This window comes from Paenibacillus sp. FSL R5-0636 (assembly GCF_037974255.1).
Lineage (GTDB): Bacteria > Bacillota > Bacilli > Paenibacillales > Paenibacillaceae > Paenibacillus_AQ > Paenibacillus_AQ odorifer.
The window spans coordinates 3,114,260-3,171,930 of record NZ_CP150232.1 but is presented as its reverse complement, the minus strand read 5'-3'; the positions used below and the strand labels follow the sequence as shown (position 1 = coordinate 3,171,930).

Genomic DNA, 57,671 nt, shown 5'->3' with positions numbered 1-57,671 from the left:
AAAGAATCCTAATAATACTACACTCTTAATCCAATCGCGAGTAATCCATACATATAATACTAATGAAGAAATTAGATACACCACAAGCTCTGGAAGAGAGTTTAAAGAGATAAGAAGCAAGGCAGGTGCTAACAGAATGCTTATGTTGAACAAACCACTCCGCCAAGTTTTCTTTTTAGCCGATTCCTTACGATTCACTAAAATCCCTGCTAACGCGACTATCAATACATAAGGACGATAGGATGTCATATCAGGTAAGATCAAAAAAATCCTAGGACCATAATTCACTCCATTTATTGTTATCCCCCAGAATATACTCGACAGAATTCCGGCTATTGATGTTCCGTATAATACCCACGAGAAACTTTTCAGCTTTCTGAAATCGATAAAATACAATCCAAACATCAATACAATTCCAATGAGTATATTTATCGCTTGGCGTCTAAACGCATTATCCAAAAAAGCACCCTTAACAATATCACTGTAGCCTACATCTACAGAACTCATTCCTATCAGACTGATCGCGGATAACAAAGCTACAACTCCAAACAATCCCCAAGGTACATGTGGTTTATGTATTAGATGAAGTTCCTTCCCTAACGTTTGCGGGCTCCCCATTTGTTCGATCGCCCAAGCAATGGCTTCTTCCCGTGATACACCGTCGGCTTCTTTTTCACAAATTAAATCTTCTAGATGACTAGCTAATTCTTGACGTATCTCTGGGTGAGTTTTTTTCGCTTTAATCTCTGCACACACTACATCCAAAAATTGCTGCTGCCTCTCTTTCATCATACACCACCCTCTCCCAGAACGGAGTCAACTGCACCTTTAAACATAACCCATTCTGCTTTTTTCTCCTTGAGTTTCTCTTTACCTTCCTCCAGAATTCTATAGTACTTACGCTTCCGTCCCTCTACCTCCATCCAGTAAGCCTCTACCCAGCGCTCACTTTCCATCGCATGCAGAATCGGATACAAGGTTCCTTCTTTTAATGAAAAAACACCCTGAGATCTCAGCTCCAGCGCTTTGATCAACTCATAACCATATAATGGCTTCTCCAGTAAAAGAGTCAGAATCAAAGTACCCGTACTGCCCTTCAGCATCTCTTTACTTACTTTCAACGGCTAACACCTCCTAAATTCTAAACTTTACAATTGGCGTGGATGTATCTGATCCACTAAACAAATTTCACTCATCATAGTAGTTGATCTGCATCCTTGGACCGGATTCGGCTCATTCCACGGGATTTATACCGTTGATTTGCACCCCCGGGCCGGCGTGGGCTCATTCTACGGGATTTATACCGTTGATTTGCACCCCCGGGCCGGCGTGGGCTTAATCTACGGGATTTATACCGTTGATTTGCACCCCCGGGCCGGCGTGGGCTTAATCTACGGGATTTATACCGGTGATTTGCCTCCTCGGTCCGGATTCGGCTCATTCTACGGGATTTATACCGTTGATTTGCTTCCTCGGTCCGGATTCGGCTTAATCTACGGGATTTATACCGGTGATTTGCACCCCCGGGCCCGCGTGGGCTTAATCTACGGGATTTATACCGTTGATTTGCACCCCCGGGCCGGCGTGGACTTAATCTACGGGATTTATACCGTTGATTTGCTTCCTCGGTCCGGATTCGGCTCATTCTACGGGATTTATACCGTTGATTTGCCTCCTCGGTCCGGATTCAGCTCATTCTACGGGATTTATACCGTTGATTTGCTTCCTCGGTCCGGATTCGGCTCACTCTACGGGATTTATACCGTTGATTTGCTTCCTCCGTCCGGATTCGGCTCATTCTACGGGATTTATACCGTTGATTTGCTTCTTCGTCCAATGACTAATATCTGTATACATGAATATTATTTATCCTTTTATACCTAGGACAACTATACATCGTAAATCTATGTATGTAAAGTTCCTCTTATTCCCCCCCCTTATTCCATCCCTATTCCCCACTCTCCCATGTATAATAATGGTAATACAAGCGACATTTTGAGGAGATCTACCATGCAAAAAACAACAATAGCCATCTGGAGTTTTTCGTTCTTTTCATAGTTATTTTCGTTGGATATATGCTCCATAACAATTCTTTGACCTATTATGAGGCGTGGAAGATAAATTGGGGAATAGCGATCTCTAAACCTACAGAGTCAAAAGTGATATTTGAAAGTCCACCCAGTTTCCATGGGGATGGCGAAAGCTATTACGTATTAAATTACAACGAAAAGCAATTCATAGAAATCAAAGACGCAGCATTTTGGCATCCCCTCAATGTTGAATCCATTGACCCCTTAAAAGAGAGAATATCAAGCTTCAAAGATTCCGTGATGGCCATTTATCCAAATGAAAAAGCCAAATACGAAAAATTATTTTGGGCGAACCTTATAGAACTCGAAGAAAGTGGATTATATTACTATAAGAAAAAGATGATGATAGCTACTGTATCGTGATCCTTAACGTGGAATTAAAACGAGTATATATGATGGAATGGACACAATGATTGACGACAAAAAAGGAGTGCTAGAACTGTTGCCAGTTAGCACTCCTTTTAATCGAATTCCTCTAATTATTAATGCATTGGAGTATTCATTTTATGATTAACAACTACTCTTTTTATGAAGAAAGCAAGAATTAGTCCTACAATCGCCATACTCATTCCGAAAATAAAAGCATTTTGTACACCGTTCGTGAACGCAGGTAACATATTAGCTGGATCTGCTGGGTTCTCTACAGTTTTCATATAGCTTTTTGAACCCGCGGACATAATGCTGACTGCTAATGCAGTACCAATTGCACCAGCAACCTGCTGCAGTGTATTCATGATAGCTGTACCATCTGGATATAGCTCTAGTGGTAACTGGTTAATACCATTTGTTTGTGCCGGCATAAATACCATCGAAATACCAATCATAAGCGTACTGTGAAGTACGATTACGAACACAACCGTAGAAGCTACACTAATACTGGAGAAGAACCACAAGGCTACCGCTGCAATAATCAGACCTGGAATAACGAGCCATTTCGGACCGTATTTATCAAACATACGACCCATAATTGGGGACATCAATCCGTTTATAATTCCGCCTGGAAGCAGCAACAGACCCGCTTTGAAAGCTGTATAACCTTGTCCTTGTTGAAGGTACATCGGAAGAATCAGCATGGAGGACAGAATAACCATCATACAGATAAATACCATAGCTACACCAATAGCGAACATTGGATATTTAAAAGCACGCAGATTAATCATTGGCTCCTTCATCTTCATTTGACGAAGTCCAAACAATAACAATGCTACTACACCTACGATGATCGCAATGATCACTTTCGGACTTCCCCAGCCCGCTTCTTCACCCGCGCTGCTGAAACCAAACACGATACCGCCAAACCCGAGTGAAGATAACACAATGGAGAGGATATCAATTTTCGGTTTCGTCACCTTTGTTACATTCTGCATGAACAGAATCCCAAATATCAATGCAATCACTAAGAATGGCAATGACAACCAGAAAATCCAGTGCCAGCTGAGGCTTTCAATTAGAAGTCCAGCAATGGTAGGTCCAATCGCCGGAGCAACCATGATAACCAGTCCGATCATCCCCATTGCAGCCCCCCGTTTTTCAGGAGCAATGATGATAAGGATTGTATTAAACATCAGTGGCAACAGAAGCGCTGTTCCCATAGCTTGAACTACTCTTGCTGTAAGTAAGAACTCAAAGTTAGGTGAGACTGCTGCTAGGAATGTTCCTAGAATTGAAAAACATAAAGCCGCTATAAACAGCTGTCTCGTCGAGAACCATTGAAGCAGCATCCCCGAAATTGGTACTAATATACCCAGTGTAAGCAGATAAGCTGTTGTCAACCATTGTGCTGTTGCTGGGGTAATTTGTAGGACATTCATTAGATCGCTTAAAGCAACATTTAATGCCGTTTCACTGAACATTCCGATAAAACCTGCTAGTAATAAAGAGACAAGAATCGGAATAGTCTTAAACTTCTTGACCTCTTTTTGTTGATTCCCTTGCATAGTTGCTTCCACCCTTAATCCTCCTGATAATCTTGTCTATTTGTCTGTATCTAACCAAGTATTGCTGGGATAATCTTTGCCGCCGCGAGAAGCGGTTGTTCATCCCGAAAAGTCAGCGTCTGGAGAAGCGCCCCTTCAAATAAAGAGATTACCACTGAAGCCATATCGGCCGCGGGCTTGTTCTCTACGCCTTCATCCAAAAGACGTTTCTTGATCACATCCTGCAAGTCCATAAACACAGATTTACATGCTGTCCGCAGCTCTTCACTAATACAGGATGTTTCCGCCGCTAACCAAAAACTAAACGGAACTATCCCCTCGTATGAGGATTCCACTGCATCTTTAGCCATTCCTAGAATGAAATCCTCCATTGCCTCAGACGCACTCTTGCTGTTCTCCATATGATGTCTAAGCTTCTGTGCGACAACTTCACTAGTCCGGTTAATACATGTTAAAGCCAGTTCTTCTTTACCGTGAGGAAAGTAGTAATAAAGAGATCCCTTCGGCGAGTCGCTGTCTTTAATAATCTGATTCAGTCCTGTTGCATGATATCCCTGAGAAAAAAACAATTTCGAAGCGGTGTCCAAAATCGCCTCACGCGTATTCGGCTTGTTCGACAAGCTGACACTTCCTTTGCATTATAACAATTGGTCTACATAATAAAACCATATTTTAAAGAGATATGTCAACACATAAATTACTTAAATTCAAAGTAATTTTGGTGGAAGATCGTGGAGGTTGGGTTGGGTTGGGTTGGGTTGGGTTGGGTTGGGTTGGGTTGGGTTGGGTTGGTTTAGCTCCATCCTCCCTATCGGACTCAGATGCAGCTATTTGCGCTAAATCAGGCTTTTGGACACATTTTCGGACCTGAGCGACGCTATTCCGCTCATAGGGAGCTGATTTCCTCCCTTTTTGTGCTCATAGCTGCATTGGGGTCCGTTAATCTTTCAAAAGGTTACTTTTCGAGCAAATAAGAACTCTGGGGTCCGATCGCTCCTAACTTCGAGCATCCTTCTACATCACATTTACTTCCCATCGAGCTATTAGCTTCGTTAGTTCTTACACTTGTCCCACACTATTTCCGCGCATGCATTTGTCCGTGTACTCCCTTGCTTCGCACTTACTCCCACACTTTTGTTTTCCATGTACTACACTTTGCTCTCAAGCTAACATTTCTATCGGACTCAGATGCAGCTATTTGCGCTAAATCAGGCTTTTGGACACATTTTCGGACCTCACCGTCGCTATTCCACTCAAACCGGGCTGTTTTCATTCCTTTTTGTGCTCATAGCTGCATTGGGGTCCGTTAATCATTCAGAAGGTTACTTTTCGAGCAAATAAGGACTCTGGAGTCCTATGGAGTGAAGGAGATGGAGTGGATCAGTTGGACTGAAGGAAATGGAGTGAACCAGATGCGGTAAAGGAGAGAAGGCCCAATGTGCTGTCGAGAGGAGATGAGGACGTAACATGCTAGGTGGGTGGGATGCTATTAATGTCCATCTGTATTTTCTCAATAAATTACCAACTGCCTCCATCCAGCCCATCTGCTCCATCTGCTCCATCTGCTCCATCTGCTCCATCCAGCCCATCTGCTCCATCAGCTCCATCTGCTCCATCTGCCCCCATTCGCTCCATCTGCTCCACCCACCTCCATCCGCCCCATCTTCCCCATCCGCTTCCAGCCATCTCCATACCTTCTCCATCCCTCACTAATCCACTCTCGCACGAAATTATCTACTTCCCATTCCCCCAATCCCAGCGTATACTATTATTATTCCAATGAGAAAGGTGTGAATAAAATGCAAAATGTGCCCAAAGGAATTCCCCGACCATTAGTAAAAACTAATCAGGCGTTTATCGTCATTTCTGTAATATTAACATGGCTAACAGGACAACACTGGATACTAGCGCTGCCCTTGTTTGCCGGATTGCTCGGTCTTTTGTTCGGTTATAATCCCACCATTAAGCTGGCTGCCAGGTTTCTGACAAAAGAGCGTTCCCACTATGTACTCGAAGACTGGTCACAACAACAGTTTAATCAAAGCATAGCTGTCTTCTGCCTCGCAGGGGGTCTGATCAGTTTCATCGTTGGCTGGACGATCGCAGCTTACATTTTCACAGCGCTCGTTGCGGTGGCCGCCACTGTGGCAATCCTAGGTTTTTGTATCGGATGTTTTATCCATTATCAATGGAGAATGTACAATTACAGACGTAAACAAAGCAGCACAAATTAAATTTGTTAATTCTTAATCTTTCTCTTCTCCAACAACATCCCAGCGATGGCGAAATTTTAGTAACCGTGGATGCAGTGATGAAGGTGCAGCTGGCAACAATAACCGAATCTTTACAATCCACTCTTCAAAAGAAGAATAAGACGCAAACTGATTCGCCACCTCAGGCGTTAAATACAGAAAAATCGGCGAAGGATAGATCTCCAAAAGATGCCGCAGCGCAGAATCAAGCGGAGTATACTTTTTTCGCTTCCCTTCCAAACTCTCTACCGTGATAAAGCTACGTCCTTGCTCTCTTTTCCATTCATGCAGCCGGTCCTCTCGCTTATAATAAGCACTCACCGGCTCTTTGGTCATCCGTCGCACCGTTTCCTCATGAAGTGGATATAACACCAGTTTAGTGAAACGCCGGTCTGCTGCAGTTTTTGCCGCCACTTCAAGCTCTTGATCTGTTATATGTTCAAAAGAATCGTAAAACACTAAAGTCCCTTTACGTTGCTCAACTGGTTGCTCATAGCCATAGGGTACATGCTGAATGTCTCTTTTCAATGAAATCCCTCCTGCTTGTTCTATTTATTAATCATATCATGTGACAACAGCAGGGCTATCATTCTTATCTTACAGCTGAAGATGAATGGTTAATGAAATCCTGAACTTTTGAAATCAAAGCTGGGTATATCAAGGGATACGTCAGCTCTTTTGGTATCTCAGTAAATCCTCTGATTTCTGCCATCTCATAAGGAGGAAGTTCTGCGAACTGTTCCACATTTGCAAAATATAACTTACCATAATTTTCTGGAGCGTCGATACTAGTGACCCTATAAATAGCTATTGGAAAAAGTGAGAATTGTTCCGCACCCGTTTCTTCATATAATTCTCTGGCAGCAGCCTGCTCCGGGATTTCGCCAACCTCTATATGCCCTCCGGCAAACTCCCACGTCGAACGGTCCTGATGTCTCGCTAAGATCCATTCTTCACCATGTTTAACCATAATAACAACGTACTTCAGCACAACTTCTTTTTCCTTATCCAACTCAAAAAAGTTTACCTGCAATTATATCCCTCGCCTTCCCACCAGCCTCAAACATTTTTTGCCGCATCCCAAGCCAATTTAAATTCTGCTACATTCCGATACCGCTGCTCCCTCACCGCACTGACGGCCCGTAAAGCTACCTCGTAGAGGGCTTGACTGGTTTCCCATTTTGCAAACGATCGATCGGATGCTCCTCCTAACAAAACAAATGCTGTGGCGCCCATATTAAATACATTCGTAACTTCATCAATCGGCGCATCCAAGCTAAACTCTTCCGGTGACTTGAATCTGGATGAACCCCAGAAGTTCTCTCCCAGATCATTTACAGTAGGCTTTAGTCTATAATAATCAATATCACAAATTTTAGTTCCATCGTTTACAAAATCATATAAAATACTTCCGTCATAAAAATCCACAGCTACATACCCTCGATACTCAACATGTTCATGAAACAAAAAGATTACATCTAATGAAGACAGACGTTTTTCAACGGATAATTGCTTATAACGAAAAAAAGGCGACTCCGGATGACTCAGCTTCGCTTCTCCCGCAAATAGCCAATGCGAATGTAAACATTCACCTGCAAACCAATCAAAGACTGCTACATACCCTGACTCAACCTCATAATGCGACAGTAGCGTGATCAGTGCATCAGATCTAAGTTCGTTATATAACGGAATAGCTTCAATTAAACGGTTAACAGCATCCTGAGGATTGCCGGCATAAGTCAAAGGTCTCGCTCCAGCAAATTTCACAAAAAACTTCTTTCCATCCTGCTCCACACCAAAAGAAAAATTTCCGGAGTCTTGCTGATCGAACACTTTAAACACTTTTCCCAGCTTAGTTAACCAAGCAAAATCACAGGCTTCCTGCAATTGAAAAGTTACCGCATCGATTTCATATGTATAATTTTTTTCGCGCAAATTAACCTCCTGCATTCACTATCTAGATTAAATTTATAAGCTTCATTCATTGTCTTGTTCGATATTTAATCACTAGAATAATAACCAGCAATACAACACATAAAGACATCGTATTTGTAATCAAAAAAGCTAATCCAACCCCCGTAACCGCCAAACTAATCGCATAAGCTTCCATTAGACTAATCCCGAGCAGCATAAGTAAATACGATTTTAGATTTAAATCGGCTACGGATTTTGATTTGAGGATTTGAACAATCTGCGGGATCCATCCCAAAGAAAGAATCACTCCACCTATTAATTGCATGATTGCAAACATAAGAGCACCTCCACGGATTTTATACAGTTGTATTCCGGGCGGCTCAATCTGGTTCCATTTCATGTAAAAAAAACAAATAACACTAAGCAAAGTTTAATTTTCCTGCATCTTGCAGCTTATTATACGCATAAGAGGCCGCACCTATTGTTCCTGCCCGACTCCCAAGCTCTGCTTGAACAATTTTACACTTAATGCTTGATAGCTTCAACGCATGCTGATGCACAGTCTCTCTTACGGGTTGGAGCAATTTATCTCCCGCCGCTGCCATTCCCCCACCTACAATAATAAGATCCGGGTTGAGGATATTCACAACATTCGCTAATCCAAATCCAAGTATAGCTCCAGTCTCCTGCATTACTTCCATAGAGAGAGCGTCTCCAAGTTCGTAAGCTTCAGATATCATTAACGCGGTAATTTGCTCTTCTTGTTCCTTAGTCCAAGTCTGAATAATACTTGTTCGTCCTTCTTTCAGCTTCTCTTTAAAAGTATTGACCATGCCAATCGCGGACACATATCGCCCTAAACAACCGGAGCTTCCACATTTGCAGGGACGTCCGTTCCTGTACATATTCATATGCCCAATTTCACCAGCGCTATAAGACGTACCGTAGATCACTTTTCCGTCATTCACGATACCTGACCCTAATCCCGTTCCCAATGTAATCAGAACCAGATTGTTATACCCTCTTCCTGCACCTTGTTGCCATTCACCATAAAGATTAACCCTAACATCATTATCAATAAAAGTAGGAAAGTCATAGAATTTTTTCATCTCATCTACAACATGTACATGCTCCCAATCCGGAAAATTCGGTGAAAAAAAAGAAATTCCCGCTACCGGATCAAGTAATCCTGGCACTCCGATTCCCATTCCTTCTACCAAATCTAATGGAATATTCGCTTCATCCGTGATTAAACGTACGGCTTCTCTAATCCGTCCCAACACATGGGCTGGGCCCTTAGCAGCCTCTGTTGGTATAGATCTTTCTTTAACAGCTATAAAATCAGTATCGTAAATCCCTGCTTTAATATTGGTTCCGCCAAGATCAATCCCTAACATATACCGTTTCATAAAAACCTCCAGAATTAGATAATCTATCGCTTTCGATTAAGTTCTAGTACTAACTGCCGCTTCCGTTTCAGCTAACATCAAGCGGTTCACACCCACCTTAATCTGATTCTCGGTGAGATTAGAATAACCAAGTAGAAAGACAGGACCTTGAGGTTTACTGCCCACAAAATAAGACGACGCAGGATAGACCCGAACTCCATATCGCAACGCCAATTCAGCTATACGATGCTCTTCGGCATTGGATTCCAGCTCAATCAATAAATGAAGACCCGCCTCTTCCCCATAATAGCGGACACGACTGCCAAATTCAGCATCCAAACTTTTTACTAGACAAGCCCTGCGGGCAGCATAAAGTTTCCCCATCTGCGTAACATGCCTTGCATAATGTCCATTCTGAATAAATTCCGCCAACGCTTCCTGATCCAAAGCAGAAGACATACGATCTGTTATCCATTTGACCGCCAAAAAAGGTTGAATCAGAGTCGGAGGCAATACTACATAACCTATGCGTAGAGAAGGAAATAACACTTTACTAAAACTGCCTACATAAATTACTCTACCGTCAACATCTAGTCCAGCAAGTGATGATAGCTTCGGACCCTCGTACCTGTATTCACTATCATAATCATCTTCAATAATAAAAGCTTGATTGGCTTTGGCCCATTCCAGTAACTGCACTCTTCGTTTCATCGAAAGGGTCACCCCAAAAGGAAACTGATGCGAAGGAGTGATATAAGCTAGTTTTGGTTTTTTATGAGGACTTTCTTTGATGTGATCACAGCTTGCTTGGAGCTCATCTACAGAGATACCCTCTAGGTCAACTCTGATGGGTGTAACCACCGCTCCAGCGAACGAAAAAATCTCCCGCACAACGTTATGTGATGGATCTTCAACAATAACATCATCACCTTTTGAAACAAAAATTCTCGATAATATATCCAATGCCTGCGTTGCCCCTGATGTAATCACAATTTGCTCCGGAACCACGGGCATCGAACGTGTGGACCGTAATAAACGTGCAATCTCTTGGCGTAGTCCCAAAGAGCCCTCGACCGGGCCGTAACCCAAAGTATCAGGAGATGCACGACGACAGGCATTCATTAATGCTTTTTGCCACTGATCCATTGGAAAAGCGTCCCATGCAGGTACACCGTGCCGAAAATTACATAATACTGTGTTCAAGTCGTTTTCTATAATAGAAGAAGGATTGAGTGTAAGGAAATCAGGACCCTTCGTTATAAAATTGTAAGGGTTCTCAGAATCCTGGGGGTCTTTCTCCTCCACTGGCAGCCCCGCTATATAGGTTCCTGCCCCTTTTCTCATCTCCAGATAACCCTCTGCTTGAAGTAGCTCGTAGGATTGAAGAATTACACTTCTGGATACTTCCAGTTGATTAGCCAAAGTCCTTGATGGAGGCAGTGAATCCCCCCCACTTAAAGCTCCTGAATGGATAGCATTACGAACCTGCTCATAAATTTGACGGCTTAATGGAATGGGTCTTTGTTTATCGAGAGTAATCAGCAATTCATGCTTCATAAGATTTCCTACCCTTCTAATCCGGGTTTTCTTAATGGTTCATAGTAAGGATTTTTACAATTAGTGCTGCAGAAACAGCACCTAAGATCACGAGTAACAGCGGGATTTTCCTAATTAATACCAGTATAACAGCGACTATACCCGAAGCGATACCTACAAGATTGTCATCTGCATCCACCTGAAATATCCCAGGAACCGTTAAAGCACTAAGAACCGCGATAGGCAAATATTCCAACAAAGCTTGGACTTTGGAAGAGCCATTCGTATGCTTTGTCAGCAGCAAAGGTACAAAACGAAATGAAAATGTAAGGATTGCCATCCCGATAATGATCAAAATAGTCATACGGATACCTCCTTTTCTACTTCAGCTTGCTCTGGAAATAAGGAGCCTACTGCCATACCAATTAACATAGCTGCAAGTATCGAGGAGTTTCCAAGTACGGGATGTAGAAGCCATGAAGAACCCGCCGCTGCTAAACATATGGCCAAATTCCGAATGCTTCCCTTTAGTTGTGGCACTATTAGTGCTATCAGTAAGGCATATAATGAGGTGTTCAAAGCAGGTAAGTATATAGCCGGAATGTAGGATGCCAGCGATATTCCCGCAGCTGTTGCCAGCAAATTTGCTATATACGGAGGAATTTGTAGACCCAGCAAATATGGAAGAGTTATATTTTCTTTTGAATGATTGCGGGGGATCATACTAACAGCGTACACTTCTTCTGTTAAACTAAACCCAATCCAGACTTTGGCCAGAGGATTGATTGTACGGTCAAGCTGACCCCCAAAAGATAGGCTGATAAACAAATATCTTAAATTAATGATCAACGTAAGCAGCAGGATCATTGGAGCGGCGGCCCCAGCAGCAAGCATTTTCACGCCAATAAATTGGCTGGCTCCCGCAAATACGAACGCTGACAATAAGAACACTTCCAGACTCCCTAGGCCTAATCCCTTACCGACCAATCCAAACGTAAAACAAGCAGGAATAAATCCTGCAACAATAGCTACAGAATCCTTAAGACCCTTTCTAAACATCACTTTCTGATCACTCATAAGTTTCTCTCTCCCTTATCGTTGTCCCTAGAGAGAGCATACTTGGATACAATTCTTGTGGAAATAACCGCATGGGTGCGTATGTACCATACCAATTTCTTGACATAGAAAAAAGACCGCCCGCTAAGAGAGCGATCTTTAATGAAGGTTAAACCTCCTGAGGACTTTCCACAATCCCGCTGATTTCTTGTTGAATTTGGGATTTAATCTGATCTACATGGTCAAAATCTGTAGCGGCGGCATAGATCGTCTTTAACTCATCCAAAAATACTTTGGCATCTGTCAGATGTTGAATGGATCGTTTCATGGTGCTGGAATATCGCTCTTTAATACCTGCGATGGCTTCGGCAAAAGCTTCATCCGTACCTGGCTGTATGCACCGTGAATACATATCAACAATCTCGTCGGTGGCACGGTCAGGGAAATACTCATGCGGAGCTGTGCTGTCAAAAATAGCAAACCCAAGCTCGCGTACGATAATCATATCAAGACTGTTCGGATCGAAACCACAGTGGTAAATCTCAACATTGACACCACGTTTTATTCCTTCAGCTGCCAATTTTTTTAAAAGTGTAGATTTACCGGATCCCGCGCGACCTTTTACAAGATATCTTTTTAGTCCTGCGGTTAAATTAGGTACAAAATCCACTGCACCCTTAGGCGTAGCTGCACCTAAAAAACGGTGATCCACCCGGCTTACTTTTTCGAAGTTCTGATCACCATACAGAAGTTGAATATACTCCTGATTCAGCTCATCAGCGGCTTGGAAATTCATTGTCGCAATATAAATCGCTTCCCACTCGTCATGAATGCGGAGTGCTTCAGCAAAGCCTGAATAAGCGAGTTCATGCTCTTCCGTGTACTGATCAACTAAGCTGTCGATCTCAACACAACGCTGGCTTAACTGGAGCGTATCGACGGCCTGCTCCAAATTCACATGTACGATGGCCTCTTCAGGCAATTCTGGCTTAATGACCCGTGGAGCAGTACCATCTATAATTCCTACTTTTAATTCAGGAATAACCACTCCGTCGAGTGAATCATTATCTGACGCTGCGTGAATTAACCAGATCTCATAACCTTGTTGAGCCAGAAGATCTCCGATTTCTCGAATGATTCTAGTTTTCCCCGTACCGGGGCCTCCTTTTAATACAAACAAACGCGTTAAATCTTGCAATGACGACTCATAGAGGTTAGAGAAGCCGTGAGCTGTGTTGCCGCCAGCAAAGAAATTCAGGATTGTTCCGTCCATAATCGCACACCTTTCCGGGCTGATGTCATGTTTCATTGTTCATCTTATTAATGTACCCAGGGAAAGGTGACGCTTTGAGTGAGATGTGGTTTCGTTAGCCGGTTCAGTTACAAACAAAACGATCCATAAACCTCTTAATGACGGGAACATCTGGAGGAGACAGCTCGCTTGGCAATTCTTCATAACTAAAAAAACGCAATTCTTGCACCTCAATTCCATCTACTTTTAGCGCCCCATCAAAGTCCGTGCATAGATATGCAGCCACAACATTATATACTTCATCACCGTGCGGGTATTTATAATAAAGATCTTTTCCAGAGAACATGTCGAACAAATCAAGAACTTTGGCTGTTAAGCCTGTTTCCTCAAAAAGCTCCCTCTTAGCGACCTCTTCTAAAGTCTCCCCAAGCTCCATTGAACCACCTGGCAAACCCCAGCACCCGTTGTCCGTTCTACGTTGCAATAATAATTGATGATTGCTGCACAATAAAACACAGGCTCCTGCCATTATAAGCGGTCTGGTACCTACCAGCTTTCTTAACTCCATAATATAATCGCTCAATAAACTATCCCCTGTCTTCTAATAGGCTCAAATACCCTACGTTAATAGAAGTTCATTTCTTTTTCTGCACATGAAAACCTTTGTCTTGCGCGTAATTTTCAATGCTCCAAATACCTATTCCCCGCTCTCGCGCCTTATCCTGAATCGCTCTAAATTGATCAACATATTTTGTGTTAGGTGCAAATACATAGGCTACACGTGCATAACCCTGCTCTAGCAGAATCTCATTGAACATTTTCCCATCTATATAGAGGTAACAAAGTAGGCGGCCATATTTGTCCCGCTCCGATACATCTAGTTCAATTTGTACATCTTTATCCGTAAGCATCTTTTTGGCGAAATCAGAAGCTTCTAGCGAAAATGGCTGTGGTTCGGGGATATTCGGATTCACTGACTCTGGAGTATCGACCAGCAATAAACGAATGGTTTCCTTTTTGCCGCCTATAGTCAGCTTCATGGTGTCACCATCGACTACTCGTGTTACCTTTGCATCTATTAAACGTTTGTTGTCCTCTGTTGTATTGTCTGGCGTAGAATCTAATCCAGAACTGGAATCGGCCGTAATCGTTGGAACTGGTTCTAAAGTAATCTGCTCGGCTAAGTTGCAGGCAGTTGTTGTTCCAAGTAAGAGTGTGATAGCTAGAAAGCTTTTTAATAGATAAATCTTATTCATTGATAACCTCTTTCTTATACACGTATGTAATTTCATGGGGTCTAATAAAAATAAATTAAAACACTTAAAAACACAAGACTGTAATACTAATCATAGAAAACAGCGATAGCCATGTACCAGAAAAAAGATACTTGGTTATCGCTGTTTCGCCTTTACTCTACTTCCACCACGTTTAATTTGGAAATCTTTATTTTGATTATGATCGATAAGAAAGCAAGCAGGGAAAACATAATTCCGATCCAGATGAGTTGATGTATTCCTGCATGAGAAATAAACCAACCACCGATAGCAGTCCCTATAGTAATTCCAAGGTTAGAAAATGAGATAAACAAGCTGTTACCGAATTCGGGAGCTTCTTTCGCTTCGGTCGTTAACCATGCTTGACTGACAATCAGTCCGCCGGAATGCACTGCCCCCCAAATGATTATGATAACAACCATCGGAAGGAAATAAGAACCTAGATAATATACGAATAAGTAAGTTACCGCATATAACAATGGAAACATGATAACGGTCTTTGTAATGCCTTTATGCAAAAGGCTTCCAAATAAAAAATTCCCAAAAATCATGATTATCCCAAAGGCCATCAACATGATACTAATCCATGACCCGTTCATATGTGTTACCTGCCCAAGATATTCAGCAAAGTAACTGTACACAGAAAACATAGCTGCAAAGATAAAAATAACTGCCACAATATTTAACCACAATAGGGGTTTGCGTAAAATACCAAGTTGTTTACCATAAGACATTTTTTCTTTAACTGGCATGGAAGGAAGCCAAGCTAGTATTCCTAAAAAGGCAATTATACTTACGACAGCTCCAAAGAGAAAAGCGACTTCTAAAGAAATTTTGTCCGCGAGATAAGAAGTCAAAGGCACACCAAAAGCAAACCCGACCGTTATTCCGGCGAAAACCTTTGTAACTGCTTTGGTGCTCTTTTCCGGAGGGACAAGTTGGGCAGCGGTAACAAGTGCAACTGAAAAAAATACGGGATGAAAAATAGCAGGGATAATACGAAAAATCAGCATTACTTCAAACATGGTCGTATACGCATAAACAATATTTGAAATTGCAAAAATAAGTACAGCAGTTAATAGAATTACTTTACGATTAATTCCAGAAGCCAATAAGGTCAGAAATGGACCTGAAATAGCAACAACTAAAGCAAATATACTTACAAGCCATCCAGACTGAGAAGTTGATATATTAAATTTTTGAGTTACCTGTGGCAGAACACCTATAATCCCCATTTCCGTTGTAATAATGCCAAATACGCCTAAAGCCAAAATAATAATAAGTAAAGGGTTAACCTTTTTCATTTTAAAATAATCCTCCATTTATATTTACATATTTAGATTTGTAGATATGTATTATCAAAAAAAAGCCCTTCCTCCTCTCTCCTATAGTTTCTCTTTAATATAATCGGAAAATTCTTGAATTATCTTTTCGTTTCGACGATAATACGTCCACTTCCCAATTCGCTCAGATTCCAGCAAACCAGCTTTTTGCATGGTCAATAGATAGCTCGAAATAACCGACTGTGCAAGCCCCGCTTTAGCTTGAATATCGCCCACGCAAATCCCGATTTGAAAATTTAGGCCTTGTTGTAAATAAGGCTTTTCATCAAAAAATTCCTCGGGAGTTTTTAGCCACATCATAATTTGACTACGAGTCTCGTTAGACAACGCTTTGAATATCATTAAAGGTTCCATGTGTTCCATTATATCTATTTTTATAGATTTGTAAATACAAAAGATGCCGATGTCTCGTTGTTGCAATAACATTATGTAGATTCATGTTTCGTATCGAATTGTTCGTTTAGTGAATTAAATATTTCCAAATCAACCAGCAAAGCAGTACGGATACCCACGAAATGAAACCGAAAATCATCACGATTTTGTTCTCACTCCATCCGTATTTTAAGCTGAAGTGGTAATGAATCGGAGCCATCCGGAATAGCCGCAGCTTCGTCCGTTTGTAGTACCAAACTTGTAAAATGACCGACAACTGTTCCGCAAAATAAACGAAAAACAAAATTGGAAGTAAAAGCTCAACCTTCTCAATGACAGCCAGAACGGAAAGGGAGCCCCCGATCGCCAGTGATCCAGTATCGCCCATAAACGCTCTTGCTGGATAAATATTGTAAAGCAAAAGCCCTAGCAGACAACCGATCATAACAAGTGAAAATGTCTGCACTTCAGGTTTGTCCGAAATCATAAAAAAGAAAAAATACGACGGTATGGCAACATTGATCAGTAGCCCATCGAGACCATCTGTAAAATTGATGGCATTCGCGGAGCCGACCACAAACAGCAAAATGATGGCCACATAAAGGTACACAGGCAAATGCAGATTTTGCCCTTTAAATAACTCGATATCACTCGTCAGGCCGAACGAATGGAACAACACATATAATATAATTCCAGTAAAAAGAAATTGAAGCACTAGTTTTGAGCGGCCGCTGATGCCGGATGGATTTTGCCAAAAAGCCTTTTTGAAATCATCCAAAAATCCGACTGAACTAAACAACAAAAACGTAACGCATAAGAGTAACATTAGAGGCCCGGGTTGAAACTGCAGCGAAATCGCTATCCCGATAAGCAGGATCAACCCTGCCATTAGTGGTGTACCCCGTTTGGCCTGATGATCTGCTGGAAGCTCGGCACGAATCGGCTGCGTTAACCTCAGTCTATGCAGCGTCCAGATTAATAGAGGCGTAAATACCGCCACCAGAAGAAAAGACAGGCCGGAAACAGCCAGAATTCCATACATACAACGAACTCCCCTCTTTGGAAAAGATCCTTTATAATACTCACAAAATATTTCTAGAGTTAATGAGGTCGTCTGTAATTATGTACTCTTTTCATCTGTTGATAAAGAGAAATTATTCTATTTTTATTTCCTGTTTTCTGCTGTGTAACAGCTGAGAGTTTTCTATAAGCAGATCCCAAAGCATAAACTTGCCCAATGAGAAAGTTTGCACTTTGGGCAAGTTTACATTAGTATATAGTCAGTAATCCTAATCTTCACCACAAAAACAGCCGTATGGGAGGTGTATACATAAAGTTATGATTAAACAAACTTTGAGAGATTTCAAAAAAGAAGCCACTGAAAAAGCGCTAGCTGAAGCGGCATTCGAACTTGCACTTGAACATGGGTTGGACGGTTTTGTTGTTGAAGATATCGTGCAAAAAGCCGGCTACTCCAGAAGAACTTTCGCAAACTATTTCACATGCAAGGAAGAGGCAGTTGCGATGGGAGCAGTTACCGTACGGAACACGAATGAGTATGAAGAATTGCTCACCAAAATCCCTGAAAATGCCTCCCTGCTGGATACCTTATATCAACTAATTAAGATGCAACTTACAGCTGAGCTTATAGGGAGGTTGCGTGAGCTTTCATTACTTTCCCGAAAATTCCCAGCCCTCGAGCCCCATTATTTAAGAGCAATACACCTTACGCAAACTGGAGCACAAAAAACATTGTTGCACTTGTCAAATGGTAAGTATGACGAGGTTTATACTTATCTGCTTATAAATTCGGTTTACGGAACTGTACTTCCCTTAATTGACGGAAAACTTAATGTGCTGCTTCCGGGACAAACGACGAGCGACGATCCAAGTCCTGAAACTCTTACGTTCGATCAATTTTTGGAAACTATTTACGGATATTTACGCAACGGATTCTAATAGGCTAACAATCAGTTTTCATCATCGAGGGAGTGTAAAATAGATACATGTCAACATTATTATACAGAGTGGGAAAAACCGCTTATCGTAAACCTGGGTACTTCATTTTAGGTTGGATTTTAATTTTAGGAATTGTCATCTCTATGATCAGCATGAATGGTATTCATATCAGTTCGGAAATGAAGATTGAAGGCACGGAATCGCAAAAGATTTTGGATCAATTAGCAACAGAACTTCCGGCTGCATCTGGTGGACAAGGAAGTGTCGTGTTCAAAGCACCTCAAAGCGAGCGATTGGATACGCCAGAACGTTTGGCAGCGATCACTAAGGGTATTAATGAGGTTTACGGTTTAAACGAAGTGATTAATCCTGCGGATTATGCAGCGGAAGCAAGTAGTTCAACTACTGAAGCAACTCAGGCTGCCAGTATGGATCAGTCTGCAACAGCCACAGCACCCCCTTCCTATGGTCCTCTGATGGCAGATGGTGTTCCGGTGCCTGGTGTTATTCTTTCCGCAGACGGTAGAATTGCATTGTTCCAATTCCAGTTTACCATTGAGCAATCAGCTATCTCTCAAGATATTTTTGATTCTGTAATTGATACCGTCATGAATGTCGAGAAAGATACCAACATTACTGTACTGCCGGGTGAGACACTCAAATCAGTATCTATCGGTGTAGGATCAGCTGAGATTGTCGGACTTGTCATTGCTGCAATTGTTTTGCTGGTGACGCTTGGCTCTGTCGTTGCAGCAGGGCTGCCCCTTATAACTGCACTGCTTGGAGTCGGCATCGGTGTGGGTGGAGCATTTTCTATTTCCAAATTCATTGAAATGCCTAGTGTCACTTCCGTCTTGGCGCTTATGATTGGATTAGCCGTCGGAATCGATTATGCTCTTTTCATTGTAAATCGCCAACGCCGAATGATTATTGATCAAGGATTAAGCGCACAAGAAGCTGCGGCTAGAGCAATTGGCACATCCGGCAGCGCCGTATTTTTCGCCGGTTTGACGGTTATTATCGCTCTCTGCGGTATGCTTGTAATCGGGCTTACTTTCTTATCTACGATGGCGTTAGTAGCAGCAGCTACCGTCCTCATCAACGTATTTGTTGCCTTAACCCTATTGCCGGCATTGCTCGGATTGGTGGGTGAACGCATCTGTTCGCCTAAAGCTCGCAAGAAAAACAAGGATCATCATAAAACGGGTAACCGCGGTATAGCTGATAGATGGGTTAAATTTGTCATCAAGTATCGTTGGGTCACTATTGTTGCCATCGTCGTGATACTTGGCGTAGCAGCAACCCCTATAGCGAAAATGGAAATGGGCATTCCCGGAGCTGCCTCGGCGAACTTGGACACGGTAGCAAGACAAAGTTATGATGCTATATCCGAGGGTTTTGGAGAGGGATTTAACGGACCGCTTATTCTGGTTGCAGAACCAAAGAACTCTTCCACTCCAGTCACTCCGGAGCTCCTAGGAAATCTTGTGCAAGAGCTCCAAGCTCAAAAGAATGTCGCGCAGGTCACTCCTCTGGGCATGACTAAGGATTTAGCTATCTTCAGTCTGATTCCAGAAACGGGTCCTAGCGATATAACAACCAAAAATCTGGTGAATGATTTACGGGCTACGGAATCTAGTATCGCTCAAAGTAATGATGTTAAACTCGGGGTTACCGGCTTTACCGCCGTTAACATCGATATGTCGGCCAAGCTGGCAGATGTATTTCCCATTTATGTAGGAATCATCATTCTCCTATCGCTCATTATTCTTCTGTTGGTATTTCGTTCGATTATCGTTCCTATCAAAGCTACGATCGGTTTTCTGCTTAGCATTCTCGCTACATTCGGGATCACCACAGCCGTGTTCCAATGGGGCTGGCTCCATACTCTCTTCGGTTTCGACACCGGTGGCCCATTGCTAAGCTTTATGCCAATCATCGTTACGGGTATCCTATATGGGCTCGCGATGGACTATCAGGTTTTCCTTGTCAGTTCCATGCGTGAATCGTACGTTCATGGTCATGAGGGATCAGAGTCCGTTGTTCATGGATACAACCAGGTGAGTCGTGTCGTAGTAGGCGCTGCTATAATTATGATCTCCGTTTTTGCAGGGTTTATTTTTACGGATGATGTCATGATTAAACAAATCGGCTTTACACTGGCCGTAGGGATCTTAATCGATGCTTTCATTATTCGAATGGGATTAGTTCCTGCTGTAATGTCTATTTTCGGCAACAAAGCTTGGGCACTTCCAAACTGGCTCGACCGTATTCTGCCAAACCTGGATGTCGAAGGCGAGAAACTGATTGCTACACTCAATGCTAAAGACAAATCTAATTCCATGAAATAGAAACAATAATAAACAGCCTGAGCCCTGTATTCCTAGGGGTTCAGGCTGTTTTGTTTCTGTGGTAAGATTCGCTTCCCATGAAACGATGTTGGAGAAAGAGCTTAATAATTAAGGATTATAGCGGGGCGCACACCGTAACAAGCTAAGTTTACATGTCCGTAACTGCGAATACTGCTACGGGTACCTACAAAATACGCACGTGAAGAAATCGCAGGTTGAGTTCTCAGCCACCACCATGAGCAGCCAAACTCTTCATCCTTCTCAAGGATATAATCAGCTTTGACTTTTTTATCATACACATACAATTTACATCCATCGTTCTTTTTCACTTTGGAGAATCCTGTTCCTATCGCCCTACGCTTCGCACGTAAAGTATCTTCACCAAGTTTAAAGGTCAATTCATTCGCCTCCGAAACACTGAGCAGAAAAATCTTATCTTCCGTGTTTATACTTCCCTCTCCGTTATCTGTGCATTGTGTAGTCTTGATGAGCCTGTGCTCGGAGTCATTAAAAGCGGCATTATAAAAATCATCGTTCAACCACTTTCGCAAATCGGAGTCATGCCATGTAACATCAACATATTCACCGTGATACCGCCTGCAGTCCAAAATGTACTCGCTTAAAATGAACAGCTCTCTACCTGAATTTTGCAGCACCCGCCACTTTATCGGCATTTTTTCTGCTCCGTCCGCCATTTGCGGATAAGAGCCAAAAGTAATTATTTCGCCGGGTTTTGCCCGCTCATACATGGGAGTAAGATTATCATTTTCATTACAAATCATAATAATAAATTCTGTAGTTCCTTTAACGATTTCAACTTCCCGGCTAAATCCTAGTTTTTCATACAAGCGTATCGCTCTATCGTTGAACTTCGCCACTGTCAGCCGCTTTGGTTTTCCCTCGAATCTCTCATTAATATAGTTAAGGACTGTTGTGAAAAATAGAGTCCCATTCCCCTGTCCGGTTAACTCTGGCTTCATTCCTAAACCCACATCTATAAAATCCTGAGAATATGTATATTTATCATTTGGAACCTGTGCCGGACTTCCTACACAGAAGAATCCGATCAATTGTTTATTTGCATCAAGTACAGAAAAAAATGCTTCCTCTAGCATTTCACTTATAGCTTCAGGAGTTGTTTCATTATTGTAAAAATCATAGGGTGGATCATATTGCCAGCTTAAAATATCCCTAGCAGCATCAGCATTCAGCTTTTCCACGTAAAGTTCCATTTCGCATCCCCCTTTGTTTTCAAAATCGATAAGTCCCTAAGAGTCTAGCTCTGCTAACTCCTGAAGAATTGTCTCTACATCACCATCAGGATTTAACGCTTTGATCATCTCTTTGGTAATGACTGCACCCTCATAAACTTGTGCAACGATCTCTAAAGGGAGTGTGAGTTCAAAATAACCTTCGGCAAATTCCACAAAATCCTCAGCTGTGCGGAAAATAGTCCCTAGCAAAAAATCCGAACCATCTTCTGCCCCCGCTGGAATCTCTACCTCCCCCTTCTGCCACGTCAAGTCGTTATTTTCACGCCAAAAACAAAAAGTAACATCATCCTTAGCTATCGCCTCATCTTCAATAAAAGACAATAGCGAGGTTGGGACTTCTTCATAGATTCCCGGCCAAACTTCATGTTCGTCACGCGCATATGGACTTACTTCGGACTCATGATCAAAACCTTTAATTATCGTTCCTTGAGGTGTAAAAATAATAAACAAATTATCGCCTGAGCCATTATCGATCGATGCTAGAGAAACATTCTTATCAAATTTAGAATCAAAATTATGATAGCGAAGCCATTCCTCAGGACATAGGACAATATTTAGAGAAGCAAGTATTTTCATAAGTTTTTTTAAGTTTTCGGGTGCTGGTAAAATATCTAACACATTCATCTATGATTCCTCCCCAATGTAGATATTAATGATTTTAGCATATTCATGAATTCCGGGTGAAAAAAAAGACTACCCGAAGGTAGCCTTTCCAACATAACAAGACACTAGCTTAACTTAAGACCCCGCACCTTTGTATCTGCGAACGCCATAACTCCAGGCTAACAAACCAATCCCCAGAAATATAGCACCTACTACAGGTGTCATCAGAGCAAGGCTGGTCATCTCCTCCCGCTGCAGAAAAAGCGCGGCTGGATACACTCCGACGAATGCAAATGGAATGATCCAAGTAAGCAATACCTGTATAGCACGATTGTAAATCGTTACCGGGTAACGGCCATAAGTCTGAATGTTGTACATTAACGGAAGAATCCCAGTAGGAGCATCCGAATAGAAAGACAATGAAGTCAACGTTGTGTAAATCCCCGTATAGATGGCGACCGCACTTAACGTCAGAATGATCAGAGCCGGTATCGTCCACCATTCAAAGGGAAGACCCAAATTGCTGCCACTGATGGCCATAATAATAATACCTATGAATGAGCCCATAAGTGCTGGTGGATCAACATTTTCCAAAAAGATCTGGAACAAATTATGAGCTGGGCGTGTCAAAATACGGTCCATCTCACCTTTAACGATGTAACGTTCACTAAATCCCCATAGATTCACAAAACAACTAAACACCCCAAAAGGCACCATAAAGAATCCATAAACGAACACTACTTCATTCTGATTCCAACCGCCCAGGCTATCTGTATGCATAAAAATTACGAGAATAAAGATAAAGTTGGTAGCTTGAAAAAGTAAGTCTGAAATGACCTCTACCCAAAAGTCAGCGCGATAGGTGAGCCGGCTCTTCATATAGTTTTTGATATATTCAATTAATAATCCCAGGTAATACATGTTTCCTCAACCTCCCTGCACGAAGAGACGCTGCCGCGCCGCATGATATAACCAGACAATTGGAATCAGCAATACCAGGAACCAAATAATTTGTATCCCTAATACATTCCATATTCCAACCCCTTGCACCCGTCCCGTAAACACTGAACCTGGCAAGTAGGTAATCGCCTGAAACGGCAGCACCTCAAGTACGGAAGATAACCAGTTAGGAAACAGACTGATCGGTACGATTAAGCCGGAGAATAAGTCTACAATTACCCGCTTCATTCGCATCATGCCTTCATTATTTTCCACGAAAAATGCCGAGAGCCCTGTGATGATATTGATCTGTGAATTAATTAAAAAGCTGAAAAAGAGCATCACCAGGAACCCCGCCCAAGCAGATGGCGCTGTTGGCAATTGTACTGGGAACAGCAGCATCGCTATGGCCATGCCGGGAATCATAAATAAGAGGAAGCGGAACATTCCCTCTCCAAGACCTTGCATCATTTTGACTAAGACATAGTTATAGGGCCTTATAAACTGAATAGCGATACTTCCATCACGGATATCCGTAGAAATCTCGCGGTCTAGGTTATTAAAATAAAAGGCTCGAGCCATCCACGACACAGCAACATATGATGTCATTTGCGTTGCAGTAAATCCACCCAATGAATCCCCATTACCATAGATGGCCATCCAAGTGAAATAGTTAACCCCAATATTCAGTGAATAGATAAGAATACCTGAGTAGTAGTTAATTCGATAAGCAAGCATGGTAAGGAAACGGATGCGTATAAAATCTAAGTAAGCCCCGAATAGTAATTTACGGCTATTCTCCTGAGGACCACCAGAAGACGCGCCTCCTGAGGAGGAAGACATAGCCGTTGCAGGATTAAGCTTATCAGACATGTAAAGCCTCTCTTTCATCCTTCAGAGCGGCAGCCATTTCATCAGGCTTGTCTGCAGACCCGGATTGATAAATACTGCGAACAATATCGTCTGTATTGGTCTCTATGATTTTGATATCAGTAATGTCTGCTTTTCCCACTACTCTGCTTAATACATCCGATACATTTATATCTAGCGGTATCCAGACAGATGCCCCTAGATCGTTCTCCGCAGACCAAGTAACAGGCAACCCCTCAGTCCATAACTCAAGTTGCTGACGTTTCGTTGCATTTCCAAATTGAAATTGAACCTCACGTCCGGTTCCCCAACGCTGCTTCAGGTCTTCCAGTCCTCCGTCATAAATGATACGGCCATCATCAAGCATTATCACTCGGGAGCAAAGCGCCTCAATATCTTGCAGGTCATGTGTAGTCAGCAGTATGGTTGTCCCATGCTCGCGGTTCATATCTTTTAGGAATTCACGGATCTCTGACTTCACCACAATATCTAAGCCAATGGTCGGTTCATCCAGAAATACAATCGACGGATTATGAAGCAATGCTGCTACTAATTCACAACGCATCCGCTGACCTAGACTAAGCTTACGAACCGGACGATTCAGCAGTTCTTGCAGCTGCAGCCGTTCGACCAATTCATCCAGCCGTTTCTTGAAATCTTGTTCAGACACCCGGTAAACCTTGCGCAGGAGCTGGAACGACTCAATCACCCCAATGTCCCACCATAGCTGACTGCGTTGCCCGAATACCACGCCGATATTTTTCACGAATTTCTCGCGCTCCAAATACGGAACATAACCACCTACTGTCAGATTTCCGGAAGTCGGCACGAGAATACCTGTGAGCATTTTGATCGTGGTCGATTTCCCAGCACCGTTCTCGCCGATATAACCACAGATCTCCCCTTCAGGAATGGAAAAGGAAATGTCCTTCACTGCAGTCACTTCCGTATATTCCCTTTTAAACAAATCAGCGAAGGCCCCTTTGAGACCCTCGCGGTTTTTTTGTACTTTAAATGTTTTGCGTAAGTCTTGTACTTGAATAGCAGTCATATTGTACCTCACTAAGCTTAGAGTTGGTTCCCAGTACCCCATTATAATAGAAGAAGCGCAAAAGCACTACTTCAATCTTTACTTAGCCAGTCTTTCATTTAGCGAATGGGTGTCCTTCACAGCTTCTAAATGCCCTGAGCGAGCGACTTTAGTCCGCAAATATTTCTCGTTAAAAGAAGATACATCTCCCCATAACGCTACTCTTTTCACGGCATTCATCCCTGCAGCCTTGAGCGCATCCAATTTCTTCGGATTATTCGTGATCAGCGTCACTGGTTTGTGACGTAAAGTTTGCAGAACACTGATTGCTTCTTCGTAGTTTCTTGAATCATCAGCAAATCCCAACTCTAAATTAGCCTCAACTGTATCGTATCCTTCTTCCTGTAAAAGATACGCTAAAGATTTGCTGAACAGGCCAATGCCTCTTCCTTCATGATTCGCGAGATAAAATAATGCCCCAGAGCCATGCTCAACAATCATTTTCATGGATTGATGCAGCTGGAATCCGCAATCGCAACGTTTACTGCCAAAAATATCGCCAGTATGGCAGATGCTATGCATCCGGATCAATGCATCCTCAGACCCTTCGAAATCGCCATATACCAACACACTGGATTGTTGTCCTTCTGCTAAGTTCATGGATGGCAAACGTGAAATTAAAGCTGCCGTTGCTTTACTGCTATCCTCTTGAAGAAGCTCTGCATCCGTTGTATTCAGCCAGTTGTACCATTTAAAAACAACGGTCTCGCCGTCTAAATTCACGGGTAACGTGATGGGTCCAACCAATATATTTGTGGAATTTGCTAAAGGAATTCGCGTGATTTTATTCTGTAAAATAGAAGTGATTTCTGGTTTAATCATAATTACACCTTCCTCATTGTTCATCAATGCTTAGATAGAGCTAAGCATAAGGATAAAATATTAGTTAAATTATAAGTAACTATTTGTAAGTAAGTTTATCATTGTAATATAACTTCGTCAAGTTATAATATATCTTTAAATATTTATAATTACTTTATGTAAGTTTATGATATAATGAATGTCGAGGTGATATTATGAATGATTTCAACATGTGTCCTCGCTTTGAAAAAGCGGTAGACTTGCTAAGTAAACGTTGGGTCGCGCTGATCGTTTTCGTGCTTATGCCAGGGCCACGCCGTTTTGGTGAAATTGAGAGCTGTCTGTCCAATCTCAGTGGCAAGGTGTTATCTGACCGATTGAAGGAAATGGAAACCGAAGGCATTATAGAGCGAACTGTATATCCTGAAATGCCAGTACGTATTGAGTACTCTCTGACTCCAAAAGGCACAGCGCTTGCTCCTATACTTGGTGAAATTGGAAACTGGTCTACCGAATGGATTGAGCTTGGTATTAAGAAATGATTCCCGCTACACAACACAAAGAGCCCTAATTGTCCCGATCATGAGACAAGAGGGCTCTTTTTGGATTAACATCCCCTTTATAAGTCTTTTCGCTCGAAGCGAAGTAGACCTATTACAAAAGCTAACAGGGTATATCCTATCGCATAAATAATAAACATGTTTGACGGAACCGTATTAAAATCCAGCAATCCATTCATGCTGCCGAACAATCCCATCATTCCACTCATTTCATTAGCGCTGAACAGGACGGCGGTCATTTTCCGCTGTAAACCATCCACTGGCATAAGCAGTGCCATCATTCCTGACAGATTATTTAATGTGTCAAGAACATCGGGTTCTAATCTCAGCGATCCTCCGATCTTATCAATCATCCCACCTAACCAGCCCGCTCCATATAACATTGTCATAAAGACGCCATTCCCCACTGCTGAGAAGAATCCAGAACCCAGCATAGAAATCGTAATTAGCAAAGGCACTATAGAGGAGAACAGCAAAAATGATTTCAATAGGACTACGGCATCTCTAGGAACAGTTGCATGGATCTCAGTAATCCATAAAATAGAAATAAATAAAATCAGGGCATAACCAATCCCAAGCGTCACATATCCAAGCCAGCGACCTATGTACCATTTCCACCGCGGCAGCGGTCTTGGCAGTAAAGCCTGCATAACCCCTTGTTCCGCTTCACCTGCAATAGCTGAGAAGGAACTGAAGATCGCCAAAAAGGCGATTACAAAAGCGCCAAAAAAGAATCCAAGTGATAATATAAAAGCACCATTTGTAAAATTAGCTAAGAGATGCTCGCCACTGCTAATATCTGTTCTATTCGGTATTCCACTTTGTCCGATCGTATTTGCCACAAACCAAAATCCTATAAGAAAGACAATGGTCATAAGCAGTGTTAATATCATCACTCGTTTTCGCAGCAATTCCTTCCAGGTCATTCCCATGATTATTCTCATTCGTGTTCACCTCTGTGACTTAGGCCGGATACAGCACTCATAAACCAGTCTTCCAGACGTTCTTGCTTTCGTGAGACTTCATATAAGGTCATTCCTTGTTCAATAATTAACGTGTTCAGCCAGCCTACTTGCTCCTCATTCTCCAGTTCCGCTTCCAGCCAAACTGTGCTACTTTCCAATGTAGCTGGGATTGAAGCTCCTTTTTCAGATTGAGATCCAATATCCGCTGAAACTTTGATCTTAAGATCAGTACTATCCTGTAGCCAAGACAACAAAATAGGCGTAAAACCGCCCACTTTAAAATGCCAGCTTGTTCGCTTATTTAAGATCTCAGATACTTTCCCATGCCGCAGTATAACTCCGTTATTCAGCAGTGCCATACGGTCGCAGATGAGTTCAACATCCTCCAGTAGGTGAGAGTTAAGAAATATCGTAACTCCCTTCTCTTTTAGCCTCTGCAAAATATTCCGAACTTCCTGACGTCCAATCGGGTCTAGCGCCGATGAGGGCTCATCCAGAAAAACGATGGCCGGATTGTTTACAAGAGCACAAGCAAGCCCTAATCTCTGCTGCATCCCTTTGGAATAATGTTTCACACGATCCCGTCCACGGTTTCCAATTCCAACTTCCGCTAGAAGCTCTGGAATTCTTTTATCGGCTACAGATCGCTCTACACGGCACAGCTTGGCATGCAGTCTTACTACTTCTTCCCCGGTAAGCCATTCTTGATAGCGATATAATTCCGGTAAATATCCGATTTGAGACTTGGCTTCAAGTGAACCGATCTTATGGCCTAATAGAGTAGCACTACCACTCGATGGACGAATGAGACCTACCAACATTTTGACAAAGGTACTTTTCCCCGCACCATTAGGGCCGAGGAAGCCAAAGGCTTCCCCTTTCCCAACAGTAATCGTTACATCACGGCAACCACGTCCGTTATCATATTCTTTGGTCAAAGACTTCGCTTCTATTGCAGCAGCCGTCATTATTCAATCAACTCCTCTAGCTTCTCTAAGAATACAGCTTTATCTGTATACACGCTTCCCCCGTTGAAATCGAACAATTGCCCGTTCTGTACCCAAATGGCCGAGTATACAATCCCTTGACTATATTCATTCTGATTCAGTAGAACCGTAGTATCTTTAATCTTTATTTGATCGGTATTCAGGCCTTTTACCAGTGGCAGAGGAATTTCACCTGATAAAATGCGGCTCTGCTTTAAGCTGGATTTCAGATAATCTGGCAGCAATGGAAAATCGATTATAGCTTCCAAAGCTTCATCAACCTTTATAGTTGGATCTACAGTAATTAAAGGAGTCTTCGTCTGTGTAAGATTAGCCCATTTATCATTATCCATCGAAAGATCATAATTCACGATCTCCGAAAGATCTAATTTAATTTCTTTCCCATCTATGGCTTCTGGAAGAAGCTGTTTTGCACCCAATCTTTTCATTGCTTTATTAACCGCTTCAATATTAAGCTTCAAGGTTATTTCTTGTGAATTGGTTATATATGCGCTCTTCACATTCTTGAGCAAAGTTCCGCTTGGAAGTGTAAAACCTAGAGTCTCTTCCACCTGATCTAACGGAATAATCCCTTTATTTGAACCAAAGGTACTTGTAAACACACCAAATTTGTTCATAGCTTCATTCATGGATTGACTTTCATTTACCTGATAAAAAATATCCCGAATATCATTTTCATTCACAACTGTAACTTCTTCCATCCTAAACTGATTCAGCAGCGATGCCATAGCCGTATTTCCTACTGGAGTTCCAAGTATAACCGCAAAGATCGCGGCACCTGCCACTGCTACTCCCCACTTACGCCGACGATTCATGCGAGGTCGCTTGGATCGGCGATTAGTTATCGGATTGTCATCTGTAGATTGAGGCTGGCCCATTTCTGGGTGTGGTTTATCATCATCTTTCATAACATCCACTGCCAACTGCTGACTCCACACAGCCCATTTAGGACTTGCATGCTCAGACGCTAACTTGTTTTGCAATTTGGCCCAGGCTTCATCTGTATATTGTTTATTATGATCTTGATTTAGCGGTTGTTTAGTCATTAGTAAACCCTCCTAAATAATTTGGAGCTTCGTTTATCTCGGTTTGTTAATCTGACTGAGATAGTGATTTTGCTGCATTTTGTCTTAACCTCAGGGTCGCACGGTGCAGTAATGTCCCTACTACGGGAGGTCTTAGACCAAGCTCGCCTGCTATTTCCGCATAACTGTAACCAGAGTATCTAAGCAGAAGCGCTTGTCTATCCCTGTCAGGCAGCTCGTTCAACCATTCATGAACATCCTCCTGATCCAGCTTACTGATTAAGACTTCCTCTCCTGAAGGAGGTGATTCCCCCACTTCGTATAACTGTTCTTGTTTATTTTGCAGCCGCCGTTCCCTTGCTTTTTTGTCTAGATAATCATATCCAATACGAGTAAGGACTCTATGAAGCCAGGCACCCAGCGCTGCTGGATCATCTGGGGGGTTACGATACAATCTCAGAAAAACTTCTTGTGCCAAATCATCTGCTGCCGACTCATCACGAACCAAAGCGGTCAGCTTACGTCTGACAATAGGATAATGTTCATAGAATATTGCTTTAAAAATTTCAGATTCCGGAATTTCCATCTTGTAAATCCTCCTTATCAGCTGCAGCTATAAGTAAGACGACTATCAATGCATTTTTGTATCAAGATTACGTAAAAAAAGACAGCCCCTAAATTAATAAGGAAACTGTCTTTTAGTGTTTACCTAATTCGAATGTAACGATTAAGAATCTTTTTTGATAAAATACTTCGTTCCAGCCTAAGCTCCCAGAGCTGCTCTTTCCACTGAAACTGTTGCTCTGAATGTTCATTCTCACGTAGCTTCTCAAACAGCTTCATGATCATTATGTTAATGGCATCAAATCTTGACCATAATTCTATTACACTTTCTTCTTGAATCTGAGGACTTTCCGCTGCTGCACTAAGATTCTTTAAGCGCTCAATGATGTCAGCCTGCCACTGTCCATCTTTAATCGCCTTGGCGTAATTTAAAAGATCCAAATAATCATCGACTGACATGTGTACCGACTCCTTTGCCTACTTATACCAAGTATTATACTAGGCATTATCTATAAAGCAACCCTTTATCTCTGGACACAGCAAAAAAACAGGACTGGTATAAGAACCAGCCCTGTTTAATGAATTTAACATGATCAATTTAGTTATAACAGCTTTTGAATATCATCTTTAATTTGCTCTGATTTTGGACCAAATACGATCTGCACAGCCCCTTGACCCAGTCTCATAACACCGGAAGCTCCGAGCTGTTTCAATGCGGAATCTTTAACGGCTTTTTCGTCATTAACAATCAGACGAAGGCGTGTGATACATGCATCGATATTGCGGATGTTCGATGGACCGCCGATGTTCTCAAGAATTTGAGCAGCTTTAGAAGACGATGAAGGCGTTCCATTACCTCCAGGTGGTGCTAACAGACTTTCTTCATCATCATCTTCACGTCCAGGTGTTTTTAGCTTGAACAATGAGATAATAAAGCGGAATAGTACATAATACAAGACGAAGAATCCAAGACCCACAGGAATAAGTATCCATGCATTAGTAGACAGTTTCAGGTTTACAAGATAATCGATCAAACCTGCGGAGAAACCAAAACCAAGCTTAACATCTAAAATGTACATCAAGGCCATGGAGAATCCTGTTAATAAAGCATGAACTCCATACAAGAGTGGTGCTACGAACATAAAGGAGAACTCAAGTGGTTCAGTGATCCCTGTTAAGAAAGAAGCAATGGCAGAACCGATGAAGATGGAAGCAACCATTTTACGTTTTTCCGGTTTAGCTGTATGAATAAATGCAAGTGCTGCCCCTGGAAGCGCAAACATCATAATTGGGAAGAATCCAGTCATAAACATCCCAGCAGTTTTATCTCCAGCGAAGAAGCGGTACAAGTCACCATGCACCAGTTCACCAGCCGCATTCGTAAAATCACCAATTTGGAACCAAGCAATCGTATTAAGCACGTGGTGAAGACCAAACGGAATCAGCAAGCGGTTAGCTGTACCGAAGATGAATGCTCCAACAGCCCCCAGTGACACAACCCAGTTCCCGAAGTCACTAATAACATCTTGTATCGGACTCCAGATCATACCTACAAATACAGCAAGAACCATCATAGAAGCTGCCGTAATGATTGGGACAAAACGTTTACCTGCAAAAAATCCGAGCCAATCAGGCATTTTTATATTGTGATATCTCTTGTATAAGAATGCTGCCCAAGCACCGGCAAAAATACCACCAAGCACACCCATGTTCAATACAACATCATCATTGATGAAAGAGAACTGAAGCGGTACGATAAGCAGAATCTTGGTCAGTACCATGTAAGAAATTACTGCTGACAAAGCTGCTACGGCGTCACCGGCAAATCCAATGGCAACCCCTACCGCGAAGATTAAGGCAAGGTTACCGAAGATCGCATTCGCTCCGGCGTTTAGAAATGGCGCAAAGTATTGATTCAGGAATCCACCAATGGTCGCTCCTAGCGGAATATCTTTTTCGTAGTTAAGCAAACCAAACCCTTGAAGAATAGCTGCCGCCGGCATGGTTGCAACAGGAAGCATTAACGACTTACCTAGTTTTTGTAGAAAAGCCAACATTAAAAATCATCCTTTCGGTTCAATAGTAGTAGTGCTCTATAAACCATTTACTTTGAAGCCACGGTAAGAATCAGATCCTGTCCTGCTGTAACCTGACCATAATGTCCGCTTACTTGAGGTGGATTCTCCTCTGTACTGGTCACGATTACAGGCGAAATTGTGTCACAACCTGCCGCGCGAATTACGTCCAGATCAAATTCGATTAGGGTTTGACCTGCTTTTACTTGATCTCCAGAGGTTATATGACTGACAAAACCGTTGCCCTTGAGGCTGACAGTATCGATTCCGATATGTAATAGCAATTGCATACCGGAGGAATGTTCCAGAATGACTGCATGACTCGATTTCACGATATGAGCAACCTTACCGTCAAAAGGCGCTTTCAAAATTCCCTCAGATGGTTTTATTGCAATTCCGTTACCCATATGACCGCCAGCAAAGGTTTCATCCGGAACCTGTGCTAGTGGAACTGACTCCCCGCTGATTGGTGCCATGATTTCGATGGTATGTTCAGTATGTTTCTCTTCTTTTTTTGATTTCCATTTGGAAAACATATGCTCCACTCCTCTTAAGATGTTAATTTGATTTCACTAAGGTCTGAAATAACCGGTGCAAATGCATGGCTAGAAAACATAGTTCTTCTTCCGGGATTTCGACTTCAAGCGACCTTTGCATTACTTTACCGAGCTTTTGAGCCAGCTTGTATTCCTCTTTGTATTCTTTCTTAATATGTTTCACAAAGGGATTATCTATTAGTGATCCTTTTAAAATACGTTCCAGCGAAAAACGCAAGTGGATCATTAATCGGATATGATTCATACTGCCATGCTCAAAAGTTATCTTTCGTTCTTGCTGAATCATGTCTAGAAGCTCATTGACAATATTAGAGGCCTTGACTAACTGACCAACCGATACATTATTAACTGCCGAATACACATGATAAGTAAGAAATCCAATCTCATCTTCGGGGATTTGTACTTGAAATTCAGCATTGATTTTCTCCGATGCCTTGTAAGCGATCTCAAATTCCTTCGGAAATGACATTTTGGTTTCTTGCAAAAACGGATTAATAATATCCATCCCGTTGCGCAGACGGTAGATGGTGAACTGTATGTGGCTCGGGAGTGCCAGATAAATCTTGTCGTTTAACTTGTCAGGAAATTGACTTTGGATATCTGCAATTATCTCATCAGTTATTTTCATAACCTTGGGATCTATGTCTTCCAGCAAAACTTGATATTGGCTCCAGGCTTCGCGATCTTCTAGACGAAACAATTTCTCAATCCGAGCATCATTTCCTTCGATCACACCAGAACCCTTCACTGCAAATCCAATACCTTTGCCAATGATGACATATTCCTTCCCGTTTTTGCTTCCCTGAACCATTACAACGTTATTCCCTATTACACGCTGTACTTGAAATTGCTCGATCTCTCGCGACAAGCTCATCACTCCTCTCCCTAATTATCGTCAAATTGGAACAAAAAAAGCCAAGAATTGTCTAATGGAAATAAAGACAATTCTTGGCTCATGCCCTTAACGGTAACACGCCACTAAAATATAAATGATCATTTATGAACATATCATAATTCATGAACTGCTAACTCGTCAATGGTAAATTTAGAAATGTCAAGCGGAGCTCCCTTTACACCAAACAACTCCTTATAAAAACTCTTCCACGCGAGGAAGCTTATCTTTAAGCTGGCGGACGTTAGTCTCAAGCCTCAGAATAACCTCTTCCAATTCTTTTGGATCAATGCCTCGGGAAACAGGTACCTGGATTACCTCTGTTTTGGTTTCTGCCTTTAATTCCCGCATTTCCAGCTGCTGCTCTTGCCATTTATCCATCAGATCAGCGATCGTCGCATAGAAACGTTCGTAATCCTTGATTACGCTGTCCAGAAATGTATCTACTTCCTCCGCATCGTAGCCACGCAGCTTCATGCTGAATTCTTTTTCATGTATGGTTAGAGCGTCTAATGTGATGCCGAGTTGACTGAACAGCTTCCGCTGTTTGTCTAACCGACGTTTCATATGTTCATCCATCTTTTGCTACCTCCAAGTATATACTGCAATCATCCGGCAGTAACCATTATAACAGGGTGAGAGCATCCTGAAAATATTACTATAGTTGCAGTTCTAATAGTTGTCCACAACAGCTTTATTCAAAATGCCTAAGCAGCGGTCAAGATCTGTCTTTACCTGCTTTTTATATAACTTTGCTTTCTCTTCTCCATCTGAAGTGAAATGGTAAAGTACGATTTCTTGGAAATCCACTTTAGGGTCATTGCCTTTCAGCTGCTTGGTACGATATAAAATCCCTTGCTGCACCAGCTCATGCAGGGCGCGATAGATTTCACTCTGTGGAGGGGAATAACCATGGGCTTTGAAATCCCGACGTAAATCCTCCAGCATTTGATATCCGTAACCGCGGTGTTGTTCTACCATTGTTATAAGATACACCTTGATAAACGCTCGTTGAGCAATCATAAACGCCATATAAACCCTCCTCATGTTGTAAATGTTGTTGGCTAATCTTTCCTTCTATTACTCTAGTATAAGCACTATTTTCCAACTTTCACAACCTGAAATTTGATAGAGGGTTCACTTATTCCATTGTTTATAGAGATTTGGTGGTATGTAGGATGATTTATGTGGATGTGAGCAGGGAGAGTGTAGTTCTTTCTGGTCTTCTATTGTGAATTTTTCATATGATGAAAGTACGGAATAAACGGTTGTAAATCGTTGATTTCGTAGAATGATTCCTCGAAGAAGTAGGTCCGCATACTTCAGCACGCCCCCCTCCCATTCTTTGTTTGGTTTGATCGGTTTTGCTCGTTCGAGCTACTGTTTTTGCTTGTTGGAGCTACTTTCGGACCCAGTTGACCCTATTTGCTGCTTTTCCCCACTTTTGCTGTGCTATCGGACCCCATGGGCTCTATTGGCATAAAAAGTAACATTTATACAGCTATTCTTGGGGAATAGCTGCACTGGAGTCCGAAACTACTCTGTAAAAGCTTAATATTTGCAAATAGCGTCTTCTGGGTCCGAAAGCTTCAGCGAGAACCAAACTCTATCTGAATCCACATGCTTCAGCACGCTCCCCTCCCATTCAATGTTTGATTTGGTCAGTTTTGCTCGTTCGAGCTACTATCGGACCCCATTGACTCTATTCGCTGCTTTTACCCACTTTTGCTGTGCTATCGGACCCCATGGGCTCTATTGGCATAAAAAGTAACATTTATACAGCTATTCTTGGGGAATAGCTGCACTGGAGTCCGAAACTACTCTGTAAAAGCTTAATATTTGCAAATAGCGTCTTCTGAGTCCGCAAGCTTCAATAGAACATCGATCCACAAAACGAAACGCAAAAAAGCGATCCTCCAGTTATTGAAGAATCGCATTCCAAGTAGCCTCTCCTAATCACTATTTCATAGCGTTTTTCTCCATAAATTCATCCTTCGTCAATCCAAACAACAGTAAGTCTAAATACTGTCCATTTGTATAAATTACTTTCCGGCGCACGCCTTCTTGGACACAGCCCACTTTTCTGAGCATAGCTGCTGAGGGTTCGTTACCTTCGAGCGCACATTCGTTAAACTTGTTGAGTCTTAGCTCCAAAAAAGCATACTTCAACAGGATGTTGATAGCTCTTGTCCCATACCCCTTACCTCGATGATCTCTATCCACTTGCACGCCTATACTGAACGTACCATTTTTCTCGTCTATGCTATTAAGATTTACTCCACCCACATATTCGCCATTTAGATTCTCGATCGTAAACATCAGCCGCTGTGATGAGAATTCTGCAAATGTATCTACAAATTTTCGGGATTCAGCTATGGTAGGTGGTAGTTCAACAGTACACTCTAAAAGTCGCCGCGCTGGTGTATCGAAACGGTTGATGTAATGACCTTCCCAATCCTCTTCCTGAACGGATCTTAGTCTTATTTTCTCATCCTGCCAAAAATAATGAGTGTAATCTACCTCTCTCATCTTGTACCTCCGAGTTTAATAATTTAGAGATTATGATAACACATCTACAGGATTATATTGGTATAGTATTTTTAAAATCAACTTTACGGTTTAAAAGCATAGTATTATATATTCATAAAACGCGATTCCCGAAATCATCTGAAATAGAGGTATATACTATGAATGAATATCAATTGATTAGCGATTATAAACACATCGATAAATATAAGCTTAGCTTCAATTCTTTAGCCCAATCAATCTTTGGTATTGATTTTAAACCTTGGTATGAACAAGGGGGCTGGAATGACAAATATATTTGTTATTCCTTTATCGATGAAGATCACGTCATTGCGAATGCATCTATTAATAAAATGACTATTCTCATCAACAAAAAAGAATACAACGCCATCCAAATTGGGACGGTGATGACACATCCTGATTATCGTATGCAAGGTTTATCCAGAAAATTAATAGACCACATTATCGCTAAGTACGAACATGAATACGACTTCCTCTACTTATTTGCTAATGAGCGCGCTTTGGATTTTTATCCTAAATTCGGGTTTGAACGCATGCAAGAAAGCAGCTTTTCACTTAAAGTTGCTCATCTTAGCAATCAGCCAACTACAACCTACTCTGTGCGGCCTTTATCTATAGGTAACCCCGTTGATTTTAGCATGATCAAAAATTTCGCAGTCAAAAGAACACCGGTATCCTCCGCGCTAAGTGTGATAAATAATGAACATCAGCTGCTGTTTTATTTTATTCTTCCTTTTCATGATTCCTTTTATTATATTGAAGAGGCTGACGTTATTGTGATCTTTAAACATGAGGATCATCAGCTTCATATTTTTGATATTATCAGTACAACAAGTTTTGATATCAACACAGTATTGAAAAGCATTATTTCTCCGGAAACTGAGGTTATACATTTTTATTTCACACCAGATTATCCAATCGATCAAGTTAAGGCAGAATTAATTTTCCAAAGTGAAGATACCTTATTTATACGTCCGCTATTAAAAGAACTCCCTCAACATTTCATGTTTCCTATTACCTCTCATGCCTAGTTAACGAAAAGAAAGGCTGCCACATGGCAGCCTTTCTTAATCGTGCATAGGAATATACATACTCTGTATCTCTTGTACTCCAGGGACAAATCCTAGATTTAAATAAACAGACTCCGCGTCATTACCTTCCATGACATATAACCTTAGGATCGGATACTTATCTTTCAGGAGATTAAGTCCTCTTTTCAACATCCGTGTAGCAATCCCTTTTCCTCTGTAAGCAGGTATTACACCAATACTGTAAACTGCTGCGTAATCATCTTGTAAACCCAAGAGACAATTCGCAATTAGCTGTCCCGATTTCTTATCATACACAAGCGTGGACGCTGTAAGTAATACTTCATTTGTATAATTAGGTTCTTCACTTGGGATAAAATCTTCATAAGAGAATTTCTTTCTTCTTGTTGCCTCAAGACTTCCATCAAAGCTCGCATAGTTACATTCGGCGATCTGCTCTTCAAGAATAAATCGTTTAGCGCCCATACCATTATCTTCGATCTGAGGACTTTCAATCCTTAACTCTTCGTTCCATTCGACCTCAAAATGATCTGTAGGACGGTGCATCCAACGGCATCTGAACTCATCAGGCCAAAACCCTGCCCGCGCAAATAATTGAACCTGGTCTGGCAGAACCTCGAAGGTTTTTATAGGTTTTGTGCTATCTGACCAATAAATCAAAAGCTTTTTTAATAGCTTCAGCACCACAAATGTATCGTTAAAAGGTGGAATAACAAATAAATGATATATCCGATTAGGCGACATCCTTACTCCACCTATTTTTGACTCCCCTCTATAGATCCAAAAAGCGTTTCTTTGGGCAGAATTGAACCCTTCTTCTTTAAAAAAACCATTATATTGCATATTATAATAAATGGAACAGTACAGTCCCCATTCTTCCGAGTCTGCCATACGAATAGAATAATCATTATTTAAGTCATATGAAATCTCGTATTCAGACCATGCCATTAATTGCATTTACATTTCCTCCTCGCTAGTCCTATCACCTTCTGTATTCCATAGTATCACTTCTTAAAGTAAATGTTTGGTAATAAACTGTTATATTAATCTTTTGCCGATTTAAAGCAAATGCTTTTCTTTTATTTTAGAAACGGCTTGTACCCGGTTTTTAACCTCAACGATTAGCATAGGGCTGAAAGATTCTCTCAATTGCGGTATGCAAACTTAACCAGAACCGTACAAGATGGTTATCTGCAAGTTCCAGTGACAACCATGCAACCTCATCGGAATGAGTGCGAGCCCATTCAGCCGCAAGTGTCGTTTTTCCAAATCCAGCTGAGGCGGCAATAAGCGTTACTTTAGCACGGTTTTCATCCATGAGTTTGGACATTAATCTTATGCGCTGAACATAATAAGGAGCCTGCTTTGGAATGGTGACTCGTGAGGCAATTATAGATTGTTGAGAATAAGTGAGCGCACGTTGGTTCGGTGTAGGAGAATTCATTGGAACCTTCCTCTTTTTAAAAAATTCAATTTTTAACCATCTATTAAATACTAACATAACATTGTAGCTTTCTGACGTCCAATATCTAAAAAAAAGACCGCCAATTGGCAGTCTTTTTTCTAATATATTCTCGAGCATAACCAAAAAGCAGAACCCACTGCGAGAATGCCTGCCATAGTTACAAACAGGACATACCCTTTCTTTGTTCTAGTAACGGCGTGCTTATCATAAAACTCTGGTTTTCGAACAATTCCAAACCATAGATCAGCAATTAAATTCACGACTACTAAAGAAAAATTCTTTAATTTACTCATGTCATCTCTCCTTCTACATGTAAGGATTCATCTCTCTAACCCTTCAAGCTCTGAGCAAAACCTGACCTCCATGACGGGTAAGATGGGCTCCATCCGTAATCCATTCGAGCTTTTGTATTGGACGCCCCCCGTTCCCAGCCTTCTCTGCCCATTTGCGAAGCAGGTCCAGGAGCTCCCAAGAGTTCTGAAAAAACAGGCATCCAATCTATTCCTCGCGCAGGTTCATTGTCCACAATATTGACTGGACCAGAAGGCCAGTTCAGAGCAAGCGCCGCCGCGTTAGCTGCATCCTCCACATGAAGGAATGACGTAACTGCTTCTGTTGCTGTCAGTCTTCCATGCCGAATTTCTTCTGTCATTAATCCTGCAGAATTATACCAAGTCCCTTGGCCGTACAACATTCCGTACCGCAAAATCACATGATTAGGAATCTCAGCGACTGCTTTTTCAAGGGAGCGGATACCATCAATGGTTCTCATCCGTAATTCAGAAGCATTAGTATCTAATGGAGTATTCTCCGTGGCAGGTCCCTCACCAGCTTCATATGCCCAAGAGATACTTTGGGCAATGATCTGTTCAACCCCGGATGCCAATGAAGCATCGACAATATTTCGTGTTCCTTCTATTCTTATCCTTGAATTATCTGCAAAATTCCGCTGACTTAGTGAAGTCAGCTGATGAATCACCACTTCAGGTTGAGCTGCGCGAATAGCCGCAAATATAGACTCACGCTCATACACATCCGCGATTACCGCTTGTGCCCCAATGCTCTCAAGGATTGTTTTGTTTTCTTCTTTATGGGTCAGACCGATAACCTCATGCCCCGCTTGAAGTAACTTAGGAAGCAATAGCCGTCCAATCACACCTGCAGCACCTGCAACAAAGATTTTCATCTATTCCCTCCTTTTTGCTGTACCGTATCTTATGGCATAGCTAGAGTTAAAGCATAATTTGAATGATTATCCATATGATACCACATATGCAAAAAAGACTGCACCTCACAGCATGCTAAGAGGTGCAATCTTTGAGTTGAATCATTATCATAAAGTGTTTTTATCCAAAAATAGCAGCTTGTCTTTTATAAAGATCTTCCAATACCAAGCAAGCCATTGCTTCAACAACCGGCACGATTCTCGGACAGATACATGGATCATGTCTGCCCTCCGTTTTAATCTCTACTTCTTCACCATTCGTGTTTATGGTCTGTTGAGTAACAGAAATCGATGATGTAGGTTTTACACTTATTCGAAAAATAATTTCTTCTCCTGTGCTAATTCCGCCTATAATCCCACCGGAATGGTTACTAAGAAATCCATCCTTATTCATCGCGTCATTATGTTCACTTCCAAGCATAGAGGCCGCTTCGAATCCAGCTCCAAACTCTATTGCCTTTACAGCACCGATAGATAACATCGCTTTAGCTAACTCTGCATCCAATTTATCAAATACGGGTTCTCCAAGACCCGGAATAACCCCTCTAATCCGACACTCCACGATACCTCCACAGCTGTCTCCAATCGAAGCTAAGTGTTCAATTTTTTTAATCATTTCAGCTCCTGCCTTAGCATCACAGGCGCGGACTGCATTTTGTTCAATGACATCTTCATCAAAGGTTTGGCACTTAATCCCTCCGACCTCTTGCGTGTAGGCCAGTACCTCAACTCCTCTTCTTTCAAGCAGTTTCCGAGCGATCGCTCCGCCAGCTACTCTTGCCGCTGTTTCCCTGCCTGATGCCCGCCCACTGCCTCTATGATCGCGAATTCCGTATTTCTGCAAAAAAGTATAATCCGCATGGCCGGGTCTAAATGAATGCTGAATATCGTTATAGGCCTCCGGTTTCATATCTTTGTTGTACAGGACCACAAAGAGTGGAGTTCCGGTTGTTTTCCCTTCGAATACTCCTGATTGTATTTGCACAACATCATATTCCTTACGCGGTGAAGTTACTGAGGACTGGCCTGGTTTCCTTCTATCCATCTGTTTCTGGATATATGCTTCATCAATTTCAACATTAGGTGTAACTCCATCCACTATGACCCCAACCGCTGCACCATGTGACTCTCCAAAGGTAGTAATCTTAAATACTTCCCCAAATGTGTTACCTGCCATAATATTCAAACCTCCATTGCCGACTCTTTTATTATTTATCTATCCAAATTATAATAAGATTGTTGCAATTAATGAAATCACATTTTCAATAGACTGTCATAGAGGTGATCTATATCAAATTCTTTAATCTTGAATGGTATCGCATTTTTTTATATACGGCTCGTTACAAAAATCTAACAAAGGCTGCAAATGAATTGCATATTACACAGCCATCCGTAAGTTATGCCATTAAACAAATGGAGGATTCTTTAGGGCTCAAATTATTTCATCGTTTATCTAAAGGTGTAGAGCTAACTGAGGAGGGACTGGCGTTATTGGAATATGTTGAGCCCTCACTAGTCATGCTGGATTCTGCACAAAAGCATCTTCACAATCTAAAGCAGTTAAACGAAGGAGAAGTTCGGATTGGAGCGAGTGATTCCCTTATTAAAAATCTTTTGCTTCCGCAATTGAACGCATTCCACAAACAATATCCCGGTATACGAATTCGGCTATCACACGGAAAAACGCATGAGATCACCAAACGTTTGAAAGAAGGCGAAATAGACTGTGCGCTCGTCCATATGCCTATTGACGATCCACAATTAAATATTCAGACGCTTGCCACCCTTGAAGATTGTTTTGTAGTGGGACGAGCCTTTCAGCAACTGGCAAACCGTTCGCTTACGGCAAAAGAACTTGCAGAGTTACCTTTTATTTTATTATCCCCAGAAAGCAGCACCAGACTGTTTGTTGATCATTGGTTTGCTGGTAAGAGTTTGTCCGTTAAACCAGATATAGAGCTGGGCAGCATCGATTTACTCTCTGAATTCGCAAGACTTGGTTACGGGGTAGCGTTTATTAGCCGTTCTTTTGTAATTGAGGAGATTCAAAAAGGAGAACTTTTCGAGCTGCAATTAGATGATCCGCCTCCACCCCGGAATATAGGATTCGCAATCCATCGCGATATGAGGTTATCCGTAGCAGCTGATTCTTTCGTCCGCATGCTTCGTATCCTTGATTAAGATCGTGCACGTAGCAGCACATATGGACACTGCGGAACGGGGCGATTTCGTAGCTGCAAACCGGGGGCGTATGCTCAATAGGATAAGGGCACAGAGTCCGGGTGCGCTTACGTAGCAATATAAGGACACAGTGGAACGATGCACGTATGTATAGCAAAAGGACACAGTGATCGGGTGCGCATACATAGCAGTACAAAGACAACACGTGCGTAGCAGCATAAGGACTCTAGGGAACCCTGCATGTACCGTAACAGCATTAGGACACAGCGGAACGATGCACCTACAGCATAAGGACACAGTGATCGGGTACGCATATATAGCAGTACAATGACAGCACGTGCGTAGCAGTATTAAGGACACTGCGAAATGGGGCACGTTCGGAGTTGCAATCCGATGCGAATACTCTGTAGCATAAGGACACTGTGATCGGGCGCTTACGTAGCAATACAAGGACAGCACGCGCGTAGCAGCATAAGGACACTCCGAAACGATGCAGGTACGTAGTGGGAAAGGACACAGTGATCGGGCGTGTACGTAGCAGTACAAAGACAGCACGTGGCGGAGCAGCATAGGGACACTCCGAAACGATGCAGGTACGTAGTAGCAAAGGACACAGGGGACCTTAAACGCAATATTATTCAATATTTGGAGCCCTATCGGACCCCATTGCAGCTATTGGCATAAAAAACAGCAAATATGAGCCTCATTCTATAGAATAGCGTCCATGGAGTCCGAAATCCTGCTGCAAAGGCTAAAAATTAGCCAATAGCGTCCTCTGGGTCCCTATGCCTCAAAAGTGGATGAGTTATGGGGGATTCCGGGTGGCGCGATGGACTAATAACGCAAAGGAGCGATTCTCCATTAATCGGAGAATCGCTCCTTGTAACCTTTTACCGCTTTTAAAGCAGGTTATTATAATGTTTATATTTTATCGCGGTTGTAGACTTCAGCCGTCCGATCCGCTCTGTTAGCCATCGAATTTCCTAGTCTAGTGTCTTCGTTATAGACGCCTTCGTAACGCTGAGTATTCAGCGAACGGTTGCCGCGGAACACATCATGCGCTTGATAGCCGCGTCCATTATCATCGACTAGTACAAGGATTTTGCCGCTTTCCACATACCCTTCGTACTCTTTAGCCTCATCCTCAGGAATACCGAGTCCGATCAAGCCGCCGACTAATCCACCTGCGCCTGCACCAACTGCTGCACCTGTAAGGGTAGCAACTATAGGCCCTGCCGCCAGGATCGGTCCAATCCCCGGAATCGCCAATGCTCCGATCCCTGCTAATAATCCGGCAACGCCGCCAACTACACCACCTGTAGCAGCGCCTGTCGCCACTCCTTCTGGAGCTTTTGTGCCTGTATCCTCTGAGATGTTTCTAAGCTCATCACGATCACGTGTGATTACTGATATTTCATCATTACTAAATCCTTGATTGTGAAGTCCTTCAATTGCTCTGGTTGCTTCTTGTTCTGTGTCGAAAATACCTACGATTTTTTTAGTCACTTGAAGCCCTCCTTAGTAATTGTCTTCGCTAGTAATTACCCTTTAAACGGGAGACCAAACATCTAAGGGAAAATTTCAAGAGCATATGTACCATAAATTATTTTACGGGACGTGTACGATTAGTCGGAATGGCCTGTAATGGGTCATCTGGCCAATAGTGCTTCGGGTACCGTCCTTTCAAATCTTTTTTGACCTCAAAATAGGTCCCCCGCCAAAAACTTGCTAGATCAGAGGTTACCTGCACAGGTCGTCTAGCTGGTGACAAAAGATGCAGCAATACCGGCACCTTCCCCCCTCCAATTCGAGGTGTGTCCAGCTGTCCAAACATCTCTTGCAATCTTACTGCCAATACCGGGGCAGCAGGATTAGTATAATCTACGGGCACACGCGAGCCACTAGGAACAGATATATGTGTAGGTGCTTCCTTTTCCAGCATCTGCCGCTGATTCCAGTCCAACATCCCCTCAAGCGCCCGTGCTAACGGTACACGCTGAAGGTCGCGGAGGTTCCTCATACCCTGAAGATATGGCAAAAGCCATTCATCCAACGTAGCAATTAAAGCAACATCTGAGACATCCGGCCAATCTGAACGTAAGGTATGCATAAACATCAAACGTTCGCGAAGCTGTAAGGTTCCCTTCTCCCACGGTAGGATTTCAATGCCATCAGTAGCAATGACACTTAACAGTACATTTGCCGTTTCTTCCGCGGAGGGTCTTTCATGTGAAGTTTCTTTTAAGACTAACGCGCCGAGCATTGTGCGACGACGTTTCTTCACACTCCCACTTTCTTTATCCCAATACACATCCGCTTCCTCGGTGATGCGGTCTGCATGATAGGTAAGCAGTTGTCCTTCTTCTATCTCAGCTGCCAGCATAATTGCGCCCTGTGTAGCGCGATCATCGATCGAAGCAGCTACGATATAAGGTGACCGGGCCAGCGGTTGTCCTTCCCGCATGGCCGCCCCCCGACCGGAGGAGAGTAGAAACGCGCCATCGCCGCGTTTCTGCCCGATCCGGTCGGGATAGGCGAACGACAGAAGCAGCCCGCAGCGGCTGATGTCGTTCACGTTCTCGCCCGGCGCGGCTTGCAGCTGCGCCAGGAAAAGGCGGCTCTCGCGCTGCACAGCGCGCAGAGCTGCCGGGTCCGCTCCGCCGCTATCAGCGGAGCGCTCGAACCGGAGCAGCGCCTCAACGCGGAGCGTGAGGTCGCAATCTAGGGCCGCGGGACCCTTGAAAAGGTCCCGCTCTTGCAGCAGCGCCGCCAGCCGGCAGGCGAGCGGTGCTGCGCCAAGCTCTGCCGCGCGCAGCAGCATATGCGCGGCTCGCGGGTGCGCGCCAAGCGCGGCCATGCTGTGGCCGTGCGGCGTAATGGCGCCGCCGGCGTCCAGCGCGCCGAGCTGGCGCAGCAGCGCGGTGCCCTGCGCATAAGGCGCAGCGGGCGGCGCGTCAAGCCAAGATAGCGCGGCAGGATCGCGCACGCCCCACAGCGCCAGCTCCAAAGCAAGCTGCGCAAGGTCCGTCTGCATAATCTCCGGCACATTGTCATCCGGAAGTCGATTATGCTCCTCCTGACTCCACAGCCTGTAGCACACGCCTGGGGCTGTCCGTCCGGCACGTCCCCGCCGTTGATCCGCGGAGGCTTTTGATACCGGGACCGTCGCAAGACTCGGCATTCCTGTGCGTGGTGAGAATACCTGTGTACGGCGTTGCCCTGTATCAATCACCGTTCGCACGCCTTCAATCGTTAGACTTGTCTCAGCTATAGAAGTCGCAAGCACTACTTTTCGTTCACCTTGAACAGATGCAGCCACGGCTGCATCTTGGATATTTTGTGGCAGCTGACCATATAAAGGGCGAATAATTGCCGGAACTGGCAAGCTCCCATTTTCCAACTCACTTTGAGTTCTGCGTATTTCTCTTTCCCCCGGTAAAAAGACGAGAATATCTCCGGGTTGTTCAGCAAGCGCATGTCTCACAGCAGCTGCAGCAGTTTTTTCCAGTGGAAGATTCCCAGTAGTTGGCACATAGATTGTTTCTACAGGATAGGTTCTGCCCGGACAATTTACTACAGGCGCATCCCCTAGTAAAGCAGACACCCGCTCACTGTCCAAGGTAGCTGACATGATAAGAATCCTTAGATCCTCCCGCAACACAGCCTGTGCTTCCAGTGCAAGGGCAAGTCCCAAATCCGCATGAAGACTGCGCTCATGGAACTCATCAAAAATAACTAAACCCACATCACCCAAAGAAGGATCGCTTTGCAGCATTCTCGTTAATACTCCTTCAGTGACTACAACAATCCGCGTATTTTTGCCTACTTTAGTGTCATTCCGCATCCGATAACCTACCGTCTGTCCAACACTTTCTCCAAGGCAGGATGCCATGTAAGTGGCGGCAGATCTAGCAGCAAGCCTTCTAGGCTCTAACATTAAAATGCTTTTACCCGCCATCCAGGGTTCGTCCAAAAACGCCGGAGGCGTTCCAGTTGTTTTGCCTGCACCCGGTTCAGCGATAAGTACTGCTGCCTGCGCAGTGTTAAGTATGTTTTTCAGGTCAGGAAGCACCTGTATAATCGGAAGTTGTTTCATTCTATCTCTCCATCGTCTATAATCATATGTTATAATTTTCCTAGAAGTTATCTTAGATCATCTTCATCATGTGTGAAAAAACCTTAAAGATCAAGACTTACCATTCATACCCTCTATAATATTAATAAGGAGACTTACTATGATATTCGTAACAAAAGCTACAATTTCAGATCTACCCATGCTAACCAAAGTAGACAGCAAGATCATTGGCAATGAAAGCCGCAAATCGAAGATTGAAAAATATATCAATCATGAGCAGTGTTACGTAGCATCGCATAATGGAACGCTTGTAGGATTTGCTTGCTACGATACCACCTTTTTCGAATGTTGTTTTATTCAGCTGGTCATTGTGGATCCTGAGTTCAGACGCCTAGGCATAGCCAAAACACTCCTTAGCTACATCGAGGAACAATGCCCAACCCCCAAGCTTTTCACCTCTACCAATGAATCCAATACGATCATGCAGCAACTATGTCTTTCTCAAGGGTTTGTTAAAAGCGGAGTCATTGAGAATTTAGATGATGGCGACCCGGAATGGGTTTATTTCAAACAAATTAGATGAGCATACATGATTAGTTACACACAACAAGCAAAAAGGCATCTCTTCTGTCTAAAACGACCAAGAGATGCCTTTTATTTTACACTATTTATTCTGATGTCCAAATGACCGTAGGTATTTAGGCAGTAACCTAACCAGCATTAATCCTCTTCCTTTATCATCTGTCCGTGTATTTGAGCACTGTATTGCATAAAAGCAGGGTTACTATCCAAGCCGCGTTCACGCAATAACTCCTGTAGACGCAGTCTTTTCATAGACAGTTTTGACCGCAGAGCCTTGCCCTCACTGGTTTCTGCACCTCCGCTATTATGACACGCCGCTAGCAATCCTTCCAACGTAACACATTCAGCTCGCAGAGAGATTTCCTCAGGAACAAGTCCGGAGTTCTTCATGATTTTAAAAGACATCCGTAATTCTTCTGGCACACCTGATAAATCCTCAAGCTCCAGCGGCTTGCCATGCCCAGGTAAATCTCGAAATTCCCCGTTACGCATAGACTCCTGAATCCGCTGTTCAGCTAACCAAGACATCATCCCCATATACGCAGCCTCCTTTACCAATGCCACACTATTATCAACCCTACCTAATCAAAAGTATATTTTACGGAATTGCGTTAATTTTAGCATAAAAGACTTAGGATTTGCATCAAGGTGCTGGAATGCTTTCTCAGATCTTTCCTATGCTGTTAACTATAGGGATGGCGAGCTATTTACTCAAATGCCCCTTGTCCCACGTCACACAGTTGAATAACTCGGACTCCGTAACTATCCTATCGTATACAATGTATATTCTAAGTCCATAACCGCAACGTCAGCACACACTGGCCACCGTGAAACGTTTGGAACCATGAGCTCTTGCTCGTATACTACATCTTTTACACCCTCATTACATCTTCATTACATCTTGGTCGCCATAGATCGTTCGGACCCAGCAGCCCTTATTTCACAAATTCAGGCCTATTTATTCTGCTGTCGGACTCACTTGAAGCTATTCGCTCTAACACACCCTACTTTTGTTCAAAATCACAGCGATAAGCGCTATGCGGTCCGATACTTCTAATAAACACACCATAAACTCCAAATAGCTGTAATACAGTCCGCAGCGCCGATGTTTCCTCATCACCATGAAACGTTCGGACTCAGATGACCTTATTTCACAAATTCAGGTCTTTTTTCACTGCTTTCGGACTCAGGTGCAGCTATTCGCTCTAACACACCCTACTTTTGTTCAAAAACGCGGTAATAAGCGCTATGCGGTCCGATACTTCTAATAAACACACCAAAAACTCCAAATAGCTGCAATACAGTCCGCAACGCCGATGCATCCTCACCACCATGTAACGTTCGGACTCAGATGGCCTTATTTCACAAATTCAAGCCTTTTTTCTCTGCTTTCGGACTCAGTTGCAGCTATTCGCTCTAACACACCCTACTTTTGTTCAAAAATGCGGTAATAAGCGCTATGCGGTCCGATAATTCGAATAAACACACCAAAAACTCCAAATAGCTGCAATACAGTCCGCAACGCCGATGTTTCCTCACCACCATGTAACGTTCGGACTCAGATGGCCTTATTTCACAAATTCAAGCCTTTTTTCTCTGCTTTCGGACTCAGTTGCAGCTATTCGCTCAAGCACACCCTACTTTTGTTCAAAATCACAGCGATAAGTGCTATGCGGTCCGATACGATCAAAAATCAAACCAAAAACTCCAAATAGCTGCAATACAGTCCGCAACTCTGATGCATCCTCACCACCATGAAACGTTCGGACTCAGATGACCTTATTTCACAAATTCAGGTCTCTTTGCTCTGCTATCGGACTCAGTTGCAGCTATTCGCTCAAACACACCCTACTTTTGTTCAAAATCACCGCGATAAGAGCTATGAGGTCTGAAACGATCAAAAATCAAACCAAAAACTCCAAATAGCTGCAATACAGTCCGCAACGCCGATGTTTCCTCACCACCATGTAACGTTCGGACTCAGATGGCCTTATTTCACAAATTCAAGCCTTTTTTCTCTGCTTTCGGACTCAGTTGCAGCTATTCGCACTAACACACCCTACTTTTGTTCAAAATCGCAGCGATAAGTGCTATGCGGTCCGATACTTCTAATAAACACACCAAAAACTCCAAATAGCTGCAGTATAGTCCGATACATTAGAACACACTCGCCACTGTAGATGCTACGTTTATTCCGCCATTCATCAGTCATTTATCCCTGTCATCACTCCCTTTTCCCCGCCAACACTAACTCCGCACCGTACGCAAATCGAGCTCGTGGACTGCATGTGACCTTATTTCTCCCACTATTTCATCGCCCTCGATACCCTATAAGTTAGTCTTCAGCCCCATCGTGCAATTAACACAGGCGATTGCTATACTCTTTCTAACAAGACTCAACTCAATAAAAAAAGGACTACCACAGTAGTCCAAAGGAGAATATTCATGTTAGCTAACATCCAAAAAGAAGATCAACATTATGCTGCTCGTTTCGAACGCCAGTTAAAGCATTCTGCATCTGAGATTTGGTCCTACCTGACGGAGAATGAGAAGCTTGCCTTATGGTTCTCTGAATTAAGAATCGAAGACTTACGTGAAGGCGGACTTATAAAGTTTGATATGCAGAACGGAACGTTTGTGGATATGGAAATTACCGCGCTGCAGCATCAATCTGTTTTTGAGTTTACCTGGGCTGAGGATCTTGTTCGTTTTGAGTTATACCCTAATTCAGGAGGCTGTTTACTGGTCTTGAACGAAACACTACAAACACTCACCCCGCATACACCACGAGATCTCGCTGGCTGGCATGTTTGTCTAGAAGTGATCCAGCATCTTTTGGAAGGCACGACGCTGGAGTCACGGAAAGACGAATGGAACAAATTGTACGAGCATTACCGGGAAGCCATCTCGAAATTAGGATAACAAGGACTCCGCGCCGTCAATCACGATTTGCGCACCTGTAATATGGATAGATTCATCCGAAGCCAGAAAAGCAACGAGATCAGCGACATTATCCGGCTTGCCCGGTCCATCCGCCAAGGGTTGCGCTCCATCAGGGAATTCAATTGGAATGACGATTGCTTCCACATCTTCGCTCATTTCAGTGGTTTCATCTATATTCGTAGCAATAGCCCCAGGGCAGATCACATTTACACGAATCTTAAACTTAGCAAGCTCGAGAGCTGCCATTTTGGCAAAAGCCACCTGTCCAGCTTTGGTAGTGCTATAAGTAGACCATCCAAAGCTGGCAAATCTAGTGTTCCCATTAATGGAACTAGTAATAATAATACTGCCTTTCCCTTTATCTTTCAGATGAGGAATGGTATATTTCAGGGTCAAAAAAGTCCCCGTCAAATTCACCGACATCGTACGCTCCCAGTCGCTCAAGCTCAGTTCTTCTATCGGACCCACAGCGCCATTAATTCCCGCGTTAGCGAATACTACATCCACGCCTCCGAATTGTTCCACCGTACAACGTACGGCTTCCTCCATCTTTTTCTCATCCGAAGTATCTACCTCTATGGCCAGCGCGCAATCTTTTCGAAGCTTATTAAGCTTTTCTGCCAAGGAAGAGGTTCTTTCAAGATTTAAATCAAACAATGCTACATTTGCACCTTCCCGCGCCAGCTTAATAGCGGTAGCACGGCCAATTCCCGAGCCCGCTCCGGTTATAATCGCTGTTTTTCCAATAAATCTTTGTTTCTTAGATATGTTTGGGCTCATATGTAATCTCTCCTCTAATGTCTGTAAGATAAGTACTATGGATCAAGATTACCCAAATAAACCTGTAATGGAATCATCTCGTTCATAAATCTTCATAATTTAAGCACGCCGCACAAAAAAATCTCCCCATTCAATAAGATGAGCGGAGAGTTTGTTTCGAATATTTTGATTTTTTTGATTGTTTCGATGTTTCGATTATTTCAATTCAATTGTCCAGCTTGCGTACGTCCACTTTTACAGTCAGTGTGCCTGCTCCGCCGCGATATACCCCTTTTACAGGTACTATATCTTTATAATCCCGTCCATGACCCAGCTTGATATAACGCCAGTTCACTTCAACATTATTCGTCGGATCAAAACCAAGCCAGCCCGTACCCGGAATATGGGTCTCCACCCAAGCATGTGAAGCCTGCTCGAAATTGGCATTGCTGCTCTGTAGATCACCGACAAAATGATATCCACTAACATATCTGGAAGGCAGACCCACACTGCGGCAGACAGCGATCATAAGATGAGCATAATCCTGACAGACACCCCGCTTGAGCTTCAGGGCTTTTTTTACCGTTGTATTTACGCTTGTTGCCTCAGGATCATAGGTGAACTGTTCATAAATCGTCGAAGATAACCTCAGAATCCATTGATACATATCTTCAGCTTCACTAAAAGGGTACTGTGAGGCGAACTCTACCAATTCAGGAGTCACCTCGGTATAACGGGTCGGCAAAATAAACTCAATGTACCGGTTCTGAAACTTCTCATCATTTAGCAGTTTAACTTGCTCTTCAAGGCTGGTTCGCGGAAGATCGGTACCTTGAGATTTATCCAGTGTTACTACAGTAGCTTTCGTATGGATTACCATTTCCGTATGTGGCTTATTAACTGAATAGGCATGCACCCGATTACCAAAGAAATCCTCATACGTTAATAGATTAGCTGCCGGATATACTTCAACCTCGTGGTGATAACAGGATTGCCGATAGTTGGTGCGAGGGGTGAGTCTGATTTCATTGACACTGTCCGTAACTGGCTCTGGATAACTGTATGTGGTGGTGTGATTGATTTGAATCTTCATACAGATACTCCTTCTCGCCGAAAAAAGGCGCCCTCCATCGTTTTGCCCAGTCTCTGGCAAGATATTACGAGTGATTGCAGTACATCTTCCACCAGCTCACCGGACATTTCTTCTTTTTCCATATAATCCAGCTCTGCCTTCAGCTTTCCTGCTTGACGGATGACCTTCTCATGACCTGAGCCTTTTTCTGAGGAATCCAGTTCAAGTCTAGCTAAATGTTCTTCCAGCTGGTGAAAAGAAAAGCGGATCGAACGTGGAAATTTGGGATTCGCGATCAAAAAATCTAAAATGCTCTCCGGTGACATGGCATCTGCATAATAACGGCGAAACGCCTGATACCCACTTACGGATTTCAGCACAGCCTGTAACTGAATATAGATTGCATTAAGCTCTTTGAAACGGCAAGAGGCTATAACTGCCTGCAAAATACGCGTCGTATTCTCGGCCCGTTCCAAAAAACGGCCGCTCTCTATAAAGTGCCATTCATTCCCTCTAAGCATTACGGATTGTTCTGCTCCTAGAAACATAGCTGCACGTTCCTTCACCTGCTGGTAGAAATGATGTGGACCACTCATAATATCAGCAACTGACCGCTCACCAAGCCATAGATTAAAGCTGTTGACGACATCCCATAGCTCACTTGGAAGATGCTGACGCAGTGTGCGAAGATTATTTCTGGCATGATGTACGCAAGAGAATAATGAATTCGAATTGCCTAAATCAAGTGTAATAAAGGATAACACGTCCTGTTCAGAAAAGGTTTCGAACTGCTGTAAATATTCACTTCGAACCCCTAATGCATCGATAAGCCTCGACCATTTATGTCCTTCTTCCTGAAAATCCTCTTCCTGCTGGATATGATAATGTACATTGATTAGCCGCGCATGATTCTCTGCCCTTTCAATATATCGGCCGATCCAGAATAAAGCCTCCGCATTTCGATTCAGCATCTTTAGCCACTCCTTTATCCTCCAAATTGATGCTGCATATTTTTGATTCACAATCAAGGCTTACAAGATAATAGATCACGCCATAACCCAAGTATCCTTTACGCCACCACCTTGCGAGGAATTCACAACCAATGAACCTTCTTTCATAGCCACTCGGGTTAATCCGCCAGGTATGACATGCGGCTTCCGGTCTGCACCCATTAATACAAAAGCCCGAAGGTCGATATGCCGGGGTGCCATAGTGCCTCCCGACAATACAGGTGCTCTAGACAAGGACATAATTGGCTGTGCCACATAACGATCTGGATCAGCAATAATTTTCATTCGGAACTCGGCTAATTCTTCTTTGGTTGCCTCGCTTCCGATCAACATCCCATATCCACCGGATAATGAGGTTTCCTTAACAACCATTTCGGATAGGTTCTCAAGAACATACAGGCGTTCATCGGGTCTGGACAACAAATACGTCGGCACATTGCCAAGGATCGGCTCTTCATTCAGATAATAACGAATCATATCCGGTACATAGACATACATCGCTTTATCATCTGCAACACCGGTTCCCGGAGCATTAGCAATCGCTATGTTGCCTGCCCTATAAGCATTCATAAGTCCTGCTACACCCAGTAAAGAATCAGGTTGAAAGGCTAGCGGGTCAATGTAATCATCGTCCAACCGACGATACAGCACATCCACTCTACGTAGTCCGTTCATTTCTTTCAGATATATTTTGTGATCCTTTGTTACCAAATCTCGTCCTTCGACCAAATGTATACCCATCTGCTGTGCCAAAAAAGCATGTTCATAATATGCAGAATTGTATTCTCCAGGCGTTAGGAGTGCTATAACCGGATCTGACCTCCTTGATGGAGATAGACTACGAAGCACGGATAAGAAGCGATTTAAGCTATGATCTACATCTCGGATGGAGCTGGCAAAGGACAATTCAGGAAACAATTGATTCATAAGTGTTCTGCCTTTAAAAAGATAGGAAAAGCCGGAGGGTGTTCGCAGGTTGTCTTCAAGTACATAATAATGCCCATCGTGATGGCGGATCAGATCGATTCCTGAGGTGGTGATGTAAGCTCCACCGGGCACTCGCAGACCTGACATTTCTGGCCGGAAGTAACAGTTGGAAATAATCATACGCCTAGGGACGATGCCATCTTTAACAATGTATTGCTCATGGTAGATGTCATGAATGAACAAATTCAAAGCTGTGATACGCTGAATTATTCCAGCTTCTAGCCTCTCCCACTCATTCTTAGGGATTATACGTGGAATCATATCGAAGGGGATCGTTCGCTCCATAGGATGATCTTGAGCCGGATTGTAAAGCGTAAAGGTAATTCCTTCTTCCATCATCCTACGCTGCATTAAATTTTGCTTCCCTTGCAGCTCTTCGGAGCTCATTCCGGAAAACATGCGGTTCACATGTCTGTAGTGCGGCCGGACATTCCTCTTATCAGCATACATTTCATCGAAAAAATGCTGTAATGGATACGGAGACAGACCTGGCAGAGGATCTAATTTGGACATGAGCCCGACTCCTTTCGATAGATGTAATCTTTGTTAACAACTTATACTTTCATTTCAGAAAACATCCATGAAAATATTGGTTTATATTCTCATAATACGTAAATCTACTTGTTCATGTCAACATATATAACAGAGAAATGTGATTCCAGAGGTATTTGTATTTTTTGGAATCGCTTCCTTTCTCTCTTATATAGGTTGCCGGAGATGAAATGTACATTCATCATTGAATTGTATGCAGGAAGTGTGACAAGCATTACTATTATGAATTTTTCATATAATGTATTTTTTATATAGTTGCCTGCGGATGTGGATTCATTGAGTATGGTATAATTTGTTGCGATGGGAGAGTGACCTATGGAGCACAAATATACTATGTCAATTGAGCAGGAAGAGCTTAGGCGGAATCACATTTATCTGTTATTTGGTCTATCGGAAGCGGGGTCAATGAAGGTAGCCCTTAGTCATTTGGGTTATCGCCATTTAATACGAGTACTTTCATTTAATGAGACATTCTCTGCTGGACCGTTGCGTGAATTACATAATAATGAAGGCTATCATACCCGTGAGTTATGGTTTCAGGAACGATTTCCGGATCATGGTTATCATCTCAATCCCCAGCACAAACTGGAAGCCGTGATACAGACCTTAAAAGAAATTCCCGAGGACAAAAAAATCACTATTTGGTGCGGAGACAACTCCCATGATCAGACAGGTTTACGATTTGCGCTTTCTATTCTTAATGAGAGGACGCAACCTATTCATGTTATTGATCCCGTCAAGGCTTATAGGGAGATTGCCGCTCCATTTGAAATCGGATTATATCCCAGAGCACTTAGTCAGCTCCCAAACGAAGCTGTGCATAAAATTATAAAAATCACCGAAAACACATCCCCTGTCACCTCCGCTCAAAGAAAACAGTATGAACTAGAGTGGCAAAAAATCAGCAACACCGAGGATATGCTTAGAGTTTGGGTTGATGGCCAGCTTATGAATGTTCCCGAGAGTTACTATGACGAAGAAATTCTTTCTTTAATTCTGCAACTTCAACAGTATGAGGATCGAGATGGCTACGTAAATGCAGGTCTGATTGTAGGCACAATTATAGGGCAATGGAATTTGTATATCAGTACCTCATTCATAGAATATCGCTTCTGGAGGCTAGTTAGTGAGGGAAAGCTGTTATTTAAAGGGATCCCTTACGCGATGCATTTATACTTTCTAAGAATCGCTTAGCAGTTGCTACTAAATGACGGACAAACCCTTTATAAAAAAGAAAAGGAATGCCCTCCTAAACTAAATATAGCTTCGAGGGCATTCCTTTTAAATATGACTTCTTTATGATTATATTGTGCTGTTGATTACACTTGCTCTTCCGATTCTTCTGACTCTTCTTCCTCGGCAATTAATCCAGCAAAAAGAGCATGTACGAACTGCTGCGAATCAAATGGCTGCAGGTCTTCCATTTTTTCTCCAAGACCTACAAACTTCACCGGCAAATTCATTTCCTGACGAATCGCTACAACGATTCCGCCTTTAGCCGTACCGTCCAGCTTCGTCAAGACCAAGCCAGTGACGCCACTCTTTTCACCAAATAACTTGGCTTGTGTAAGTGCATTTTGACCTGTCGTAGCATCTAGCACCATCAGTACCTCATGTGGAGCACTTGGGATTTCTCTTTGAATAACGCGGAAGATTTTGTTGAGCTCTTCCATCAGATTGCTTTTATTCTGCAGTCTGCCAGCAGTATCGCAGATTAAGATATCCACATTGCGCTGTTTAGCCGCTTGCACCGCATCGTACATTACAGCCGCCGGGTCAGAGCCTGCTTGTTGTTTAATGACATCTACGCCTGCGCGTTGGCCCCAAACCTCAAGCTGCTCAATCGCTCCGGCACGGAACGTATCCCCTGCAGCCAAAAGAACTTTTTTACCTTCTTGTTTGTAACGATGAGCCAGCTTGCCGATGGTAGTCGTCTTGCCCACGCCATTAACCCCAACGAACAAAATAACTGTAATTCCATTCGGATTTTCCTTCAGGCTGTTATCATCATCTCCGCGCAGCAGCTCCATAAGCTTACGGGACAAAATCGGCTTCAGCTCGGCAGCATCTTCAATCCGATTTTGCTTCACTTCGGCACGCAAATCCTCGACAAGGGTCATAACAGTGTTTACACCCACGTCTGCACCAATTAAAATCTCTTCCAGCTCTTCGTAGAACTCTTCATCTATCTTTTTGCGGCGGATGATAAGGTCGGAGACCTTCTCTACAAAACCTTTACGGGTTTTCTCTAATCCGTCGCGGAATTGTTTCGTTACACTCTCCGTTTTGCCGGAAATGCTTTCTTTTAATTTTCTAAAAAAGCTCATTTGGTTCCTCCTAAAAGTTTCTCTTCTTTGATGAATTTAAGCAATCTCAGCTTCTTCATCCTCTAAACGTACTGAGACGAGCTTGGAGACGCCGCCCTCTTCCATCGTTACTCCGTATAACACGTCCGCCTCTTCCATCGTTCCTTTGCGGTGGGTAACGACGATGAACTGAGTTTGTTCAGAGAACTCGCGTAAGTACTGTGCAAAACGAACAACGTTTGCTTCGTCGAGTGCAGCCTCAACCTCATCCAATACGCAGAACGGAACTGGCTTCACTTGCAGGATAGCAAACAATAACGCCATCGCAGTTAGAGCGCGTTCGCCGCCGGATAAGAGCTGCAGATTTTGCAATTTTTTACCCGGTGGTTGGGCTACGATATCTATACCTGTTTCCAGCATATGTTCCGGATCCAGCAGCATAAGATCAGCTCGCCCGCCTCCGAACAGCTTTGAGAACACGGTCCCGAACTGTTTACGGATCGCATCAAAGGTCTGTTTGAAACGCTTGGACATTTCATCTTCCATCTCACGGATTACCTGATACAGAGTAGTCTTAGCTTCGACTAGATCATCTTTTTGTCCACTGAGGAACGTATACCGTTCATGGACCCGCTGATATTCTTCGATCGCCCCTAAGTTAACCTCACCTAGCGCAGAAATACTGCGTTTCAAACGTTGTACATCGGCTTGTGCGGCAGGTACATCTTCAGGCACCGGATATCTCTGTTTCGCTAATTCATAACTTAGCTCGTAGTCATCACTCAGCTTGCGGAGAATATTATCCAGCTCCACATCGAGTCGACCAACAGAAACTTCAGTGGCACGCAGCTTGTCCTCGACTACTTTAAGGGCCTGACGTTGATCTTTAGTCTTGCCTTCCTCAAGTTCCAGCTTACGGGTTAACGCTGTACGCTCAGCCCGGGCAAAATCCAAAGTTCCAGTCGTCTCTTC

63 protein-coding genes (2 of these 63 running past the window's edge) are annotated in these 57,671 nt (G+C 42.9%); 12 read left to right on the top strand and 51 right to left on the bottom strand.

The window, feature by feature from the left end:
• Positions 1–792, bottom strand: the 5' portion of a protein-coding gene (locus MKX34_RS14390) for an FtsW/RodA/SpoVE family cell cycle protein (protein WP_076099344.1). The gene continues 534 nt to the left of window position 1, outside the view; 792 of the gene's 1,326 nt are visible here — the first part of the coding sequence; it begins with the start codon at positions 790–792; its stop codon lies beyond the left edge, outside the window.
• Positions 789–1,121 carry a PadR family transcriptional regulator gene (locus MKX34_RS14385; RefSeq protein WP_076099345.1) on the bottom strand — a complete coding sequence of 111 codons (333 nt, stop codon included), beginning with the start codon at positions 1,119–1,121 and terminating at the stop codon, positions 789–791. The genes MKX34_RS14390 and MKX34_RS14385 overlap by 4 nt, the downstream gene beginning before the upstream one ends.
• Positions 1,122–1,260: 139 nt before the next feature.
• On the opposite strand from MKX34_RS14385, the gene MKX34_RS14380 reads away from it, so the two are divergent.
• Positions 1,261–1,884, top strand: a complete 624-nt coding sequence (locus tag MKX34_RS14380) for a hypothetical protein (RefSeq protein WP_339205283.1) — start codon at positions 1,261–1,263, stop codon at positions 1,882–1,884.
• A gap of 191 nt (positions 1,885–2,075) precedes the next feature.
• Complete coding sequence (locus tag MKX34_RS14375; protein ID WP_076141698.1) at positions 2,076–2,453, top strand: hypothetical protein; 378 nt, start codon at positions 2,076–2,078, stop codon at positions 2,451–2,453.
• Between the two features lie 119 nt (positions 2,454–2,572).
• Here MKX34_RS14375 and MKX34_RS14370 read toward each other — a convergent pair whose 3' ends face one another.
• The 3 genes from MKX34_RS14370 to MKX34_RS14360 all read right to left on the bottom strand — a co-directional run bounded on the left by MKX34_RS14370 (position 2,573) and on the right by MKX34_RS14360 (position 5,730).
• Positions 2,573–4,027, bottom strand: a complete 1,455-nt coding sequence (locus MKX34_RS14370; protein WP_036685000.1) for a DHA2 family efflux MFS transporter permease subunit — start codon at positions 4,025–4,027, stop codon at positions 2,573–2,575.
• 50 nt (positions 4,028–4,077) lie between these two features.
• Complete coding sequence (locus MKX34_RS14365) at positions 4,078–4,647, bottom strand: TetR/AcrR family transcriptional regulator (RefSeq protein ID WP_076107125.1); 570 nt, start codon at positions 4,645–4,647, stop codon at positions 4,078–4,080.
• Between the two features lie 702 nt (positions 4,648–5,349).
• The gene (locus MKX34_RS14360) at positions 5,350–5,730 is read right to left on the bottom strand and encodes a hypothetical protein (protein WP_179089315.1); all 381 of its coding nucleotides are present in this window, start codon (positions 5,728–5,730) and stop codon (positions 5,350–5,352) included.
• Positions 5,731–5,826: 96 nt separating this feature from the next.
• Here MKX34_RS14360 and MKX34_RS14355 point away from each other — a divergent pair, with 96 nt between their 5' ends.
• The gene (locus MKX34_RS14355) at positions 5,827–6,261 is read left to right on the top strand and encodes a DUF4395 domain-containing protein (protein ID WP_076297204.1); all 435 of its coding nucleotides are present in this window, start codon (positions 5,827–5,829) and stop codon (positions 6,259–6,261) included.
• Positions 6,262–6,273: 12 nt separating this feature from the next.
• Here the strand turns inward: MKX34_RS14355 and MKX34_RS14350 are convergent, their stop codons facing one another.
• The 14 genes from MKX34_RS14350 to mraY form a co-directional block, all read right to left on the bottom strand.
• Entirely contained in the window at positions 6,274–6,807 is a 534-nt protein-coding gene (locus MKX34_RS14350) for a hypothetical protein (RefSeq protein WP_038570668.1), read from the bottom strand.
• Positions 6,808–6,871: 64 nt separating this feature from the next.
• Positions 6,872–7,291, bottom strand: coding sequence for an NUDIX domain-containing protein (locus tag MKX34_RS14345; RefSeq protein ID WP_143758684.1), 420 nt, complete (start codon positions 7,289–7,291; stop codon positions 6,872–6,874).
• Positions 7,292–7,338: 47 nt separating this feature from the next.
• Positions 7,339–8,229 carry a serine/threonine protein kinase gene (locus MKX34_RS14340; RefSeq protein WP_076297203.1) on the bottom strand — a complete coding sequence of 297 codons (891 nt, stop codon included), beginning with the start codon at positions 8,227–8,229 and terminating at the stop codon, positions 7,339–7,341.
• 31 nt (positions 8,230–8,260) lie between these two features.
• Positions 8,261–8,530: a PQ-loop domain-containing transporter gene (locus tag MKX34_RS14335; RefSeq protein WP_036686720.1), complete on the bottom strand. Its 270-nt coding sequence runs from the start codon at positions 8,528–8,530 to the stop codon at positions 8,261–8,263.
• 82 nt (positions 8,531–8,612) lie between these two features.
• Positions 8,613–9,602 carry an ROK family protein gene (locus MKX34_RS14330; protein WP_076224179.1) on the bottom strand — a complete coding sequence of 330 codons (990 nt, stop codon included), beginning with the start codon at positions 9,600–9,602 and terminating at the stop codon, positions 8,613–8,615.
• Between the two features lie 36 nt (positions 9,603–9,638).
• Positions 9,639–11,138, bottom strand: coding sequence for a PLP-dependent aminotransferase family protein (locus MKX34_RS14325; protein ID WP_076297202.1), 1,500 nt, complete (start codon positions 11,136–11,138; stop codon positions 9,639–9,641).
• Positions 11,139–11,169: 31 nt separating this feature from the next.
• Positions 11,170–11,481 carry an AzlD domain-containing protein gene (locus MKX34_RS14320; protein ID WP_036686713.1) on the bottom strand — a complete coding sequence of 104 codons (312 nt, stop codon included), beginning with the start codon at positions 11,479–11,481 and terminating at the stop codon, positions 11,170–11,172.
• Entirely contained in the window at positions 11,478–12,194 is a 717-nt protein-coding gene (locus tag MKX34_RS14315) for an AzlC family ABC transporter permease (protein WP_076297201.1), read from the bottom strand. Before MKX34_RS14315 ends, MKX34_RS14320 begins: the two co-directional genes overlap by 4 nt.
• 148 nt (positions 12,195–12,342) lie before the next feature.
• Complete coding sequence (locus MKX34_RS14310; RefSeq protein ID WP_076297200.1) at positions 12,343–13,446, bottom strand: PRK06851 family protein; 1,104 nt, start codon at positions 13,444–13,446, stop codon at positions 12,343–12,345.
• A gap of 103 nt (positions 13,447–13,549) precedes the next feature.
• A complete protein-coding gene (locus MKX34_RS14305) occupies positions 13,550–13,993 on the bottom strand; it encodes an NUDIX hydrolase (RefSeq protein WP_038574424.1) in 444 nt (147 codons plus the stop codon).
• A gap of 67 nt (positions 13,994–14,060) precedes the next feature.
• Positions 14,061–14,681, bottom strand: a complete 621-nt coding sequence (locus MKX34_RS14300) for a thermonuclease family protein (protein ID WP_076100928.1) — start codon at positions 14,679–14,681, stop codon at positions 14,061–14,063.
• 152 nt (positions 14,682–14,833) lie between these two features.
• The gene (locus MKX34_RS14295) at positions 14,834–16,003 is read right to left on the bottom strand and encodes an MFS transporter (protein WP_036686708.1); all 1,170 of its coding nucleotides are present in this window, start codon (positions 16,001–16,003) and stop codon (positions 14,834–14,836) included.
• An 81-nt stretch (positions 16,004–16,084) separates the two neighbouring features.
• The gene (locus tag MKX34_RS14290) at positions 16,085–16,396 is read right to left on the bottom strand and encodes a winged helix-turn-helix transcriptional regulator (RefSeq protein WP_051491476.1); all 312 of its coding nucleotides are present in this window, start codon (positions 16,394–16,396) and stop codon (positions 16,085–16,087) included.
• A 106-nt stretch (positions 16,397–16,502) separates the two neighbouring features.
• A complete protein-coding gene (mraY, locus tag MKX34_RS14285) occupies positions 16,503–17,456 on the bottom strand; it encodes a phospho-N-acetylmuramoyl-pentapeptide-transferase (protein ID WP_076106509.1) in 954 nt (317 codons plus the stop codon).
• 296 nt (positions 17,457–17,752) lie between these two features.
• On the opposite strand from mraY, the gene MKX34_RS14280 reads away from it, so the two are divergent.
• Positions 17,753–18,373, top strand: coding sequence for a TetR family transcriptional regulator (locus MKX34_RS14280; protein ID WP_036686703.1), 621 nt, complete (start codon positions 17,753–17,755; stop codon positions 18,371–18,373).
• A gap of 47 nt (positions 18,374–18,420) precedes the next feature.
• Positions 18,421–20,724: an MMPL family transporter gene (locus MKX34_RS14275; protein ID WP_076297199.1), complete on the top strand. Its 2,304-nt coding sequence runs from the start codon at positions 18,421–18,423 to the stop codon at positions 20,722–20,724.
• A 101-nt stretch (positions 20,725–20,825) separates the two neighbouring features.
• Here the strand turns inward: MKX34_RS14275 and MKX34_RS14270 are convergent, their stop codons facing one another.
• The 6 genes from MKX34_RS14270 to MKX34_RS14245 form a co-directional block, all read right to left on the bottom strand.
• The gene (locus MKX34_RS14270; RefSeq protein ID WP_081384011.1) at positions 20,826–21,956 is read right to left on the bottom strand and encodes a GNAT family N-acetyltransferase; all 1,131 of its coding nucleotides are present in this window, start codon (positions 21,954–21,956) and stop codon (positions 20,826–20,828) included.
• Between the two features lie 36 nt (positions 21,957–21,992).
• Positions 21,993–22,622: a hypothetical protein gene (locus MKX34_RS14265; protein WP_076297198.1), complete on the bottom strand. Its 630-nt coding sequence runs from the start codon at positions 22,620–22,622 to the stop codon at positions 21,993–21,995.
• 114 nt (positions 22,623–22,736) lie between these two features.
• Positions 22,737–23,522: an ABC-2 family transporter protein gene (locus tag MKX34_RS14260; protein WP_036686696.1), complete on the bottom strand. Its 786-nt coding sequence runs from the start codon at positions 23,520–23,522 to the stop codon at positions 22,737–22,739.
• Positions 23,523–23,528: 6 nt separating this feature from the next.
• On the bottom strand, positions 23,529–24,278 hold the full coding sequence (locus MKX34_RS14255; RefSeq protein ID WP_051491475.1) for an ABC-2 family transporter protein: 750 nt from the start codon (positions 24,276–24,278) through the stop codon (positions 23,529–23,531).
• Between the two features lie 127 nt (positions 24,279–24,405).
• Positions 24,406–25,461 (bottom strand): ABC transporter ATP-binding protein, encoded by a 1,056-nt coding sequence (locus tag MKX34_RS14250; protein ID WP_038570639.1) that lies wholly within the window; start codon positions 25,459–25,461, stop codon positions 24,406–24,408.
• A 78-nt stretch (positions 25,462–25,539) separates the two neighbouring features.
• Positions 25,540–26,322, bottom strand: a complete 783-nt coding sequence (locus MKX34_RS14245; RefSeq protein ID WP_036686690.1) for a GTP cyclohydrolase II — start codon at positions 26,320–26,322, stop codon at positions 25,540–25,542.
• 194 nt (positions 26,323–26,516) lie between these two features.
• On the opposite strand from MKX34_RS14245, the gene MKX34_RS14240 reads away from it, so the two are divergent.
• Entirely contained in the window at positions 26,517–26,843 is a 327-nt protein-coding gene (locus MKX34_RS14240; RefSeq protein WP_036686688.1) for a winged helix-turn-helix transcriptional regulator, read from the top strand.
• A gap of 77 nt (positions 26,844–26,920) precedes the next feature.
• On the opposite strand, the gene MKX34_RS14235 is transcribed toward MKX34_RS14240, so the two are convergent.
• From MKX34_RS14235 to MKX34_RS14185, 11 genes are all read right to left on the bottom strand, one after another.
• A complete protein-coding gene (locus MKX34_RS14235) occupies positions 26,921–27,805 on the bottom strand; it encodes an ABC transporter permease subunit (RefSeq protein WP_036686685.1) in 885 nt (294 codons plus the stop codon).
• Positions 27,802–28,794, bottom strand: coding sequence for an ABC transporter ATP-binding protein (locus MKX34_RS14230; RefSeq protein WP_036686684.1), 993 nt, complete (start codon positions 28,792–28,794; stop codon positions 27,802–27,804). The genes MKX34_RS14235 and MKX34_RS14230 overlap by 4 nt, the downstream gene beginning before the upstream one ends.
• Positions 28,794–29,879: a DUF4179 domain-containing protein gene (locus MKX34_RS14225; RefSeq protein WP_076297197.1), complete on the bottom strand. Its 1,086-nt coding sequence runs from the start codon at positions 29,877–29,879 to the stop codon at positions 28,794–28,796. The genes MKX34_RS14230 and MKX34_RS14225 overlap by 1 nt, the downstream gene beginning before the upstream one ends.
• Before the next feature lie 46 nt (positions 29,880–29,925).
• A complete protein-coding gene (locus tag MKX34_RS14220; protein ID WP_036686680.1) occupies positions 29,926–30,444 on the bottom strand; it encodes a sigma-70 family RNA polymerase sigma factor in 519 nt (172 codons plus the stop codon).
• Positions 30,445–30,563: 119 nt separating this feature from the next.
• The gene (locus MKX34_RS14215; RefSeq protein WP_036686678.1) at positions 30,564–30,881 is read right to left on the bottom strand and encodes a hypothetical protein; all 318 of its coding nucleotides are present in this window, start codon (positions 30,879–30,881) and stop codon (positions 30,564–30,566) included.
• Between the two features lie 143 nt (positions 30,882–31,024).
• Complete coding sequence (nagE, locus tag MKX34_RS14210) at positions 31,025–32,479, bottom strand: N-acetylglucosamine-specific PTS transporter subunit IIBC (RefSeq protein ID WP_036686675.1); 1,455 nt, start codon at positions 32,477–32,479, stop codon at positions 31,025–31,027.
• A 47-nt stretch (positions 32,480–32,526) separates the two neighbouring features.
• Positions 32,527–33,033, bottom strand: coding sequence for a PTS glucose transporter subunit IIA (locus MKX34_RS14205; RefSeq protein WP_036686673.1), 507 nt, complete (start codon positions 33,031–33,033; stop codon positions 32,527–32,529).
• A gap of 22 nt (positions 33,034–33,055) precedes the next feature.
• The gene (locus tag MKX34_RS14200) at positions 33,056–33,928 is read right to left on the bottom strand and encodes a PRD domain-containing protein (RefSeq protein ID WP_036686671.1); all 873 of its coding nucleotides are present in this window, start codon (positions 33,926–33,928) and stop codon (positions 33,056–33,058) included.
• Positions 33,929–34,141: 213 nt separating this feature from the next.
• Entirely contained in the window at positions 34,142–34,525 is a 384-nt protein-coding gene (locus MKX34_RS14195; RefSeq protein WP_036686669.1) for a DivIVA domain-containing protein, read from the bottom strand.
• A gap of 93 nt (positions 34,526–34,618) precedes the next feature.
• Complete coding sequence (locus MKX34_RS14190) at positions 34,619–34,978, bottom strand: helix-turn-helix transcriptional regulator (protein WP_036686667.1); 360 nt, start codon at positions 34,976–34,978, stop codon at positions 34,619–34,621.
• Positions 34,979–35,905: 927 nt separating this feature from the next.
• Complete coding sequence (locus tag MKX34_RS14185) at positions 35,906–36,475, bottom strand: GNAT family protein (protein WP_076273400.1); 570 nt, start codon at positions 36,473–36,475, stop codon at positions 35,906–35,908.
• 158 nt (positions 36,476–36,633) lie between these two features.
• Here MKX34_RS14185 and MKX34_RS14180 point away from each other — a divergent pair, with 158 nt between their 5' ends.
• A complete protein-coding gene (locus MKX34_RS14180; protein WP_036686664.1) occupies positions 36,634–37,524 on the top strand; it encodes a GNAT family N-acetyltransferase in 891 nt (296 codons plus the stop codon).
• Positions 37,525–37,560: 36 nt separating this feature from the next.
• On the opposite strand, the gene MKX34_RS14175 is transcribed toward MKX34_RS14180, so the two are convergent.
• The 5 genes from MKX34_RS14175 to aroC form a co-directional block, all read right to left on the bottom strand.
• Complete coding sequence (locus MKX34_RS14175) at positions 37,561–38,499, bottom strand: GNAT family N-acetyltransferase (RefSeq protein WP_038570621.1); 939 nt, start codon at positions 38,497–38,499, stop codon at positions 37,561–37,563.
• Between the two features lie 157 nt (positions 38,500–38,656).
• Positions 38,657–38,986, bottom strand: a complete 330-nt coding sequence (locus MKX34_RS14170) for a hypothetical protein (protein ID WP_036686659.1) — start codon at positions 38,984–38,986, stop codon at positions 38,657–38,659.
• A gap of 119 nt (positions 38,987–39,105) precedes the next feature.
• Entirely contained in the window at positions 39,106–39,300 is a 195-nt protein-coding gene (locus tag MKX34_RS14165; protein ID WP_036686658.1) for a hypothetical protein, read from the bottom strand.
• 35 nt (positions 39,301–39,335) lie between these two features.
• Positions 39,336–40,193: an NAD(P)-dependent oxidoreductase gene (locus tag MKX34_RS14160; RefSeq protein WP_076143979.1), complete on the bottom strand. Its 858-nt coding sequence runs from the start codon at positions 40,191–40,193 to the stop codon at positions 39,336–39,338.
• A 160-nt stretch (positions 40,194–40,353) separates the two neighbouring features.
• Positions 40,354–41,409, bottom strand: coding sequence for a chorismate synthase (aroC, locus tag MKX34_RS14155; protein ID WP_076104255.1), 1,056 nt, complete (start codon positions 41,407–41,409; stop codon positions 40,354–40,356).
• Between the two features lie 104 nt (positions 41,410–41,513).
• Here aroC and MKX34_RS14150 point away from each other — a divergent pair, with 104 nt between their 5' ends.
• Both MKX34_RS14150 and MKX34_RS14145 read left to right on the top strand, forming a co-directional pair.
• On the top strand, positions 41,514–42,413 hold the full coding sequence (locus MKX34_RS14150) for a LysR family transcriptional regulator (protein ID WP_249267711.1): 900 nt from the start codon (positions 41,514–41,516) through the stop codon (positions 42,411–42,413).
• Positions 42,406–42,528, top strand: coding sequence for a hypothetical protein (locus MKX34_RS14145; protein WP_339205261.1), 123 nt, complete (start codon positions 42,406–42,408; stop codon positions 42,526–42,528). Before MKX34_RS14150 ends, MKX34_RS14145 begins: the two co-directional genes overlap by 8 nt.
• Before the next feature lie 806 nt (positions 42,529–43,334).
• On the opposite strand, the gene MKX34_RS14140 is transcribed toward MKX34_RS14145, so the two are convergent.
• Both MKX34_RS14140 and hrpB read right to left on the bottom strand, forming a co-directional pair.
• Positions 43,335–43,919, bottom strand: coding sequence for a general stress protein (locus tag MKX34_RS14140; RefSeq protein ID WP_051491471.1), 585 nt, complete (start codon positions 43,917–43,919; stop codon positions 43,335–43,337).
• A 97-nt stretch (positions 43,920–44,016) separates the two neighbouring features.
• On the bottom strand, positions 44,017–46,509 hold the full coding sequence (gene hrpB, locus MKX34_RS14135; RefSeq protein WP_076297351.1) for an ATP-dependent helicase HrpB: 2,493 nt from the start codon (positions 46,507–46,509) through the stop codon (positions 44,017–44,019).
• Positions 46,510–46,648: 139 nt separating this feature from the next.
• Between hrpB and MKX34_RS14130 the strand changes: the two genes are divergently transcribed.
• Entirely contained in the window at positions 46,649–47,071 is a 423-nt protein-coding gene (locus tag MKX34_RS14130; protein ID WP_036686651.1) for a GNAT family N-acetyltransferase, read from the top strand.
• 137 nt (positions 47,072–47,208) lie between these two features.
• Here the strand turns inward: MKX34_RS14130 and MKX34_RS14125 are convergent, their stop codons facing one another.
• Complete coding sequence (locus MKX34_RS14125; protein ID WP_038570613.1) at positions 47,209–47,607, bottom strand: DnaJ family domain-containing protein; 399 nt, start codon at positions 47,605–47,607, stop codon at positions 47,209–47,211.
• Positions 47,608–49,129: 1,522 nt separating this feature from the next.
• The gene (locus tag MKX34_RS14120; RefSeq protein ID WP_339205259.1) at positions 49,130–49,282 is read right to left on the bottom strand and encodes a hypothetical protein; all 153 of its coding nucleotides are present in this window, start codon (positions 49,280–49,282) and stop codon (positions 49,130–49,132) included.
• A 233-nt stretch (positions 49,283–49,515) separates the two neighbouring features.
• Between MKX34_RS14120 and MKX34_RS14115 the strand changes: the two genes are divergently transcribed.
• On the top strand, positions 49,516–49,992 hold the full coding sequence (locus MKX34_RS14115) for an SRPBCC family protein (RefSeq protein ID WP_076297748.1): 477 nt from the start codon (positions 49,516–49,518) through the stop codon (positions 49,990–49,992).
• Here MKX34_RS14115 and MKX34_RS14110 read toward each other — a convergent pair.
• The 4 genes from MKX34_RS14110 to MKX34_RS14095 form a co-directional block, all read right to left on the bottom strand.
• Positions 49,984–50,793 carry an SDR family NAD(P)-dependent oxidoreductase gene (locus MKX34_RS14110; protein ID WP_036686506.1) on the bottom strand — a complete coding sequence of 270 codons (810 nt, stop codon included), beginning with the start codon at positions 50,791–50,793 and terminating at the stop codon, positions 49,984–49,986. The two genes, MKX34_RS14115 and MKX34_RS14110, sit on opposite strands and share 9 nt — an antisense overlap.
• A gap of 205 nt (positions 50,794–50,998) precedes the next feature.
• Positions 50,999–51,865: a transglutaminase family protein gene (locus MKX34_RS14105; protein WP_036686503.1), complete on the bottom strand. Its 867-nt coding sequence runs from the start codon at positions 51,863–51,865 to the stop codon at positions 50,999–51,001.
• Complete coding sequence (locus MKX34_RS14100; protein WP_036686637.1) at positions 51,862–52,815, bottom strand: alpha-E domain-containing protein; 954 nt, start codon at positions 52,813–52,815, stop codon at positions 51,862–51,864. The genes MKX34_RS14105 and MKX34_RS14100 overlap by 4 nt, the downstream gene beginning before the upstream one ends.
• Before the next feature lie 75 nt (positions 52,816–52,890).
• Positions 52,891–54,354, bottom strand: coding sequence for a circularly permuted type 2 ATP-grasp protein (locus MKX34_RS14095; protein ID WP_036686502.1), 1,464 nt, complete (start codon positions 54,352–54,354; stop codon positions 52,891–52,893).
• A 354-nt stretch (positions 54,355–54,708) separates the two neighbouring features.
• On the opposite strand from MKX34_RS14095, the gene MKX34_RS14090 reads away from it, so the two are divergent.
• On the top strand, positions 54,709–55,587 hold the full coding sequence (locus tag MKX34_RS14090) for a DUF1835 domain-containing protein (RefSeq protein WP_076297747.1): 879 nt from the start codon (positions 54,709–54,711) through the stop codon (positions 55,585–55,587).
• A gap of 125 nt (positions 55,588–55,712) precedes the next feature.
• On the opposite strand, the gene ftsY is transcribed toward MKX34_RS14090, so the two are convergent.
• Positions 55,713–56,720, bottom strand: a complete 1,008-nt coding sequence (gene ftsY, locus MKX34_RS14085; protein ID WP_036686498.1) for a signal recognition particle-docking protein FtsY — start codon at positions 56,718–56,720, stop codon at positions 55,713–55,715.
• Between the two features lie 36 nt (positions 56,721–56,756).
• Positions 56,757–57,671, bottom strand: the final stretch of a protein-coding gene (gene smc, locus MKX34_RS14080) for a chromosome segregation protein SMC (RefSeq protein ID WP_036686496.1). It continues 2,655 nt past the right edge of the window; 915 of the gene's 3,570 nt are visible here — the last part of the coding sequence; its start codon lies beyond the right edge, outside the window; its stop codon occupies positions 56,757–56,759.

Bases quoted from the DNA above. Each gene is read 5' to 3' on its own strand.
- MKX34_RS14130 (WP_036686651.1), top strand. From the start codon at position 46,649: ATGATATTCGTAACAAAAGCTACAATTTCAGATCTACCCATGCTAACC.
- MKX34_RS14225 (WP_076297197.1), bottom strand. From the start codon at position 29,879: ATGACTAAACAACCGCTAAATCAAGATCATAATAAACAATATACAGAT.
- MKX34_RS14195 (WP_036686669.1), bottom strand. From the start codon at position 34,525: ATGGATGAACATATGAAACGTCGGTTAGACAAACAGCGGAAGCTGTTC.
- MKX34_RS14325 (WP_076297202.1), bottom strand. From the start codon at position 11,138: ATGAAGCATGAATTGCTGATTACTCTCGATAAACAAAGACCCATTCCA.
- MKX34_RS14270 (WP_081384011.1), bottom strand. From the start codon at position 21,956: ATGGAACTTTACGTGGAAAAGCTGAATGCTGATGCTGCTAGGGATATT.
- MKX34_RS14250 (WP_038570639.1), bottom strand. From the start codon at position 25,461: ATGACTGCTATTCAAGTACAAGACTTACGCAAAACATTTAAAGTACAA.
- MKX34_RS14205 (WP_036686673.1), bottom strand. From the start codon at position 33,033: ATGTTTTCCAAATGGAAATCAAAAAAAGAAGAGAAACATACTGAACAT.
- MKX34_RS14215 (WP_036686678.1), bottom strand. From the start codon at position 30,881: ATGTCAGTCGATGATTATTTGGATCTTTTAAATTACGCCAAGGCGATT.
- MKX34_RS14190 (WP_036686667.1), bottom strand. From the start codon at position 34,978: ATGGCGTTTATGATTGCTCAACGAGCGTTTATCAAGGTGTATCTTATA.
- MKX34_RS14335 (WP_036686720.1), bottom strand. From the start codon at position 8,530: ATGTTTGCAATCATGCAATTAATAGGTGGAGTGATTCTTTCTTTGGGA.
- MKX34_RS14245 (WP_036686690.1), bottom strand. From the start codon at position 26,322: ATGATTAAACCAGAAATCACTTCTATTTTACAGAATAAAATCACGCGA.
- MKX34_RS14310 (WP_076297200.1), bottom strand. From the start codon at position 13,446: ATGGACGGAACAATCCTGAATTTCTTTGCTGGCGGCAACACAGCTCAC.
- MKX34_RS14125 (WP_038570613.1), bottom strand. From the start codon at position 47,607: ATGGGGATGATGTCTTGGTTAGCTGAACAGCGGATTCAGGAGTCTATG.
- MKX34_RS14115 (WP_076297748.1), top strand. From the start codon at position 49,516: ATGTTAGCTAACATCCAAAAAGAAGATCAACATTATGCTGCTCGTTTC.
- MKX34_RS14265 (WP_076297198.1), bottom strand. From the start codon at position 22,622: ATGAATGTGTTAGATATTTTACCAGCACCCGAAAACTTAAAAAAACTT.
- MKX34_RS14260 (WP_036686696.1), bottom strand. From the start codon at position 23,522: ATGTATTACCTGGGATTATTAATTGAATATATCAAAAACTATATGAAG.
- MKX34_RS14240 (WP_036686688.1), top strand. From the start codon at position 26,517: ATGAATGATTTCAACATGTGTCCTCGCTTTGAAAAAGCGGTAGACTTG.
- ftsY (WP_036686498.1), bottom strand. From the start codon at position 56,720: ATGAGCTTTTTTAGAAAATTAAAAGAAAGCATTTCCGGCAAAACGGAG.
- MKX34_RS14160 (WP_076143979.1), bottom strand. From the start codon at position 40,193: ATGAAAATCTTTGTTGCAGGTGCTGCAGGTGTGATTGGACGGCTATTG.
- MKX34_RS14180 (WP_036686664.1), top strand. From the start codon at position 36,634: ATGAATGAATATCAATTGATTAGCGATTATAAACACATCGATAAATAT.
- MKX34_RS14200 (WP_036686671.1), bottom strand. From the start codon at position 33,928: ATGAGCTTGTCGCGAGAGATCGAGCAATTTCAAGTACAGCGTGTAATA.
- MKX34_RS14300 (WP_076100928.1), bottom strand. From the start codon at position 14,681: ATGAATAAGATTTATCTATTAAAAAGCTTTCTAGCTATCACACTCTTA.
- MKX34_RS14275 (WP_076297199.1), top strand. From the start codon at position 18,421: ATGTCAACATTATTATACAGAGTGGGAAAAACCGCTTATCGTAAACCT.
- MKX34_RS14315 (WP_076297201.1), bottom strand. From the start codon at position 12,194: ATGAGTGATCAGAAAGTGATGTTTAGAAAGGGTCTTAAGGATTCTGTA.
- MKX34_RS14095 (WP_036686502.1), bottom strand. From the start codon at position 54,354: ATGTCCAAATTAGATCCTCTGCCAGGTCTGTCTCCGTATCCATTACAG.
- MKX34_RS14375 (WP_076141698.1), top strand. From the start codon at position 2,076: ATGCTCCATAACAATTCTTTGACCTATTATGAGGCGTGGAAGATAAAT.
- MKX34_RS14120 (WP_339205259.1), bottom strand. From the start codon at position 49,282: ATGACTGATGAATGGCGGAATAAACGTAGCATCTACAGTGGCGAGTGT.
- MKX34_RS14295 (WP_036686708.1), bottom strand. From the start codon at position 16,003: ATGAAAAAGGTTAACCCTTTACTTATTATTATTTTGGCTTTAGGCGTA.
- MKX34_RS14090 (WP_076297747.1), top strand. From the start codon at position 54,709: ATGGAGCACAAATATACTATGTCAATTGAGCAGGAAGAGCTTAGGCGG.
- mraY (WP_076106509.1), bottom strand. From the start codon at position 17,456: ATGTATGGAATTCTGGCTGTTTCCGGCCTGTCTTTTCTTCTGGTGGCG.
- MKX34_RS14355 (WP_076297204.1), top strand. From the start codon at position 5,827: ATGCAAAATGTGCCCAAAGGAATTCCCCGACCATTAGTAAAAACTAAT.
- nagE (WP_036686675.1), bottom strand. From the start codon at position 32,479: ATGTTGGCTTTTCTACAAAAACTAGGTAAGTCGTTAATGCTTCCTGTT.
- MKX34_RS14165 (WP_036686658.1), bottom strand. From the start codon at position 39,300: ATGAGTAAATTAAAGAATTTTTCTTTAGTAGTCGTGAATTTAATTGCT.
- MKX34_RS14175 (WP_038570621.1), bottom strand. From the start codon at position 38,499: ATGCAATTAATGGCATGGTCTGAATACGAGATTTCATATGACTTAAAT.
- MKX34_RS14340 (WP_076297203.1), bottom strand. From the start codon at position 8,229: ATGCAGGAGGTTAATTTGCGCGAAAAAAATTATACATATGAAATCGAT.
- MKX34_RS14370 (WP_036685000.1), bottom strand. From the start codon at position 4,027: ATGCAAGGGAATCAACAAAAAGAGGTCAAGAAGTTTAAGACTATTCCG.
- MKX34_RS14170 (WP_036686659.1), bottom strand. From the start codon at position 38,986: ATGAATTCTCCTACACCGAACCAACGTGCGCTCACTTATTCTCAACAA.
- MKX34_RS14235 (WP_036686685.1), bottom strand. From the start codon at position 27,805: ATGAGAATAATCATGGGAATGACCTGGAAGGAATTGCTGCGAAAACGA.
- MKX34_RS14280 (WP_036686703.1), top strand. From the start codon at position 17,753: ATGATTAAACAAACTTTGAGAGATTTCAAAAAAGAAGCCACTGAAAAA.
- MKX34_RS14220 (WP_036686680.1), bottom strand. From the start codon at position 30,444: ATGGAAATTCCGGAATCTGAAATTTTTAAAGCAATATTCTATGAACAT.
- MKX34_RS14360 (WP_179089315.1), bottom strand. From the start codon at position 5,730: ATGGAGAAGGTATGGAGATGGCTGGAAGCGGATGGGGAAGATGGGGCG.
- MKX34_RS14305 (WP_038574424.1), bottom strand. From the start codon at position 13,993: ATGGAGTTAAGAAAGCTGGTAGGTACCAGACCGCTTATAATGGCAGGA.
- hrpB (WP_076297351.1), bottom strand. From the start codon at position 46,509: ATGAAACAACTTCCGATTATACAGGTGCTTCCTGACCTGAAAAACATA.
- MKX34_RS14290 (WP_051491476.1), bottom strand. From the start codon at position 16,396: ATGGAACCTTTAATGATATTCAAAGCGTTGTCTAACGAGACTCGTAGT.
- MKX34_RS14100 (WP_036686637.1), bottom strand. From the start codon at position 52,815: ATGCTGAATCGAAATGCGGAGGCTTTATTCTGGATCGGCCGATATATT.
- MKX34_RS14110 (WP_036686506.1), bottom strand. From the start codon at position 50,793: ATGAGCCCAAACATATCTAAGAAACAAAGATTTATTGGAAAAACAGCG.
- MKX34_RS14255 (WP_051491475.1), bottom strand. From the start codon at position 24,278: ATGCTTGCTTATCGAATTAACTACTACTCAGGTATTCTTATCTATTCA.
- MKX34_RS14105 (WP_036686503.1), bottom strand. From the start codon at position 51,865: ATGAAGATTCAAATCAATCACACCACCACATACAGTTATCCAGAGCCA.
- MKX34_RS14330 (WP_076224179.1), bottom strand. From the start codon at position 9,602: ATGAAACGGTATATGTTAGGGATTGATCTTGGCGGAACCAATATTAAA.
- MKX34_RS14230 (WP_036686684.1), bottom strand. From the start codon at position 28,794: ATGACGGCTGCTGCAATAGAAGCGAAGTCTTTGACCAAAGAATATGAT.
- MKX34_RS14185 (WP_076273400.1), bottom strand. From the start codon at position 36,475: ATGAGAGAGGTAGATTACACTCATTATTTTTGGCAGGATGAGAAAATA.
- aroC (WP_076104255.1), bottom strand. From the start codon at position 41,409: ATGGCAGGTAACACATTTGGGGAAGTATTTAAGATTACTACCTTTGGA.
- MKX34_RS14320 (WP_036686713.1), bottom strand. From the start codon at position 11,481: ATGACTATTTTGATCATTATCGGGATGGCAATCCTTACATTTTCATTT.